General features: G+C 63.2%; 46 protein-coding genes. 23 read left to right on the top strand and 23 right to left on the bottom strand.

What is annotated here, in order from left to right:
- Positions 1–5: 5 nt before the first annotated feature.
- The 10 genes from ACF8RA_RS23855 to cbiE all read right to left on the bottom strand — a co-directional run bounded on the left by ACF8RA_RS23855 (position 6) and on the right by cbiE (position 9,616).
- Entirely contained in the window at positions 6–1,373 is a 1,368-nt protein-coding gene (locus tag ACF8RA_RS23855; protein ID WP_392519641.1) for a PepSY-associated TM helix domain-containing protein, read from the bottom strand.
- Between the two features lie 55 nt (positions 1,374–1,428).
- On the bottom strand, positions 1,429–3,495 hold the full coding sequence (locus ACF8RA_RS23850) for a TonB-dependent copper receptor (protein WP_176683181.1): 2,067 nt from the start codon (positions 3,493–3,495) through the stop codon (positions 1,429–1,431).
- 66 nt (positions 3,496–3,561) lie between these two features.
- Positions 3,562–3,993, bottom strand: a complete 432-nt coding sequence (locus tag ACF8RA_RS23845) for a DUF2946 domain-containing protein (protein WP_176683182.1) — start codon at positions 3,991–3,993, stop codon at positions 3,562–3,564.
- A gap of 22 nt (positions 3,994–4,015) precedes the next feature.
- Complete coding sequence (locus tag ACF8RA_RS23840; RefSeq protein ID WP_392519640.1) at positions 4,016–4,501, bottom strand: copper chaperone PCu(A)C; 486 nt, start codon at positions 4,499–4,501, stop codon at positions 4,016–4,018.
- Positions 4,502–4,548: 47 nt separating this feature from the next.
- Positions 4,549–4,938, bottom strand: coding sequence for a DUF2946 domain-containing protein (locus tag ACF8RA_RS23835; RefSeq protein WP_392519639.1), 390 nt, complete (start codon positions 4,936–4,938; stop codon positions 4,549–4,551).
- 217 nt (positions 4,939–5,155) lie between these two features.
- A complete protein-coding gene (locus ACF8RA_RS23830) occupies positions 5,156–6,010 on the bottom strand; it encodes an SPFH domain-containing protein (RefSeq protein WP_176683185.1) in 855 nt (284 codons plus the stop codon).
- A gap of 26 nt (positions 6,011–6,036) precedes the next feature.
- A complete protein-coding gene (locus tag ACF8RA_RS23825) occupies positions 6,037–6,474 on the bottom strand; it encodes an NfeD family protein (RefSeq protein WP_392488630.1) in 438 nt (145 codons plus the stop codon).
- Between the two features lie 127 nt (positions 6,475–6,601).
- On the bottom strand, positions 6,602–7,321 hold the full coding sequence (locus ACF8RA_RS23820; protein ID WP_392488629.1) for a cobalt-precorrin-6A reductase: 720 nt from the start codon (positions 7,319–7,321) through the stop codon (positions 6,602–6,604).
- Positions 7,318–8,412, bottom strand: a complete 1,095-nt coding sequence (locus ACF8RA_RS23815) for a cobalt-precorrin-5B (C(1))-methyltransferase (protein ID WP_176683188.1) — start codon at positions 8,410–8,412, stop codon at positions 7,318–7,320. Before ACF8RA_RS23815 ends, ACF8RA_RS23820 begins: the two co-directional genes overlap by 4 nt.
- Positions 8,405–9,616 (bottom strand): precorrin-6y C5,15-methyltransferase (decarboxylating) subunit CbiE, encoded by a 1,212-nt coding sequence (gene cbiE, locus ACF8RA_RS23810; RefSeq protein ID WP_392519638.1) that lies wholly within the window; start codon positions 9,614–9,616, stop codon positions 8,405–8,407. The genes ACF8RA_RS23815 and cbiE overlap by 8 nt, the downstream gene beginning before the upstream one ends.
- Positions 9,617–9,859: 243 nt before the next feature.
- Between cbiE and cobG the strand changes: the two genes are divergently transcribed.
- The 7 genes from cobG to ACF8RA_RS23775 all read left to right on the top strand — a co-directional run bounded on the left by cobG (position 9,860) and on the right by ACF8RA_RS23775 (position 16,418).
- Positions 9,860–11,191 carry a precorrin-3B synthase gene (gene cobG / locus ACF8RA_RS23805; protein ID WP_392519637.1) on the top strand — a complete coding sequence of 444 codons (1,332 nt, stop codon included), beginning with the start codon at positions 9,860–9,862 and terminating at the stop codon, positions 11,189–11,191.
- On the top strand, positions 11,184–11,810 hold the full coding sequence (locus ACF8RA_RS23800; RefSeq protein ID WP_046613252.1) for a precorrin-8X methylmutase: 627 nt from the start codon (positions 11,184–11,186) through the stop codon (positions 11,808–11,810). The genes cobG and ACF8RA_RS23800 overlap by 8 nt, the downstream gene beginning before the upstream one ends.
- On the top strand, positions 11,810–12,541 hold the full coding sequence (locus tag ACF8RA_RS23795; RefSeq protein WP_084850691.1) for a precorrin-2 C(20)-methyltransferase: 732 nt from the start codon (positions 11,810–11,812) through the stop codon (positions 12,539–12,541). Before ACF8RA_RS23800 ends, ACF8RA_RS23795 begins: the two co-directional genes overlap by 1 nt.
- Positions 12,529–14,226 carry a precorrin-3B C(17)-methyltransferase gene (gene cobJ / locus ACF8RA_RS23790; RefSeq protein WP_176683191.1) on the top strand — a complete coding sequence of 566 codons (1,698 nt, stop codon included), beginning with the start codon at positions 12,529–12,531 and terminating at the stop codon, positions 14,224–14,226. The genes ACF8RA_RS23795 and cobJ overlap by 13 nt, the downstream gene beginning before the upstream one ends.
- A 118-nt stretch (positions 14,227–14,344) precedes the next feature.
- A complete protein-coding gene (locus ACF8RA_RS23785) occupies positions 14,345–15,028 on the top strand; it encodes a hypothetical protein (RefSeq protein WP_176683192.1) in 684 nt (227 codons plus the stop codon).
- Between the two features lie 51 nt (positions 15,029–15,079).
- The gene (locus ACF8RA_RS23780) at positions 15,080–15,769 is read left to right on the top strand and encodes a hypothetical protein (RefSeq protein WP_176683193.1); all 690 of its coding nucleotides are present in this window, start codon (positions 15,080–15,082) and stop codon (positions 15,767–15,769) included.
- A complete protein-coding gene (locus ACF8RA_RS23775; RefSeq protein ID WP_176683194.1) occupies positions 15,762–16,418 on the top strand; it encodes a hypothetical protein in 657 nt (218 codons plus the stop codon). The genes ACF8RA_RS23780 and ACF8RA_RS23775 overlap by 8 nt, the downstream gene beginning before the upstream one ends.
- Before the next feature lie 40 nt (positions 16,419–16,458).
- Here the strand turns inward: ACF8RA_RS23775 and ACF8RA_RS23770 are convergent, their stop codons facing one another.
- The 9 genes from ACF8RA_RS23770 to ACF8RA_RS23730 all read right to left on the bottom strand — a co-directional run bounded on the left by ACF8RA_RS23770 (position 16,459) and on the right by ACF8RA_RS23730 (position 27,544).
- On the bottom strand, positions 16,459–17,055 hold the full coding sequence (locus ACF8RA_RS23770) for a MarC family protein (protein ID WP_014592545.1): 597 nt from the start codon (positions 17,053–17,055) through the stop codon (positions 16,459–16,461).
- A gap of 76 nt (positions 17,056–17,131) precedes the next feature.
- The gene (locus ACF8RA_RS23765; RefSeq protein ID WP_176683195.1) at positions 17,132–19,903 is read right to left on the bottom strand and encodes a hybrid sensor histidine kinase/response regulator; all 2,772 of its coding nucleotides are present in this window, start codon (positions 19,901–19,903) and stop codon (positions 17,132–17,134) included.
- Between the two features lie 135 nt (positions 19,904–20,038).
- Positions 20,039–21,334: a phosphoribosylamine--glycine ligase gene (gene purD, locus ACF8RA_RS23760; RefSeq protein WP_003249685.1), complete on the bottom strand. Its 1,296-nt coding sequence runs from the start codon at positions 21,332–21,334 to the stop codon at positions 20,039–20,041.
- A 146-nt stretch (positions 21,335–21,480) separates the two neighbouring features.
- Positions 21,481–23,088 (bottom strand): bifunctional phosphoribosylaminoimidazolecarboxamide formyltransferase/IMP cyclohydrolase, encoded by a 1,608-nt coding sequence (gene purH / locus ACF8RA_RS23755; RefSeq protein WP_003249687.1) that lies wholly within the window; start codon positions 23,086–23,088, stop codon positions 21,481–21,483.
- 81 nt (positions 23,089–23,169) lie between these two features.
- On the bottom strand, positions 23,170–23,490 hold the full coding sequence (fis, locus tag ACF8RA_RS23750; protein WP_012274390.1) for a DNA-binding transcriptional regulator Fis: 321 nt from the start codon (positions 23,488–23,490) through the stop codon (positions 23,170–23,172).
- Positions 23,487–24,500 carry a tRNA dihydrouridine synthase DusB gene (gene dusB, locus ACF8RA_RS23745; protein WP_392519636.1) on the bottom strand — a complete coding sequence of 338 codons (1,014 nt, stop codon included), beginning with the start codon at positions 24,498–24,500 and terminating at the stop codon, positions 23,487–23,489. Before dusB ends, fis begins: the two co-directional genes overlap by 4 nt.
- 206 nt (positions 24,501–24,706) lie before the next feature.
- Positions 24,707–26,050 carry a DUF3426 domain-containing protein gene (locus tag ACF8RA_RS23740; RefSeq protein ID WP_176683197.1) on the bottom strand — a complete coding sequence of 448 codons (1,344 nt, stop codon included), beginning with the start codon at positions 26,048–26,050 and terminating at the stop codon, positions 24,707–24,709.
- Between the two features lie 42 nt (positions 26,051–26,092).
- Positions 26,093–26,971 carry a 50S ribosomal protein L11 methyltransferase gene (gene prmA / locus ACF8RA_RS23735; protein ID WP_176683198.1) on the bottom strand — a complete coding sequence of 293 codons (879 nt, stop codon included), beginning with the start codon at positions 26,969–26,971 and terminating at the stop codon, positions 26,093–26,095.
- 117 nt (positions 26,972–27,088) lie between these two features.
- Positions 27,089–27,544, bottom strand: a complete 456-nt coding sequence (locus ACF8RA_RS23730) for a MaoC family dehydratase (RefSeq protein ID WP_176683199.1) — start codon at positions 27,542–27,544, stop codon at positions 27,089–27,091.
- A gap of 143 nt (positions 27,545–27,687) precedes the next feature.
- Between ACF8RA_RS23730 and ACF8RA_RS23725 the strand changes: the two genes are divergently transcribed.
- From ACF8RA_RS23725 to ACF8RA_RS23715, 3 genes are read left to right on the top strand one after another with little or no spacing between them, the layout of a single operon-like run.
- Positions 27,688–28,050, top strand: coding sequence for a CidA/LrgA family protein (locus tag ACF8RA_RS23725; protein WP_012053815.1), 363 nt, complete (start codon positions 27,688–27,690; stop codon positions 28,048–28,050).
- Complete coding sequence (locus ACF8RA_RS23720; RefSeq protein ID WP_176683200.1) at positions 28,047–28,763, top strand: LrgB family protein; 717 nt, start codon at positions 28,047–28,049, stop codon at positions 28,761–28,763. Before ACF8RA_RS23725 ends, ACF8RA_RS23720 begins: the two co-directional genes overlap by 4 nt.
- 9 nt (positions 28,764–28,772) lie before the next feature.
- Positions 28,773–29,363, top strand: a complete 591-nt coding sequence (locus ACF8RA_RS23715; protein WP_176683201.1) for an LON peptidase substrate-binding domain-containing protein — start codon at positions 28,773–28,775, stop codon at positions 29,361–29,363.
- Positions 29,364–29,453: 90 nt separating this feature from the next.
- Here ACF8RA_RS23715 and ACF8RA_RS23710 read toward each other — a convergent pair whose 3' ends face one another.
- Positions 29,454–30,770: a bifunctional DedA family/phosphatase PAP2 family protein gene (locus tag ACF8RA_RS23710; protein ID WP_176683202.1), complete on the bottom strand. Its 1,317-nt coding sequence runs from the start codon at positions 30,768–30,770 to the stop codon at positions 29,454–29,456.
- Positions 30,771–30,772: 2 nt separating this feature from the next.
- Positions 30,773–31,441 carry a DNA-3-methyladenine glycosylase gene (locus ACF8RA_RS23705; protein ID WP_176683203.1) on the bottom strand — a complete coding sequence of 223 codons (669 nt, stop codon included), beginning with the start codon at positions 31,439–31,441 and terminating at the stop codon, positions 30,773–30,775.
- A gap of 329 nt (positions 31,442–31,770) precedes the next feature.
- Between ACF8RA_RS23705 and ACF8RA_RS23700 the strand changes: the two genes are divergently transcribed.
- The 13 genes from ACF8RA_RS23700 (at position 31,771) to ACF8RA_RS23640 (ending at position 44,113) form a co-directional block, all read left to right on the top strand.
- The gene (locus ACF8RA_RS23700) at positions 31,771–33,042 is read left to right on the top strand and encodes a glutamate-5-semialdehyde dehydrogenase (protein ID WP_176683204.1); all 1,272 of its coding nucleotides are present in this window, start codon (positions 31,771–31,773) and stop codon (positions 33,040–33,042) included.
- Positions 33,011–33,703, top strand: coding sequence for a nicotinate-nucleotide adenylyltransferase (gene nadD / locus ACF8RA_RS23695; RefSeq protein WP_176683205.1), 693 nt, complete (start codon positions 33,011–33,013; stop codon positions 33,701–33,703). The genes ACF8RA_RS23700 and nadD overlap by 32 nt, the downstream gene beginning before the upstream one ends.
- A 43-nt stretch (positions 33,704–33,746) precedes the next feature.
- Positions 33,747–34,166 (top strand): ribosome silencing factor, encoded by a 420-nt coding sequence (gene rsfS / locus ACF8RA_RS23690; protein ID WP_009685825.1) that lies wholly within the window; start codon positions 33,747–33,749, stop codon positions 34,164–34,166.
- A 10-nt stretch (positions 34,167–34,176) separates the two neighbouring features.
- On the top strand, positions 34,177–34,644 hold the full coding sequence (gene rlmH / locus ACF8RA_RS23685) for a 23S rRNA (pseudouridine(1915)-N(3))-methyltransferase RlmH (protein WP_003249722.1): 468 nt from the start codon (positions 34,177–34,179) through the stop codon (positions 34,642–34,644).
- Between the two features lie 16 nt (positions 34,645–34,660).
- A complete protein-coding gene (mrdA, locus tag ACF8RA_RS23680; RefSeq protein WP_176683206.1) occupies positions 34,661–36,550 on the top strand; it encodes a penicillin-binding protein 2 in 1,890 nt (629 codons plus the stop codon).
- A 38-nt stretch (positions 36,551–36,588) separates the two neighbouring features.
- Positions 36,589–37,692, top strand: a complete 1,104-nt coding sequence (gene rodA, locus ACF8RA_RS23675) for a rod shape-determining protein RodA (protein ID WP_176683257.1) — start codon at positions 36,589–36,591, stop codon at positions 37,690–37,692.
- Positions 37,693–37,709: 17 nt separating this feature from the next.
- Positions 37,710–38,720 (top strand): lytic murein transglycosylase B, encoded by a 1,011-nt coding sequence (gene mltB, locus ACF8RA_RS23670; RefSeq protein ID WP_176683207.1) that lies wholly within the window; start codon positions 37,710–37,712, stop codon positions 38,718–38,720.
- The gene (locus ACF8RA_RS23665; RefSeq protein ID WP_392519635.1) at positions 38,720–39,721 is read left to right on the top strand and encodes a septal ring lytic transglycosylase RlpA family protein; all 1,002 of its coding nucleotides are present in this window, start codon (positions 38,720–38,722) and stop codon (positions 39,719–39,721) included. Before mltB ends, ACF8RA_RS23665 begins: the two co-directional genes overlap by 1 nt.
- A 179-nt stretch (positions 39,722–39,900) precedes the next feature.
- Positions 39,901–41,061: a D-alanyl-D-alanine carboxypeptidase family protein gene (locus tag ACF8RA_RS23660; RefSeq protein ID WP_176683209.1), complete on the top strand. Its 1,161-nt coding sequence runs from the start codon at positions 39,901–39,903 to the stop codon at positions 41,059–41,061.
- 73 nt (positions 41,062–41,134) lie between these two features.
- The gene (locus ACF8RA_RS23655; protein WP_003249736.1) at positions 41,135–41,410 is read left to right on the top strand and encodes a DUF493 domain-containing protein; all 276 of its coding nucleotides are present in this window, start codon (positions 41,135–41,137) and stop codon (positions 41,408–41,410) included.
- On the top strand, positions 41,410–42,057 hold the full coding sequence (gene lipB, locus ACF8RA_RS23650) for a lipoyl(octanoyl) transferase LipB (protein WP_176683210.1): 648 nt from the start codon (positions 41,410–41,412) through the stop codon (positions 42,055–42,057). Before ACF8RA_RS23655 ends, lipB begins: the two co-directional genes overlap by 1 nt.
- A gap of 2 nt (positions 42,058–42,059) precedes the next feature.
- Positions 42,060–43,076: a lipoyl synthase gene (lipA, locus tag ACF8RA_RS23645; protein ID WP_003249742.1), complete on the top strand. Its 1,017-nt coding sequence runs from the start codon at positions 42,060–42,062 to the stop codon at positions 43,074–43,076.
- A 98-nt stretch (positions 43,077–43,174) separates the two neighbouring features.
- On the top strand, positions 43,175–44,113 hold the full coding sequence (locus ACF8RA_RS23640) for an LD-carboxypeptidase (RefSeq protein ID WP_392519634.1): 939 nt from the start codon (positions 43,175–43,177) through the stop codon (positions 44,111–44,113).
- A 34-nt stretch (positions 44,114–44,147) separates the two neighbouring features.
- Here ACF8RA_RS23640 and ACF8RA_RS23635 read toward each other — a convergent pair whose 3' ends face one another.
- Both ACF8RA_RS23635 and arfA read right to left on the bottom strand, forming a co-directional pair.
- Positions 44,148–45,464, bottom strand: coding sequence for a lytic murein transglycosylase (locus ACF8RA_RS23635; RefSeq protein WP_209963243.1), 1,317 nt, complete (start codon positions 45,462–45,464; stop codon positions 44,148–44,150).
- 60 nt (positions 45,465–45,524) lie between these two features.
- Positions 45,525–45,689, bottom strand: coding sequence for an alternative ribosome rescue factor ArfA (gene arfA / locus ACF8RA_RS23630; RefSeq protein ID WP_339444023.1), 165 nt, complete (start codon positions 45,687–45,689; stop codon positions 45,525–45,527).
- Positions 45,690–45,899: the final 210 nt, after the last annotated feature.

The raw sequence follows: 45,899 nt of genomic DNA, 5'->3' as shown, positions 1-45,899 counted from the left end.
AAGGCTCAAGCGCTGGCCAAGACCCGGCGGCGCCTCACCACCAAACTATCCACCCCCCACATCACCACCATCGACACCCCCACCAGCGGGAACATCACCCCCAGCACCAGCATCACTGCCACCGCCGCCTTCCAGCGTGGCAGGTCATGACGCAAAGGCGGTACGCCCAGGCCGCCTTCAGGCCGGCGCTTCCACCACATCACCAGCCCGCTCACCGAACCCAGCAGGATCATCAGGCACACCAGCAGGATGATGATCTGGTTCAGCGCCCCGAACATCTTGCCTTCGTGCAGCATCACGCCCAGCTCGGTGGCGCGGGCAACCGGGCTGTAGTCTTGCCAGCGCACATCGGCCAGAACCTTGCCGGTGTATTGGTCGACATGCAGGGTGGCGTCGTTGCGCGGGTCGTCGGCGAACACGGCAATGGTGAACACTCCGTCGGCAGTGGTGGGCAGGGTAATGCTGTAGCCCGGCTCGACTTGACGCGAAGTGGCAATGTCTTCGACTTGCTGCAAGCTCACCAGGGGCGCCGCGGGCATGTCCGACATCATGTGGTGCCCGGCGTGCTCGGCGTGTGCACCGGACTGCGGCATCGGCGTGTTTTCCATGGCCCAGGGCACGGTCTGGCGGTGCGCGCTGTTCAGCTCACGCGCCTGCTGGTCCGACTTGGGCACGTCGTTCCACATGGCTGCCGGGAAGCGGTTCCACAAATCAGCGTACTGCTTGCCCCACAGGCCGGTCCAGGTCATGCCGCTGAGCAGCATCAACAACAGCAAGGCCGAACCCCAGAAGCCGGTTACCGCGTGCAGGTCACGCCACAGCAGCCGGCCGCGTGCCGACAGCCGCGGCCAAAGCACGCCGGCGCCATTGCGCCCGCGCGGCCACCACAGGTACAGGCCTGATACCACCAGCACGATGCCCCAGCCCGCCGCCAGTTCCACCAGCCGGTCGCCGACCGTGCCGACCATCAGTTCGCCATGCAGGGCGCGGGCGATGGCCTGCAGGTTCTGCTTGCCGTCCTGTTCACCGAGGACCTTGCCGCTGTATGGGTCGACGAACACGTTCAGTTCACGCCCGCTGTTTTGCACCACGAACTGCGCACTACGCTCTGCGTTCAGTGGCGGCAGGTACTGGCTGATGTGGCCCTTGGGGTAGGCCTGGCGCACTTCAGCCAGCATCATGTCTGCGCCCTGGCGGTGGTGACCGGCCTCGACCACCATCAGGTCGCGGTACAGCAGCGGGTCGAGCTGGGGCTTGAACAGGTAGATGATCCCGGTGATCGCCAGCAGGATCATGAACGGGGCCACGAACAGCCCCGCATAGAAATGCCAACGCCAGGCCAGGTTATAGAACGAGACGCGTGTTCCTCTCATGGGAACCTCCTTTTTGACCAGCTGAAGGGCGCAACCGAAGCTGCGCCCGTTGTTGTCAGAAGCTGAAGTCGACCTTGGTCCAGAAGGTCCTGCCTGGCTCGTTGACCGGCTGTGGATCTGTAGCCGGGTAGCCAAACCCGGCGTTCCCGGCCAGGTTCAGGTGCTCGGCGTAGGTTTTGTCGAACAGGTTGTCGACCCCTGCGCTGAGCTTGAGGTTGTTGTTCACCTTGTAGGCGCCGTTCAGGGAGAACACGCCGAAGCCGGCGCTCTTGTCGTAGTCCTTGCCAACGACGTTCCCTTGGTTTTCGGCAATGCGGTTTTGCGCCGCCACCAGCCGCCACAGTGCGCCGACGCTCCACACATCGCGGCTGTACGTCAGGCCCATGCGGCTTTCCAGGGGAGGCATTTGAGGTAGCGCTTTGCCATCGCTGCTGTTCTTGCCCCAAGCGTAGGCAAGCGTGGCGTCGGCCTTCCAGTTTTCAGTCAGCTGGTAGGCGGCGCCCAGTTCGCCACCCATGATGCGGGCGTCGATGTTCTGCGCCTGCGAGGTGCTCATGCCCATCATGCCTGTGCGGTAGTCGAACAGGATGTAGTCGCGAATCTGCCCGACATAGCCCGAAGCCCAGGCCTCCAGGCGTTCAGTGCGGTACTGGATGCCGAAGTCGAGCTGGGTGGTTTTCTCTGGCTTGATGCCGTCGAAGGCATTGGCCGAGCCGGGTGGTGCCAGCTTGGGTGAGAACAGCTCCCAGTAGTCGGGGAAGCGCTGGGCATGGCCGAGGCCGATGTAGGTGGTGGCCGGGATGGCTGCCAGGTCGTGCTCGTAACGGATGAAGCCGCTTGGCAGGGTATCGGCGCGGGTGTCGCCTTCGGTGGCGCTGGTTTTGCGGAAATCGCGCGCCGAGGCGCGGTCCAGACGGGCGCCGGTAATCAAGCGGTCCTCTCCGCTGACGTACCAGGTCAGTTCGCTGAAGGCGCCGTAGTTGTGGAAGTCGGCGTCCTTGGTCCAGGCCTGGCCCCTGTGTGCGTCCACACCCATACCGCCACGCTGGCGATGTTCGTTGGTTTGCGCGTCGATCCCGCTGATCAACTGCACGTCGGCCCAGCGCCAGGTGGCTTTGATGCGTGCGCCCATGGTGCGGCGGTCGACGTTGCTGACCATCGGCATGCCCATCATGCCGCTACCCGACGGCGTGCGCAGGCTGTAGTTGTCCATCACATGGTCGGCGTAGTTGTAGTAGACCTGCGCCTCGACCTTGTCGAGCACCTCGCCGAGGTTGGACTTTTCAAAGCGCAGGCCCAGGCTTTCGCGCTTGAACTGCGAGCCGTCCATACCGCGCCCGGCGTAGCGGGCTTCGCCGTCACCCTTGCCGGCAGTCAGCTCCAGCAAGGTGTCCTGGTCGGGTGTCCAGCCGAGGGCGACATCGCCGTTCCACTTGTCCCAGCGCGACGGCACGGTGTCGTTGTTGCCGTCGTGGTAGTCATCCGAACGTGACTGGTTGCCGACGAAGCGGGCATAGCCCTGACTGTTGCCGGCCGCGGCATCCAGCACCTTGTCGAAGCGGCCGTTGGAGCCGGCCAGCAGGCTTGCGTTGACGCGGCTGCCGAGGGTGCCGAATTTCTCCGGTTCGCGCTCGAAGAGGATGGTGCCTGCCGAGCCGCCGGGGCCCCAGATAACGCTCTGCGGGCCTTTGATCACGGTCAGGCGGTCGTAGGTTTCTGGCGAAATATAGGACGTGGGCGCGTCCATGCGATTGGGGCAGGCCCCAAGCATCATGCCTCCGTTGGTGAGGATGTTCAGACGCGAGCCGAACATGCCGCGCAGTACCGGGTCGCCGTTGGTACCGCCGGCACGGATTGCCGAGAAGCCGGGGATGGTCTTCAGGTAGTCGGCCCCGTCGCTGGCCGGCACTGGCTGGCGCGGGTCTTTCGGGTTGGTGACCACGGTCAGCGGCGAACTCGGGGCCACGGCGGTGATCACCGTCGGGCTCAGTTCGGGAGCATCGTGCACATGGCCTTCATGGCCAGGGTCGGCGGCCAGGGCCATGGGTGCGAGTAGCGAGCCGCACAGGGCGGCGATGGTCCCGCGCAGGGACAAGGCAAAAACAGGGGTGCAGCCGGACATAGTGATTCCAGTCGATCAGTCATGAGTTAGCGCGAAGCCTCCTGGCTTCGTGCGCAAAATGTGGTTTCAGACGTTGATCGAAGAAGGCGGGGCGCGGCTGCGCGCACCAGGGAATACAGCCTGCCGGGCATGGCCCTGGTGCGTTGGCGCAAGCAGGTGGCTGGTGGGGACGATGCTGCCGGCGCTGAGCGGGCTGAGGGCCTGGGGCAGGGCCGGGCAGTTGAACAACAGGCTGCAGTAACCGCACTTTTCCCACATCACATGCAGCTGGCCATCGCCACCGTGGCCGTGATGGGTGTCACCGCCATGCTGATGGGCAGCCGCCATCGGCATGTCCATCGGCATGTTCATGCCCGCGTGGTGGTCCATCGGCATCGACTGGGAAATCAGCGGTCCGATGAAGATCATCCACATGGCGAACAGGCTCAGCCATCCGCCACCGGCGCGCCTGAATTCAGGGCGGGTGGTACGGCTGATGCGGCTGCGCGGCAGACTCATGGCGAGTGCCTGTCAGCAGGTGTCAGTGTGCGTGTTCGTGGGCTTGCGACTGGTCCGCTGGCGCCTGCTTCTGCACGGCCACTTCGACGGTGATATCGCCGGCCTTTTCGAAGTGCAGGGTCAACGGGAAGCGCTTGCCGTCGCTGAGCAGGCTGCGGTCCTTGGGCTGCATCAGCATCACGTGGTACGCGCCGGGGGCAAAGGTCAGGTCCTTGCCGGCAGGCACTACCACGCTGGGCACCTGTTGCATCTTCATGGCGCCGCTGGCGCTCATGGCATGCTCATGCAGTTGCGCGTCATCGCTGATGGGGCTGTCGACGCTGAGCAGGCGGTCGTCGGCCTGGCCATTGTTGTGCACCACGAAATATGCGGCGACGTTGGGCGCGTTGGGTGGCAGTTGCAGCGACCACGGGTGGGCAATATGCAGGTTACCCACGCTGTATTCGTGGGCGTTGGCAAAGGCGCCAGGCAGCAGCAGGGCGGCCATGACGAGGGCGTGCTTGAGCATGGTGAATCTCCGTTTCCGTTCTGGTTCAGGCAGACAGCGTGATGAACTCAGGCTAGCGGAGAGGCACGAGGGTTTAGCCCAGGCCAGAGCTGGCGCGGCGTAGGCTGGTACTTGGCAGGTGGCGGCAGCAGCCCGCCGAGCAGTGTCGGCGGGTTGTGCAACTGTGGCGGGTAGCCGGGCAGGGCCAGCAGCGGCACGGCACCGGAGCAGCACCAGCAGTTCATCATGCCGACGCTGTCGTCGCTTTGTGGGCCGAGGTCGATCTTGGCCAGGGCCTGTACGTCGACGTTGCCCTTGTTGGCCATGCTGGAACAGAAAGCCCCCCACAGCAGCTGCTCGGCCAGGCCCTTGGGCGCAGCAGAGGACAGCGGCATGGCCAGCAGGTTGAACAGCACTGCAAGGCAGGCTATCCAGGCAATGTGCCGACGTGGGGGCATGGAGAGATCCGGTCAGGAATCGTGGTGGCTATTGTACGGCGGAGTATAGGTAAAAATGCCGGGGTGCGGTGAAGTGACGCAGGTGGTCTCGTAATGGGGCTGCTGTGCAGCCCATCGCGACACAAGGCCGCTCCCACAGAATTGCGGCAGCCTCGAATACTGCGCTGTCCTGTGGGGCCTTGTGTCGCGATAGGGGCGCAAAGCGCCCCCGACACTCTCAAACCTTGTTGCGGCCCATCAACCCGCGCACGGTCTCTTGCAGGTCAGCCGGCAACACCACCACCTTGGCATTGCTGCTGCCCGCCAGGTTCTCCATCGCGCCCACATAGCGTTCGCCCAACAGGTACATGGCCGGTACGGTCTCGTTGCCCACTGCTTCTTTCACCAGCGAAATCGCCCGCGCCGAGGCCTCGGCCAGGCTGATCTGTGCCTCGGCATCCAGCCTGGCCGCCTGCAGGCGCGCTTCTGCTTCGAGGATTGCCGCCTGCTTGGCCCCTTCGGCACGGGTGACGTCGGCCTTGCGCTCACGCTCGGCCGCAGCCTGGCGTTCCATGGCCAGTTGCATGTTTTCCGACGGTTTGATGTCTTGAATTTCCACCGAGCGCACGGTCACGCCCCAGTCTTCGGTCTGCTCGGACATTGCATCGCGCAGGCGGGCCTTGATCTGCTCGCGGCTGGACAGCGCCTCGTCGAGGTCCATTGCACCGACGATGGCGCGCAGCGAGGTCATGGTCAGGCTGGTGACGGCGAAGGAGAAGTCCTGCACGCCATACGAGGCTTTCTGCGGGTCGACTACCTTGGCGAAACACAGGGCGTTGGCGACGATTACCGCGTTGTCCTTGGTGATGATTTCCTGCTGCTGCACATCGAGGATGATGTCCTTGGTCGGCAGGCGGTAGGCGACCACGTCCATGTAGGGGATGACAATGTTGAGGCCCGGCTTGAGGGTGCTGTTGTAGCGGCCCAGGCGTTCGACGATCCACTCCTCGCCCTGGGGCACGATGCGCACCCCCTTGAACACGGTGATCAGGACGAACAGGGCGATGGCGCCGACGACGATGAGGCTGGTCATGCTGCAAAATTCCTTTTAATGCGGATTCAGGCCCGGATAACGCGGGCGGTGTTCCCCTCGATGGCGGTCAGGCGTACGCGCTCACCGACGGCGATCTGGCTATCGGCGATACAGGTCCACTCTTCGTTGCCGAGGATCGGCTTCTGGAAGCGTACGCGGCCCTTCTGAAACTCCGACACGGCAGCGGTCAGCAGGCCCACTTCGCCGATCACGCTGTCGGCGGTCCAGCGCACATCCGGCTGCTTGCGCCGGAACACTCTGAACCACAGCACGGTGGTGGCCGACGACAGCAGCACCCACAGCAGGATTTGCATGTCCAGTTGCAGGCTGGGTGCGGCGAGTGAGATGAGCGAGACCAGCACGGCGCCGATGCCGAACCAGAGTACGAAGAACGTTGGCAGGACCAGTTCAAGCAGGATCAGCGCGATGCCGAAGACCAGCCAGATCCACCATTGCATTTCCATATGGGTGAAACCTTCCGGGGGAGGGGCGTTGAGTTTAAGGCAGCAGGGCAGCAACGGGCCACTTGGTAAGTTGGAAGAAAAGTCTGAAATCTTTGTAGGAGCGCCTTGGGGCGCGAAAGGTCAGCGCCTAGACAGCGAGCGCTGTTGCCAGATCTGCCAGTGAGTCGAATATCCGGTCCACCTCCGGCAGCGCCGGACGTTTCAGGACAAGCACCGGCACGCCAAGCTCCCGCGCCACTTCCAGCTTCGGCTCGGTCGCCACACTGCCGCTGTTCTTGCTGATCAGCACATCGATGTGGCGGCGTTGGAACAACGCCCGCTCATCCTCGATATGGAACGGCCCACGTGCGCCAATCACTTCACAGCGCTCGTTGCCAGGGCACGCCTCAAGCGCTCGAAGGGTCCAGAACTGCTCCGGCGGAATCTCGTCCAGGTGCTGTAGCGGCTCACGGCCCAGCGTGAACAGCGGCCTGCGGAACGGCTTCAGTGCTTCGATCAACCCTGCCCAATCGTCGACTTCTCGCCAGTCGTCCCCTGCTTGCGCCTGCCAGGCCGGACGACGCAAGGCCCAGCACGGGATGCCGGCGTTGCGTGCGGCGCTGGCGGCATTGCGGCTGATTTGCGCGGCATAGGGATGGGTGGCGTCGATCAGCAGGGTGATACCCGCTTCGCGCAGGTAGCGGGTCAGGCCCTCGACACCGCCATAGCCCCCGACCCGCACCTGGCATTGCAGGCCCTGCGGCACGCGGCCTATGCCAGCCAGGCTGTAGACATGTCGAGGCCCGAGCCGGCGGGCCATAGCCAGGGCTTCAGTGACCCCCCCCAGCAACAGGATGCGCGCGGTCATTGCACACCCGCCTGGCCGACGATGCCGCCTTGGCGGTCGATGGCGAACACTTCCACTTGCACCTGCGCCGGCACGACGCTACGGGCAAAGGCCAGGGCGTGGGCACACACCGCGTCACCCAAGGCAATGCCGGCCGCATGAGCCAGGGCGAGCGCTTGCTGGCTGGTGTTGGCAGCAATGATGGCGGCCTGTAACGCTTCGTCAGCGCCAATGTCTGCGGCCCAACCGGCCAGTTGCGGCAAGTCGATGCTGGAGTGACGACTGTGCAGGTCCATGTGCCCGGCGGCCAGTTTGCTGATCTTGCCGAAGCCGCCGCACAGGGTCAGGCGCGGCACCGGTACCTTGCGCAGGTGCTTGAGCACCGCGCCGACGAAATCGCCCATTTCGATCAGGGCGATTTCCGGCAGACCGTAGACGCGGCGCATGGTGTCTTCGCTGGCATTGCCGGTGCACGCGGCGATGTGCGTGTAGCCGTTGGTGTGGGCCACGTCGATGCCTTGGTGGATCGACGCAATGTAGGCTGCGCAGGAGAACGGCCGGACGATTCCGCTGGTGCCGAGGATCGACAGCCCGCCGAGGATGCCCAGGCGCGGGTTCATGGTTTTCAGGGCCAGTTGCTCGCCACCTTGCACATTGACCGTGACTTCGAAGCCGCCAAGGTAGCCGCACGCGTCGGCCAGGCGTTGCAGGTGTTCACTGATCATGCGCCGAGGCACCGGGTTGATGGCCGGTTCACCCACCGCCAGCACCAGCCCTGGCCGGGTCACCGTGCCCACGCCGCTGCCGGCGACAAAACCAATGCCAGGTTCCGCCAGCAGGCGCACCTGGGTATAGAGCAGGGCGCCGTGGGTCACGTCCGGGTCGTCACCCGCATCCTTGAGCGTGCCGGCTTCGGCGCACTCGCCGATCAGGCGGCAGAACTCCAGGCGCATCTGCACGACCTTGCCTTTGGGCAGGGTGATGTCCACCGCATCGTCACGCTGCCCGGTGAGCAGCAGCTTGGCCGCTGCCAGGCTGGTAGCGGTGGCGCAGCTGCCGGTGGTAAGGCCGCTGCGCAGAGGCGCGGGTTGTTCGCGGGTTTCTTCACGCATCGGCGGGTTTCAATACTTCCAGGAGGGTGATCGGCAGTGCCTGGCGCCAGGTGTCGAACGCACCCAAGGGCTGGGCATGCGCGACATGGATGCGGGTCAGCTCACCGCCGTGCTGTTCGCGAAAGTGCGCCAGGGCCAGTTCGCTTTGCAGGGTGACGGCATTGGCCACCAGGCGGCCGCCGGGGCGCAGGCTTGCCCAGCACAGGTCCAGTACACCTTCGCGGGTAACGCCACCTCCGATGAAGATCGCATCCGGTTGCTCCAGGCCTTGCAGCGCCGCTGGCGCCTTGCCGCGAACCAGTTGCAGGCCAGGTACACCCAGTGCATCGCGGTTATGCTCGATCAAACCCTGGCGACCTTCGTCGGCCTCGATGGCCAGGGCCCGGCATGCCGGATGGGCGCGCATCCATTCGATGCCGATCGAGCCACAGCCCGCGCCCACATCCCACAACAGTTCGCCAGGCTGCGGTGCCAGGCGCGCCAGAGTGATGGCGCGGACATCACGCTTGGTCAACTGGCCATCGTGCCGGAATGCGGCGTCTGGCAACCCGGCCAGCCGGTGCAGGCGGGGTGCATCGGGCGTAGCCAGGCATTCGATGGCTACCAGGTTGAGCGCCGCGATACCGGTGTGCGGCCAGTCCTGGGCGGTGCCGGCCAGTGCACGTTCGTTCACGCCCCCCAGGTGCTCGAACACCTGCAGGCGGCTTGGGCCGAAGCCTTGCTCGCGCAACTGCGCGGCAATTGCCGCCGGGCTATCGCCATCGTTGCTCAGCACCAGCAGGCGCATGCCGCTGTGCAAGTGGGCATTGAGCGCTGCCAGGGGGCGGGCCACCAGCGACACCACCTGCAGGTCCTGCAGTGGCCAGCCCAGGCGGGCAGCAGCCAGGGCGCAGGAAGAGGGCATCGACAGCACGCGCATTTCTGCAGCGGGCACCTGGCGTGCCAGGCTGGCGCCGACCCCATAGAACATAGGGTCGCCGCTGGCCAGCACGCACACCGGCTCGCCGCGCAGGGCCAACACCGGGGCCAGCGAGAACGGGCTGGGCCAGGCCAGTTGTTCAGCGGTCACGCAACGTGGCAGCAAGGCCAGCTGGCGCGGACTGCCGAAGACCCGCCCAGCGCCAAGCAGTGCGCGCCGGGCCTGTTTGCCCAGGCCGCTGAAGCCGTCTTCGCCGATGCCTACTACCGTCAGCCAGGGTGTCATGTATTTCAATCCGCCATTTTTGGGGCCGCTTCGCGCCGCTTCGCGGGCAAGCCCGTTCCTACAGATACAGTGCAGCATGTGCGGCCTGCAGTGATCCTGTGGGAGCGGGCGAGCCCGCGAAGAAGGCGACGCGGTCCTGAATTTCTACTTGATCGCCGAGGGTGCTCGACCACCGGCTTTTCATGCCGCCGGACAAAGCAGGCATAATACCGCGCCTTCTACACTCAAGCGCACTTTCACAGATTGCCGGACACCCCATTGACCCAGGCCGAAGCCCCCGCTGTCATCCCTCGCCCCTCGGCCTGCCCGGGGTTGTGGCGCATCGTCAGTGCCCGTGATGGCGGCATCTGCCGTATCAAGCTACCAGGCGGCCTGTTGCTGGCCGATCAGGCCGAAGTCGTGGCGACGGCGGCCGAGCGCTTTGCTGGCGGTGTGATCGAGGCTACCAACCGTGGCAACCTGCAGATTCGCGGCATCGGTAACGAGCACCGTGCCCTGGTCGACACCTTGCTCGCTGCTGGCCTGGGCCCACGCGAGGCGGCCGGTGACGATGTGCGCAACCTGATGCTCAGCCCGCTGGTCGGGCATGACCCGGCGATGCTGCTGGACGCCAGGCCGCTGGCCGGGCAGATCCTCGACCTGTTGGAAGGCACCCCGCGCTTTCACCAGCTGTCGGCCAAGTTCGCCGTGCAGCTGGATGCAGGCGAGCGCCTGGCGATGCTCGAACACCCCCATGACCTGTGGCTGTCGCCCCTGCACCTGGAGCAGCAGACCTGGCTGGCGTTTGGCCTGGCAGGTTGCCCGGCAGAGGGCCAGGTGCTCGGTGCGGTGCCGCTGGCGCAGGGCCTGATGCTGGTGCGCGCCGTGCTGGAGCGCTTCCTCGATCTGGCATCCCCGACGCAGACGCGCATGCGCCAGCTGCTTGAGGTGTACCCGACAGCTGATTTTGTTGCTGGGCTCGGTCTGGACATCCGCCGCGATGCCGCCGTGCTCACATGGCGGCGTGAACAGCACCGCACCTCGTGGTTGGGCAGGCTGCCCCAGGCGCAGGGTATTGCCCTTGGCGTCGCCCCGCCGCAAGTCCGCCTGACCCCCGCGATGCTGCGCGGTGCCGCACGTATTGCCCGTGAACTGGGCGATGCCAGCATGCGCCTTAGCCCTTGGCAAAGCCTGGTGCTGACCAACCTGCAAGAACAACACCTCGATCAGGCCCTGGCCGAACTGTCTGCGCTGGGGTTGCTGTGCCACGACCATGAACCCCTGGCGCGTATCAGCGCCTGCACCGGTGCCAGCGGCTGCGCCAAGGCCCTTGCCGAGACCAAGGCCGACGCGGTTGTCCTGGCCGCGCTGCTGGGCCCTGGCGTGCCGGCCAGCGTGCACCTGTCCGGCTGCCCCCGTTCCTGTGCTGTGGCCCATGTTGCCCCGGCCACCTTGCTGGCCCGTTCCCCGGGCCGTTACGACCTGTACCTGCGTGATGCGCGCCAGCCGGGTTTCGGTGCCCTGCGCGCCACCGACCTTACCTTGAATGAAGCAGGCGCAATGCTCGACCTGCCGACGGAGCACCTTGATGATTGACTACATCCGCGATGGTCAGGAGATCTATCGCAACTCCTTCCGGATCATCCGCGAGGAAGCCCGACTCGAGCGGATCCCCGCAGACCTTGAAAAGCTTGCCGTGCGCGTGATCCATGCCTGCGGCATGGTTGATGCCATCGATGGCCTGCAATTCTCCGAAGGTGCCGGCCGGGCCGGTCGCGAGGCGCTGCTCAACGGCGCGCCGATCCTGTGCGATGCGCATATGGTGGCCGAAGGCATCACCCGGGCCCGCCTACCAGCCGACAACAAAGTCATCTGCACCCTGCGTGACCCGAGCGTGCCGGGCATGGCCAAAGACGCCGGCAACACCCGCTCCGCTGTAGCCCTGGAACTGTGGCGCCCGCACCTGGAAGGCAGTGTGGTGGTCATCGGCAATGCCCCTACCGCGCTGTTCTACCTGTTGGAAATGCTTGATGCCGGCGCGCCCAAACCGGCGCTCATCCTCGGTTTCCCGGTCGGTTTCGTCGGCGCTGCCGAGTCCAAGGCCATGCTCGCCGCCGACAGCCGTGGCGTGCCGTTCGTGATCATGCAAGGCCGCCTGGGCGGCAGCGCGATGGCCGCTGCGGCGGTCAACGCCCTGGCTACGGAGGTGGAATGATGGCCCCGCGTGGACGGCTGCTTGGCCTGGGTGTGGGCCCTGGCGATCCTGAACTGATTACCCTCAAGGCCCTGCGCCTGTTGCGTGAGGCGCCGGTGGTCGGCTACTTCGTGGCCAAGGGCAAGCGTGGCAATGCCTTCGGCATTATCGAGGCGCACCTGCAGCCCGAGCAGACCTTGCTGCCGCTGGTCTACCCGGTCACCACCGAAGTGCTGCCGGCGCCGCTGTCCTATGAGCAAGTGATCAGCGACTTCTACGACGAAGCCAGCGTACAGGTGGCCGAGCACCTGGATGCCGGCCGCGACGTGGCGGTGATTTGCGAAGGCGACCCGTTCTTCTATGGCTCCTACATGTACTTGCATGACCGCCTGGCGCAGCGCTATGAGGCCGAAGTGATTCCCGGTGTCTGCTCGATGCTCGGTGGCGCTTCGGTGCTGGGGGCGCCGCTGGTGTACCGCAACCAGAGCCTGTCGGTGTTGTCTGGCGTGTTGCCCGCCGAAGAGCTCAAGCGCCGTCTGGCCGACGCCGATGCAGCGGTGATCATGAAACTTGGACGCAACTTCCCCAAGGTGCGCGAAGTGCTGGCCGAACTGGGCCTGGATCGGCGTGCGCTGTATGTGGAGCGGGCGACCATGGCCAACCAGAAGATCGTGCCGCTGGACCAGGTCGACCCGCAGTCGTCGCCCTACTTCTCGCTGATCATCGTGCCGGGGGAAAAATGGCAGGGCTGAACATGCACAAGGCACCGGCCATCGTCATTCTTGGCCCGGGCAGCCTTGCGACAGCGCAGCGTATCCAGGCATGTTATCCACAGGCCACGATCCATGGCCTCGAAGGGCGTGTCGAGGGTGCGGACCAGTCGTACGCGTCGTTTGGCGATACCCTGCGTGGGTTGTACCAGCAAGACACGCCGATCATCGCGTTGTGTGCCGCGGGCATTGTCATCCGCAGCCTGGCCAGTCTGCTCAGCGAGAAGGGCAGCGAGCCGCCAGTACTGGCCGTGGCCGAGGATGGTAGCGCGGTAGTGCCGTTGCTCGGAGGCCTCGGTGGGGTGAACGTGATGGCGCGCGAAATCGCTGACGCACTGGGCGTTTCCGCGGCCATCACCACCAGTGGCGAGCTGCGCTTCGGTACTTGCCTGCTGAACCCGCCGCAGGGCTATGCATTGGCCGACATCGAGCAAGGCAAGCGCTTTGTATCCGACTTGCTGGCGGGTGAGTCTGTGCGCATCGAAGGTAACGCCCCGTGGCTGCAGCTGGCGCAGTTGCCCGCCAGCGAAGCGGCGCAGCGCACCATCCATGTGGGGCATCAGGCGCGCCCGGCCAACCGCGACGAGCTGCTGATCTACCCGCGCCTGGTGGTGGTGGGCGTTGCAGGTGGCAATCTGCACAGTATTCGCGCAGCACTGCAGCAGGCCGGCATCGCCGAGCCCTCGGTAGCCTGCGTGCTGGCAGACGAGCGAACCATGGCCGACAGCGCGTTGCACGAAGCTGCGCAGGCTCTGGGTGTCCCCTTGCGCTTCGCCACCAGCGCAGGCGATGTGGCCAGCATGGTCGCTGCGGCGGTGCCCGATGCCGAGTTGATAGCGATTGAAGAAGTCGTGGTCGCGGTGGCGCCTGCCCCGGTCAACGTAGCGCAGGTCGGCCGCCGTCGCGGTCGCCTGGCGGTCATCGGCCTTGGCCCAGGTGCGGCGGAACTGATGGTGCCGGCAGTCAAGGCCGAACTTGCGCAGGCCGAAGATGTGCTCGGTTACGAAACTTACGTGCGCATGGCTGGCCCGTTCCGCAGCGACCAGGTGCTGCACTGCACCGACAACCGCGAAGAGATGCAGCGCGCCCGACATGCTTTCGAACTGGCAGCCCAAGGCCGTTCGGTGGTGGTGGTGTCGTCGGGTGACCCGGGCGTTTTCGCCATGGCTGCTGCGGTGCTCGAAGCGCTGCACGAATCCAGTGACCCCGCCTGGCATCGCGTCGACCTGCAGATCCTGCCGGGGGTTTCTGCCTCGCTGGCAACCGCCGCCCAGGCGGGAGCACCGCTGGGGCATGACTTCTGCGTCATGTCGCTGTCGGACAACCTCAAGCCCTGGTCGATCATTGAAAAACGCCTGGACCTGGCTGCCCAGGCCGACCTGGTGCTGGCCTTCTACAACCCGATCTCCAAGGCCAGGCCGCACCAGCTCGGTGTGGCCCTGGAGGTTGTGCGCCGACACCGTGACGGGAACACGCCTGTAGTCCTTGGCCGTGACATCGGTAGGCCGGGGCAGACGCTGAAGGTCGTCACCTTGGCCGAGCTGCTGCCAGAAATGGTCGACATGCGCACCATGGTACTGGTTGGATCTTCCACTACCTGCACGTTCGACCGCGCAGCTGGCGGGCTCTGGGTGTATACCCCGCGCTGGTATGGCGTAAAGCCGTAAGCGGCGGAAGCCCGGGCAGATGAGGAACTGCTTCGTGGCAGATTGATGCAAAGGGCACAGGTAGGTTTGCGGCTGGAGCCATTTGGCTTCAACCGTACCCTTCCTGGAGACCTTTCCCATGACGACCGATAAAGAGAAGCTGCAGCTTCAGGTTCTGCCGGACAAGAATCTGTTCGTGTTCCCCGACCAAATGGGTGAGCAAAACCGCGATGCTGCAAAAGCTTGTCATGCCCTGGCAACGCAAGGTGCCAACAGGCAGCATGATCCTGTCCGTGAGACGCAGCTCTGGTTCAAGCACTACATCTACCTGATGTCCAAGATGGGCTGGGCGTCAACCAATGTCGACGTACAGCAGCTCACTGAACGCAATATGCACCTTGAGATCAGCAACCTGCTGGGCAAGGGCTTGCAGGCGGCATATGGCGTTTTCACTGGCGATGTGGCAACCGCCCTGGACAATCTCGGCAAAACAGTTGTTTCAGCCTTGGCCGCCAGCACCAAAAACGTCGAGTTGCTCGACCGCAAGTCGGTGGAAGATGACCGAACCGAGCTGAGCCTGGTCAAGTGCGAGCAAACCGGCGAAGGGCAGGTGGCGATGCTTGTCAGTGCAATCCAGACCGACGCCAAGCCTGACAAGGCTGCCAACTATCTTCTGGCCAAGTGGGAAAGCAGCGGCACCTCCAATTTTGCCTGTGGTGCAGTGTTGAATTTCGATAGCCGCCGATACGACAAAATTCGCGCCATTGTAGAAACCAAACTTGACGACAATGCCCTGCAGGTTCTGCTGGCACTGGAACTCTGACTATGAAGTTGGCCTGTCGACACGGCGTCGACGGGCCTGGAGGGCATACTGATGCACGCCAATTACACTTTGTGGTTGAACGGCAATAGCCTGGTATTGATCGACAACTCCGTCAGTGCTTCACGAGCAGAAGCGTTGTTGGATGTTCAGCTGGCAGCCTACCTGACTGCTAACAAGGTTCACGCCATTCAGGACGCTGTGTGGCACAAGGAATATCTGCGAATTCAGGGTAACTTCGGCTGCACTGTCGCGACCTTGCATTCCGGCGCCGCGCCTGCTGTATCCGCAGTGGCCTGTGAACCGTGGAGGATGCTGCGGACCAATCTCTTGGCAGCTCTGCCAAGCGCCCTTCAGGGGCCGGTAGGCAAATGCCTCGACGCTTACGCCGCCCAGCCAGACGGCGCTATTGAACAGTTGTTATGGGTGGAGTGTGTTCGGCCCCCGGATGATAAAGGCGTGAGCCATGTACGTATGGAGTTGCGCCTGATACTGGCTGATTCAGGCGTTATCAGTACCGAGTTGGGCTTTAGCACAGCAGAGCATGTGGCGATGGATTGGCTGTGGCAGCCGCTGGAACTTGCAAGTGCCCATCCCGCTCAGCAGTTCGACGCCAATTATTTCACCCATGGAAAAGTGATCAGTTCGATAAGTGCAGGCTTGCATGACTCCATCAAGGTCAAGCAATTGCAGTATCGCAGCCAGGTCAAACTTGCGACAACATCAGGAGTCGACAATGAGTGAGTTCAATCAAGATGCCGCCAGTGGCAAACTCGTCCACAGCAGCCTGCTGTCATTCTTGCCAGGTGTTAGCCGCGAAGCCCGTGACGACATCCTGTTGGCCAATGCGTTTGCCCAGCAAGTAGCCTGGGGGGACTTTAATGAAGGCCTGGAGCCGGACTGGTTCAGGAACTACTGGCGTAACCTTGCGTTTCTGGGCTTTGATGGCAAGCTCGCGCCCACGGCGACTCGACCGGGGCCGGACAGGGCCAGCCTTGCCGAGCAGGCGCTAGCCCAGGTTCGTCAGAAAGGCTCCGCCGGTCATCATCAATCTGCCCAGTCGTCGCTTCAGGCACTGCGCAATGACAGCCAGGCATTGACCGCGTTTGAATCCAGGGCAGTCTCCAAAGCGGTCGGACGCTTTCAGTTGCTGCCTTGCTCCCAGCAGTCGAGCGGCTTCATCGACATGGTGTTGGTTCACATGGAAATGTCGATGAAAAAGACTTCCAAGGGCTTCTTGTTCATGCAGTTGAACAGTGAAGTCAAAATCCTGGACATGCGTGTCGAAGTGATCCACTTCAACTTGCAGGGGTTTCGCGAAGACTACCGCAAGCGGGCCCAGGCCAGCGTCGACAAGCAAAATGGCAAGGCTATCCTTGAGCTGCAGTTGTAGGCCTCCGGCCTACCGGTCTGGACAGCTTTGGCTCTGTACCCTAGGGCAGCAGGTAGCCGCGAATCCCGGTAAAGATGATCTGTGCTGCCAGGGCGCAGACGAAGAGCCCCATCAGGCGGCTGACAATTTGCAAACCCTGGTCACCGAGCAGGCGCTCGATACCGTGCGATAGATACAGCACCAGGCCTACGGTAAAGCTGGCCAGGGCAATGCTGACGATGGCCAGCAGTTTTTCATCCCAGTGCGGCTGGCTCACCCCCATTACCAACAGGGCACCGATGGTGCCTGGGCCAACCGTCAGCGGAATGGTCAGCGGTACGATGGTCACATCCTGCTGTACGTTGTCGGCCTGTACCGCCGGCTTGCCCTGGGCCATGCCCAGGGCCGAAATGAACAGCACGCTGCCGGCACCGATGCGGAAGGCATCGGCGGTGATGCCGAAAATACCGAAGATCGCCCGCCCGAACAGGTACAGCATCACGCTGGCGACCAAGGCTGCGAACGCGACCTTCCAGGCCAGTTGCTTGCGCTCCTTGCTGGAGTGGCCACGGGTCAGGCTGATGAAACACGACAGCACGAAGAACGGGCTGTAGAGCACGAGCATTTTCAGGTAGACGCTGAACAACTCATGGAGCATGAGCACTGTTCCTTGGGGGTTATGCCGGGGCGGCCTTGTTTCGCGAGGCCGCTCCTGCAAGAGCATTGGCTATCGGTCAGGACGTATGTGCCGGGTCCACCTTGACTTCCCGGTGATTGGCCCAGTATTGAATCAGCTCGCGTAACTGCGACAACTCCACCGGCTTGGCCATGTGTCCGTCCATGCCCGCCAGCCGCGCGCGTTCCTTGTGTTCGGCCAGTATGTGCGCAGTCAGTGCCACCACCGGCGTGCGCTGGCGCTGGTTTTCAGCCTCCCAGGCCCGTAACTGCTGGGTGGCCGAAAAACCGTCCAATATCGGCATCTCGCAGTCCATCAACACCAAGTCATAATGCTGCGTTTTCATTGCCTGCAAGGCCTCTTCGCCATTGCAGGCGGTATCGGGCTTGAGGTTGAGCTTGCCGAGCATACTGCGGATCACCTTGGTCGAGATGCTGTTGTCTTCGGCGACCAGCACGCGGAAGTCGCCTGGCAGGTCCAGCGCCTGCGGGACGCCAGGCAGGCTGGCAGGCATCGCTTGTTCGCGGCCGCGCTGGGCCAGTTCCTCGGCCAGGGTGGTCTTCAACGTATACCCGGCCACCGGCTTGGCCAGTATTCGCTTGACCCCGGCGTTGCGCGCGATGACTTTGCTCGGCGCATTGCTGATGCCGGTGAGCATCACCACCAGGATGTCGTGGTTCAGGCTCGGGTCTTCCTTGATCTTGGCGGCCAGTTGCATGCCGGTCATGCCGGGCATGTTCTGGTCCAGCAGCACCGCGTCAAAGTAGTCGCGCAGGTGCGCCTTGGTGCGCAAAAGGGCCAGGGCCTCCTTGCCCGACGGTACCGCGCTGACATTCATGCCCCAGGCGCTGCACTGCTGTACAAGCACCTTGCGGCACGTGTCGTTGTCGTCCACCACCAGCACGCGGGCATCGCGCAGCGGGCTGTCGAGGTCCGCCGGTGGCTGTTCCAGGCGCGAAGGGTCCAGCGGTAAGGTCAGCCACAGGGTATTGCCCATGCCGGTGCTGCTCTTGATGCCGAACTCGCCCTGCATCAGACCGATCAACTGTTTGGCGATGACCAACCCCAGATGGCCGCCCAGCTTGTTGCTGGAAAGGAAGTGGTGGCTGTGCAACTCGGCCTGCAGCAAGGCTTCACGGTCGGCAGCGGGCAACGGCTCGCCGCTGTCCTGCACGGCGATACGCAGGCGTGGCACCTCGCCGCGTTGATCCAGCGCTACCACCAGCAGGATCTCGCCTTGGTCGGTGTTTTTCAGGGCGTTTTCCAGCAGGCTCGACAAGGCCTGGCGCAGGCGCGTCGGGTCTCCGCTGATGACCCGCGGTACTTGTGGCTGGGTGAAGCTGATCAACTCGATGTTCTGTTGCTCGGCCTTGGCGCGGAAGATGTTCAGGCAATCCTCGATCAGCGCGTTAAGGTCGAACTGCACATCATCCAGCTCGATCTGCCGGGATTCCAGCTTGGAAATGTCCAGAATTTCGTTGATCAGTGTCAGCAGCTCGTTGCCGGCGCTGTGGATGGTCTGCACATAATCACGTTGCTTCACCGACAGCGGTGTGCCCAGCAGCAGTTCAGTCATGCCTAGCACGCCGTTCATTGGGGTGCGGATTTCGTGGCTGATCTTGGCCAGGAACTCGGCTTTGGCGTTGATTTCCGCATCGCTGGCGGCAAGTGCACGGCTGGCGCTGAAACGCTCCTCGCTTATGCGCCGCAGCCGTTCACTGACTGCCAGGTTGAGCAGCAGGCCACTGACCACGGTCAGGCCCAGTAGGATGCACAGCAGCCAGGGTGTCGAGGTGCGTGTCAGGCCCAGCAGGGCTGGCAGCAGTACCAGGCCTCCGAGGTTGAACACCACCATGGCCAGGCTGAACAAGCGCCCGGGAGCATAGCCCTTGTACCAGTGGTAGCTGCTGACCAGCAGCATGCTCACGCTGCCCAGCGCCATCAGGGCGTAGGTCATCAGGTTCAGTGGCAGGGTATCGACGAACAGCAGCACCAGGCCACTGAGCCCGACAATCAGCATCTCACCCTGCAGCAGGCGATTCAGCCGTGGCGAATTGCACGGCGAAAAGAAATGTTGGGTGAAATACAGCCCGGACAGGCCGGCCAGGACCAGTGTCAGGTAGGCAGCAGGCGTTTGCGCACTGTGCCACACATGCCACCAGGGGCCGCTGAGGTTCAGCAGGATCAGACCGCTGAGCAGCATCAGGCCGTGGTATAGCGCCAGGATCAGGGTAGTGCTGGAGCGGGTGTAGAGGAAGCGGATCAGGTTGTGCATGATCAGCATGATCAGGCCGCCGAACAGCATGCCGAACAGCAGCGGCTGGCGTTGGTCCGAGGCCGCTTGGGCCGCAGACTCCAGGCTGATGGCCGGCCGCAGCTGGTGCTCTGAAACCAAGCGCAGATAGATGTCCAGCGGTTGCCTGCTGTTGGGCAGGGGCAATACATGGTCGCTGCCGCGCAGGGTCGGGCTGGCATTGCCGGCCTGGCGCCCGTGGTGCAGCTGACGCAGAAGTTGCTCGCCTTCAAGGGCGTAGAGGTCCAGGCCAGAAAGGTCCGGGGCAAATACCCGCAGCAGTTGCTCCTGGTCACCTGGAGCCAGACGATAGTGCAACCACAAGGCCTGTCCAGCCGGGGCAGCATCAAGGTCGGCGAGAGGCAGTGGGCTGAACTGGTTGCGATAGCGCTCGGAGCGCACATCGCTCAGTTGCAGGTTGGCCTGTTCGTCGAGCAGAACGGTCCAGCCACCGTCATGTTCGGCCGCAGCCGGAAACATGCAGAGCAGGGTCAGCAAGCTGACGATCAGAGCTGAGGCAATCCGAAGCCGACGCACTACGAAATCCCTTCTTGGCCGATGTGCCGGGTACTCACTATGCGCGGCGCGCCAAGTCGAAGGCAAGGCCCATGCAGGGCCCTGTCGACGAGCCGGATGCCGCAAGCTGAATCAGCTACGGCAAACCGGTAGTACTTACTGCTGGTGCTCACCGCGCTCGCGGGCGATGGCCCGATAGCCAATGTCGGAACGGTAGAAGCTGCCGTTCCAGCTGACTTCCTTGGCCAGGCGATAAGCCTGCTGCTGCGCGTCGGCAACGGTGCTGCCCATGGCGGTGGCACACAGCACACGCCCGCCGTTGGTGGTTACCTTGCCATCCTTGAGCGCAGTACCGGCATGGAATACCTTGCCTTCGATCTTGGCGGCAGCATCCAGGCCGTTGATCACGTCGCCCTTGGCGTAGTCGCCCGGGTAACCGCCCGCTGCCAGGACCACGCCCAGGCTCGGGCGCGGGTCCCACTGTGCTTCGACCTTGTCCAGGGCCTTGGCGAATGCAGCTTCCACCAGCAGTACCAGGCTCGACTCCAGGCGCAGCATGACCGGCTGGGTTTCCGGGTCGCCGAAGCGGCAGTTGAACTCGATGACCTTGGGGTTGCCCGCCTTGTCGATCATCAGGCCTGCGTAGAGGAAGCCGGTGTAGACGTTACCTTCTTCGGCCATGCCGCGCACGGTTGGCCAGATCACCTGGTCCATCACGCGCTGGTGCACGTCGGCGGTGACGACCGGGGCAGGGGAGTAGGCGCCCATGCCGCCCGTGTTCGGGCCGGTGTCCTGGTCGCCGACGCGCTTGTGGTCCTGGCTGGTGGCCATGGGCAGCACATTATGGCCGTCGACCATGACGATGAAGCTGGCTTCCTCGCCGTCGAGAAACTCTTCGATCACGACGCGCGAACCGGCTTCACCGAAGGCGTTGCCAGCCAGCATGTCACGCACGGCTGCTTCGGCTTCTTCCAGCGTCATCGCGACGATCACGCCTTTGCCTGCCGCCAGGCCGTCCGCCTTGATCACGATTGGCGCGCCTTTTTCCTGCAGGTAGGCCAGCGCTGGCTCGATCTCGGTGAAATTCTGGTAGTCGGCGGTCGGGATCTTGTGACGCGCCAGGAAGTCCTTGGTGAAGGCCTTGGAGCCTTCCAGCTGGGCCGCGCCCTTGGTTGGGCCGAAGCAGTCGAGGCCGCGGCTGCGGAACAGGTCGACCACGCCGATAACCAGCGGTGCTTCCGGGCCGACGATGGTCAGGTCGACGTTTTTCTCGGCGAAGTCGGCCAATTGTTCCAGGGCGCACACGTCGATGGCGACGTTCTCGCACTTGGCTTCAATGGCGGTACCGGCGTTGCCCGGTGCAACGAAGACTTTCTCGACGCGTGGGTCCTGGGCGACTTTCCAGGCCAGGGCGTGCTCACGGCCGCCGCTGCCGATGATCAAAACTTTCATGTCAAAACCTCGATTCAAGTGATCCCGTGGCTTGCGCCGAACACTGTGGGAGCGGGCTTGCCCGCGAATGCGGCGGTGAATCCACCATCGTATTCGCGGGCAAGCCCGCTCCCACAGGATCTCGACTCGCCTCGGGATCCGCGTAATTAGTGGCGGAAGTGGCGCATGCCAGTGAACACCATCGCGATGCCGGCCTCGTCGGCAGCAGCGATGACTTCAGCATCACGCATCGAACCACCCGGCTGGATCACGGCGCTGATACCCACTTTAGCTGCATTGTCGATGCCGTCACGGAACGGGAAGAATGCATCCGACGCCATGACCGCGCCCTGCACCTGCAGGCCAGCGTGCTCGGCCTTGATTGCAGCGATGCGGGCGGAGTTGACGCGGCTCATCTGGCCGGCGCCGACGCCGATGGTCTGGCGCTGCTTGGCGTAGACAATGGCGTTGGACTTGACGAACTTGGCCACTTTCCAGGCGAATACCAGGTCGTGGATCTCTTGCTCGGTCGGGGCACGCTTGGTGACGATCTTCAGGTCATCGGCGGTGATCATGCCGATATCGCGGCTTTGCACCAGCAGGCCACCGTTGACGCGCTTGAAGTCCCAACCGGCAGCGCGCTCGGCTGGCCACTCGCCGCACTCCAGCAGGCGCACGTTCTGTTTGGCAGCCACCACGTCGCGGGCGGCCTGGGAGATTTTCGGGGCGATGATCACTTCGACGAACTGGCGGTCGACAATGGCCTTGGCGGTTTCGCCGTCCAGTTCACGGTTGAATGCGATGATGCCGCCGAACGCCGATTCGGTGTCGGTAGCGTAGGCCAGGTCGTAGGCCTTGCGAATGCCGCCCTCGTCTTCCGGAACGACCGCCACGCCGCACGGGTTGGCGTGCTTGACGATGACGCAGGCCGGCTTGACGAAGCTCTTCACGCATTCCAGCGCGGCGTCAGTGTCGGCCACGTTGTTGAATGACAGTTCCTTGCCTTGCAGCTGGACAGCGGTGGAAATGCTGGCTTCGCCTTTCTTGGCTTCTACATAGAACGCCGCGCTCTGGTGCGGGTTCTCGCCATAGCGCATTTCCTGTGCCTTGACGAACTGGCTGTTGAAGGTGCGCGGGAATTCGCTGCGCGCCTCGGTGCTCAGGGTGTCCTTGGCCTGGTCGATGGTGCCCATGTAGTTGGCGATCATGCCGTCGTAGGCGGCAGTGTGCTCGAACGCCTTGAGCATCAGGTCGAAGCGCTGGGCATAGGTCAGGCCACCGGCCTTGAGGCCTTCGACGATGCCGGCGTAGTCGCTGGCGTTGACCACGATGGCCACGTCCTTGTGGTTCTTGGCTGCCGAACGGACCATGGTCGGGCCGCCGATGTCGATGTTCTCGATAGCGGTCGGCAGGTCGCAGCCAGGCTTGGAAATGGTGGCTTCGAACGGGTACAGGTTGACCGCAACCAGGTCGATCGGCTTGATACCGTGCTCGTTCATGATGGCGTCGTCGGTACCGCGACGGCCGAGGATACCGCCGTGGATCTTCGGGTGCAGGGTCTTGACCCGGCCATCCATCATTTCGGCGAAGCCGGTGTAGTCAGCCACTTCCACCGCGTTTACGCCGTTGTCCTTGAGCAGCTTGTAGGTGCCGCCGGTGGACAGGATCTCGACACCGAGCTGCTGCAGCTCACGGGCGAATTCGAGGATACCGGTCTTGTCGGAGACGCTGATCAGGGCGCGGCGGACTGGCAGGCGGGTAGTCTGGTCGGTCATTTCGGATTCCAATAACGCGGTGGAGTCAGCAAAAAAGGCGCCTCTGTTCAGGGAGTCGCCTTTTCTGGATGGGATTCTGGCTTACAACAAGTCGTACTGCTTGAGCTTCTTGCGCAGGGTGCCTCGGTTCAGCCCGAGCATCTCGCTGGCCTTGGTCTGGTTGCCCTTCACGTAGTTCATCACGCTTTCGAGCAGGGGCGCCTCGACTTCGGAGAGCACCAGGTTGTACACGTCCGTCACGGTCGCGCCTTCCAGGTGGGCGAAGTAGTTGTGCAGCGCCTTCTCGACGCTGTCGCGAAGGGTCTGGCCCTCTTCGCTCGGCGTGTTGAGGTGCTGTTTCAGGTTGGCGTTGTCGCTCACGGGCGTTGTTCCACTCACAAATGTCTCGGTCATCATCGTCATGCGGCCACCCCTTGTCCGTCCTCTGTCTCAAGGCTCTGTCGACGTTCGCTGAAAAACGCGCGAACGTTGGCGCACTGCGCTTGTGTGTCTTCCAAAGCGTTGAACCGGGCGCGAAACTCCTTGCCGCCGGGTCGTGTTGCCAGGTACCAGCCAACGTGCTTGCGGGCGATACGTACGCCCATCACATCGCCATAGAAGGCATGCAGCGCGGCCAGATGCTCCAGCAGGATGCGTTCCACTTCTTCCAGTTGCGGCGCTGGCAGGTGTTCGCCAGTGCGCAGGTAATGCTCGATCTCGCGAAAGATCCATGGCCGCCCCTGGGCAGCCCGGCCGATCAACAGGCCATCGACCCCGGTGGTTTCCAGCACCGCCCGGGCCTTTTCTGGCGAGGTGATATCGCCGTTGGCAAAAACCGGGATTGACACCGCCTGCTTGATGGCAGCGATGGTGTCGTATTCGGCTTCGCCGGTATACAGGTCGGCACGTGTGCGGCCATGCACCGCCAGCGCCTGGATGCCGGCCTGTTCGGCGATCTTCGCCACGTTCAGGCCGTTCTTGTTCGCCCGGTCCCAGCCGGTGCGGATTTTCAGGGTCACCGGTACATCCACGGCGCTGACAACGGCGTGGAGGATCTCGCTGACCAAGGCTTCATCTCTCAATAAAGCAGAGCCTGCGGCTTTGTTGCAGACTTTTTTTGCCGGGCAGCCCATGTTGATATCGATGATCTGGGCACCCGCGTCGACGTTGGCCTTTGCCGCCGCTGCCATCATCTGCGCATCACCGCCGGCGATCTGCACCGAGCGTGGCTCGGGATCACCTTCATGGATGCGGCGCAGGCTCGACTTGCGGCTGTTCCACAGGCTCATGTTGCTGCTTACCATTTCCGACACCACCATACCGGCGCCCAGGCGCTGGCAAAGTGTACGGAAAGGCTGATCCGTCACCCCGGCCATGGGCGCGAGGATCAGGTTGTTACGTAGTGTGTATTGGCCGATGCGTACCGCCGACATAGGTGATCCCTGTTGTGGGGCCGAATCTTGGAGTTCGAAAAAGGGTTGGCATGATACCCGCTCTCGATGACTGGATAAAGATGGATTTGGATAAAATCTGAACAGTTGCCGGCTTATGCCTTTGCGCTTCAAGCAGCAAGCGACACGCCAAAAGCGGCCACGTTTTGGGCCTCTTGTCTTGTGGCTTGCTGCTGGCCGCTTGTCGCTTATTCCGGCGAACGGAAGCTCAGGCTGTAATTCACGGCCTTCGGCCCCGGGTCGAGGATGTCCAAGGCAATGTGGATCGGCGTCTGGCTGGGCATTTCGCCACGCCCTGCCAGTTCGCCCGACAGGTACTCGCTGGGCTTGAAGCGACGGCTGGCGATCAGTTGGCCATTGAGGTCGGCGAAGCGCAGCTCCAGCAACGGGAACGGCTGGGCGAACGGCGCGCGGTTGTAGATGATCGCGTCGACAATCAGGGCGCCCGTGAAGTCAGGGTGGCTACGCACCACCAGATTGCTGCTCTTTATCCGTGCAATATCGACGCGGGTAGGTACCTGGCAACCGACCATCGGGCAGATCTGCTGGAAAATCGGCCGATACTGATCCTGGCGGGCCATCTCGTCGAAGTGGAACCACACGTACTGGAACGCCAGCAGGCCGGCAGCCAGCAGGGTCAGAAAGCCCCACAGCAGGCGCTTGCCCCAGTGGGGTGCGGGTTTTTCCCAGCCCAGCTGCAGCGGGTCGTCGACCACATCGACCAGCGGCTCCTTGCGCGAGGGGCGCTCAGGTTTGCCGGCAAGGCCTGGTTCCAGGCGCTCTCCGGGCAACGGCTCGACTGGCTCGTCATCATGCGCCGAGAGGCGCAGCGCCAAGGGCTCGTCGTCACGGGCACTCAGGCCCTTTTCCGGGGTTTCGTCATCGCTGATGCGCAGCGGTTCGCTGAGCGCGGGCTGGTCATCGCGTTCGGCTGCACGGTGCGCGGGCGGCTCGCCATCGATGTCCAGGTCAAGGTTGCTGCCCAGGGTCGGCTCGGTGCGCTCGCCGGGTGCAGGCTCCAGGTCCAGTTCCAAAGGCTCTGGCTCCAGCCGTACTGGACCAGGCTCTGCCGGTTCCTGCGGCGCGTAGGGCTCATCGGTAGCCGTGCCGAAAAGGTCTTCTGCGTGCTCGTCCGGGTGAAGTTCGTCGCGCCGTGCCTGCAACTGGTCACCTTGGCTGGCCGGGCGGGTCGGGGCCGGTTGGCCGCGACGCTCCAGGCGCTCCAGTTCCTTGTCGAGGTCAAGCTCGTCCAGCGCTTGGGCGGTAAGCGCCCAGTCCTGGTCAGGGGAGCTGCCGCGTACACTGATGGCAGGCTCTGGCGCCGGTTCGGCAGGCGCTGCAGGTGCCGACGCCGGTACCCCGGGGGCGCTGGTGGGCGCGGCGCGGTTCTGCTCCAGCAACTGCTTGGCGGCATTGAATACCTGCAGGCAATGCCCGCAGCGCACCACACCGCGGGCCACGCTCAACTGGTGGTGGGTGACGCGAAAGCTGGTCTGGCAATGCGGGCACTGGGTGACGAAACTGTCGGTCATGCGGCGATCCGGGAGCTGTGCAGAAATGTATTCTAGGCCCGCTTAGCGACGCCGACCACTGATGCGCACCCAGCCGTCGCGCACGACGATCGGGTCCAGTTCAAAATCGGCGGCGTAAGCGGCGGCCACTTCTTCACCTTGCTCGGCGAGGATGCCCGACAGCGCCAGCAGGCCACCTGGGCGAACCAGGCCGGACAATTGTGGCGCCAGCGACACCAGTGGGCCGGCGAGAATGTTGGCAACCAGCACGTCGGCCTGCATCGCCGGCATGTGCTCGGGCAAGTACAGCGCCAGTTTCTCGTCGGCAATACCGTTGCGTTGGGCGTTGTCGCGCGAAGCCTCGATGGCCTGCACGTCGATGTCGGTACCTACCGCTTCGCGGGCGCCCAGCAGCAATGCAGCGATAGCCAGGATGCCCGAACCGCAGCCAAAGTCCAGCACCTGGGTGCCTTCAAGCTGCTGGCCGTCGAGCCATTCCAGGCACAGGGCCGTGGTGGGGTGGGTGCCGGTGCCAAAGGCCAGGCCCGGGTCGAGCAGCAGGTTCACGGCGTCCTTTTCCGGAGCATCGTGCCAGCTGGGCACGATCCACAGGCGGCGACCGAAGCGCATCGGCTGGAAGTTGTCCATCCAGCTGCGTTCCCAGTCCTGGTCCTCGATCAGCTCGGCCTGGTGTTCGGGCAGCTCGGCGCCGGTCAGCAGGCGTAAATGGGCGAACACCTGTTCAGGGTCGGCATCGGCTTCGAACAGCGCCAGCAGGTGGGTGTGCGACCACAGCGGGGTGGTGTTGAGGTCTGGCTCGAAGATCGGTTGATCTTCGGCATCCATGAACGTGACCGAGACGGCGCCTACTTCAAGTAGCGCGTCTTCATAGGTTTCGGCTTGTTCCGGGCTGATGGCCAGGCGTACTTGCAGCCAGGGCATGGCGGGCACCTTTGATAAATCGACAGGGGCAGCCCTAGGCTGCGCGAAGGCTGGCAGTTTACGCGAGTGCGGGGGATTTGTGGATCGGGGGCTGCATAGCAGCCCCCGGGGCATGTATCAGACAAAACAGAGCGACAGCGACTCGGCTATATAAGCAGGCTTCTCTTCACCTTCGATCTCCAGCGTGGCAATCGCCTTGAGTAGCCACTGCCCCGGTTTTTTCTCCACCACCTCGGCCAGCGTTACCTTCAGCCGAACGCGGCTGTCGACCTTGACCGGCTGAATGAAGCGCACGCTGTCCAGCCCGTAGTTCACCACCATCTTCAGCCCTTGCGGCAGGACGAGGATGTCCTCGATCAGCTTGGGGATCAGCGACAAGGTCAGGAAACCATGGGCGATCGTGCTGCCAAACGGGGTTTTTGCTGCCTTCTCAGGGTCGACATGGATGAACTGGAAGTCGCCGGTCGCCTCGGCGAACAGGTTGATGCGCTGCTGGTCGATCTTCACCCACTCAGAGTGGCCCAGCTCCTTGCCAGCGTACTGCGAAAGCTCTGTAACCGGTACATGGGGCATCGCGGACTCTCCGGGTTGTCAGTTGGTACGAAAGTACAAGATCAGCACGGCGAACCGTTTCAGTCAAGTTGCCCGCTTTTCGGCGAATATCGGTCTGAAGCTGTGCGTGCTTATAATGGCGGCCATGCCGGAGGGAGATGCTTATGCTGTTGCGTGGTTTGACCTGGCTGGTACTGTTCCAGCTGCTGGGGACGGCGATCAATCACCTGTTCGTGCCGTTTTTGCCCGGGCCGATCATAGGCCTGTTGTTGTTGCTGCTCTTCCTCATGGCCCGCGGTGAGGTCGGCAAGCCGCTGAACGAGGCCGCCAGCAGCTTGCTGCGCTATCTCCCGCTGCTGCTGGTGCCGCCGGCAGTTGGGGTGATGGTGTATGCCAAGGACATTGCCGCCGACTTCTGGGCGATTGTCGGGGCCTTGCTGATCTCCTGCCTGGTGACCCTCGTGTTCGTCGGTGTGCTGATGCAGAAGCTCATCCAGCGCCAGGGCAAGCGTGAGGAACAGCCATGATGTTCGACTGGCAGGGCGCGCTCGATGCGGTCATACATCACCCATTGTTCGGTATCGGCATTACGCTGGGAGCCTATCAGGTAGTGCTGGCAGCCTACGAGAGAACCCGCTGGATCTTCCTGCAACCGGTACTGGTGTCGATGCTGCTGGTGATCGGCGTGTTGCTGCTGAGCGGTATCGATTACAGCGAGTACCGCAAAAGCACCGAAATCATGAACATTCTGCTGGGGCCCGCCACTGTGGCCCTGGCCGTGCCGCTCTATCTCAACCTGCGGCGTATCCGCCAGCTGTTCTGGCCTACATTTACTACGCTAGTAGTCGGAGGCCTGTTCGCCACGCTCTTCTGCCTGGTGCTGGGCTGGTGGTTCGGTGCCGAGCACATGATCCTGATGACCATGGCGCCGAAGTCCGTCACCTCGCCGATCGCCATGCTGGTGGCCGAGCAGATTGGCGGCGTGGCGGCCCTGGCGGCAGTGTTCGTATTGATTACCGGGGTGATCGGGGCGATCTTCGGCCCGGCGTTGCTGAGCCGCTTCGGCGTGCACAGCCCTGAGGCGCGCGGCATGTCGCTGGGCGTGACCGCACACGCAGTGGGCACTTCGGTGGCCCTGCAGGAAAGTGACGAATGCGGCGCGTTTGCCGCGCTGGCGATGAGCCTGATGGGAGTGGCTACAGCGGTGTTCCTGCCGCTGGCGGTCAGCCTGGTGGCTTGAGGAATTGTGATGACGCTACCGCTGTTTCCGCTCAATACCGTGCTGTTTCCTGGCTGCTTTCTCGATTTGCAGATTTTCGAGGCGCGCTACCTGGACATGATCGGGCGCTGCATGAAGCAGGGCGAAGGGTTTGGTGTGGTATGCATCCTTGATGGCGAACAAGTCGGCAAGGCGCCGCCGGTGGTCGCCTCGATCGGCTGTGAAGCGGTGATCCGCGACTTCGTGCAGCAGGATAACGGCTTGCTGGGTATTCGCGTCGAGGGCGTGCGGCGCTTCAATCTGGAAAGCTCCGAGGTGCAGAAGGACCAGTTGCTGGTGGGGCAGGTGCAATGGCTGCCGGAGCAGGCAGACAGCCCGTTGCTCGAGGCCGATGACGACCTGCTGGCGCTGCTGGTGGCCCTGGGTGAGCATCCCATGGTCGAAGCGCTGGGCATGCCGCGCCCGGTGGACGGGCGTCAGGCGCTGGCCAATCAGCTGGCGTACCTGTTGCCGTTCATGGAAGAGGACAAGCTGGACCTGCTGACTCTCGATTCGCCGCAGCAGCGGCTGGGGGAAATCCAGAAACTGCTGGAACGGATTCAGGGTGAGCTGTTCGCCTGATGGTTCTGTATTGCCTGTGCCGGCCCCTTCGCGGGTAAACCCGCGCCTACGACAAGCGCGATCTCCGCGAATAGGCCGGCACAGGCGACATCAATATTGATACCTGGCCAACGCCTGAGGCAGCGCATGCATGGCAAAGAACGCCAGCAGCGCCACGCATGCCGGCAACACCAGCCACCACACCCGAAGCGGCAGGGCCGGCAGGGCCTGCTGGCGTTGCACCAATGTCAGGCTGAGTGCACACACGCAACAGGCCAGAAGGGCCCCGGCCAGGATGTCGGTTGGCCAGTGCGCCCCCAGGTACACCCGCGACAGGGCAATCGCCAGCGCCGGAATGCACCCCAGCATCACCCAGGTCAGACGCATCCGTGGTGGCTGCCCACGCCCTGCCAGCACGGCCATTACCAGAAAGAACGCGAACGATGCCGAGCTGTGCCCGCTGGGCATGCTGTAGCTGGTCAGTGGGTCGGTCAATACTTCCGGCCGTGCCCGGGCAAATAGCCATTTCAGGGTGCCGTTGGCGATCGCCGTACCCATCAGCGCACCAGCGGCGAAAAATGCATGTCGCCACTGGCGGGCAAGCAGCAGCAGGCCGGTCAGCAGGCCGCCGAGGAAGAACTGGGTGCGGAAATCGCCTAGTCGTGTCACCAGTACCACGGTGCTGTCGATGGCCTGGCTGCGATGCTCCTGGACCAGTGTCATCACGCCTTGGTCGAACTCATGGAAGTAGGGCCAGCCAAGGAATACACCGGCCAGGGCGATAAAGCTGAGAGCGGCAACCAGCCGCGTGCCGTGGCGCTGGTCACGCAGGCTGGTATTCAGGCTCAGGCCGATCAGCACTGCGAGGGCGCCGGCAATGATCCCGGCGTCCAGCCAGAAGCCTTCCGGCAGGGGCAGGCGCATGGCGGCGCCGGTGGCCCAGCCGGGTAGCAGGTAGGCTACCGACCAGCCGGCACCCGCCAACAGGCTGACAGCGATGAAACGCGGCAGGGGCATGTCGAACATGCCGGCGACCATTGGCAGCATCGGCCGCAGCGGGCCGATGAAACGGCCTACCAGCAGGCTGGCGATGCCATAACGCTGGAAGTAGCTTTCGGCGCTGCCGATCCATTCTGGATGGTGGCGGAGCAGCGGCAGGCGGCGGATGTTCTGGTGAAAGTACTTGCCCACTGCGTAAGACAGGGCGTCGCCCAGCAGGCCGCCGAGAAAGCCGAGGAGCAGCGTTTCGCCCAGGCTGAACGCGCCGTTGCCGGCCAGTACCGCAACGGCGAACAGCAGTATGGTGCCCGGCACGATAATGCCGGCGATGGCCAGGCATTCGATGCAGGCCACCAGGAAAATCGCCAGGCCAAGCCACTGCGGGTTGGCGCTGAGCCAGCCGGTCAGGCTGTCGAGCCATTGGCCCATGTTCAGCTTCCTTGTTCGAGAATGAAGAAATCACGGCCTTCGACTTGGCCGCGGCGTAACGGGTTCCGCGTGCAGAAACGGGCGTACTCGGCGTCGACGAAGCGGTACGGCAGGTGCTCGTCGCGCCCGTGCGGGATGCCCAGGCGAGCGGCCTGGACCACTCGGGGCACGGCGTTGCCGCAGTCCTCGACGTACAGGCGTTCGGCGTCAAAACGCTGGGCGTCCCAGTGCGGCACTTTCAGGCCCAGGGCCCGGCATAGCAGGGTCTGGCCGGCGCACAGGCGTTCTTCCGGGCGTAGGTTGCCGCTCGCATCGGGGTTGTTCAGTTGCATCTGCGCCAGGCTGTCGGGCCCCGAGAGGGTGTCCTGCCAAGGATAGGCAGACTTGATCAGCACGGCGTTGCCCGGCCCTTGGGCGCTGAAGTTCAGCGAGTCGCCGCCGCGGGCGTAGTACATGTAGATGTGCCCACCATCCAGGAACAGCGCCTTGCGTTTTTCGGTGTAGCCGAGCGAGGCGTGGCTACCTTTGTCGGCAAGGTAGTAGGCCTCGGTCTCGATGATGCGCGCGGCCAGCCACAGGTCGCCGTGGCGGTGGCGGATGACCTTGCCCAGCAGGGCCTTGGCCAGGGTCTGGGCGTCGCGGTCGAAAAAGCTGTCGGGCAGGGCTGGCATGCGGGCAGTTCGTGGCTGGAGGGGCAGGGATGATAGCAATGAATGGCTTAATCGAGGCTGAATTGGATGGTGATGTTGGCAGTGCCGGCTCTTTCGCAGGCATGCCCGCTCCCACTGGTGGTGCATAGGTCCAGGCCTTGTGAAAGCCCTGTGGGAGCTGGCGCGCCCGCGAAAGGGTCGCAACAGGAGGTGCCAATCTCGATAACCCCGGTTACATCTTTCCTGCGCATTGCCCCATCCATTTTCTACCATCCGCCACCCGCCGCTGGGCGTACACCTGCGCGGCAGTTATAATCAGCCGATTTCCCCTTCGCCAAGACACCGAACCCATGACTGAGTCCGTTCTTGACTATATGACCCGCTTGGGTCGCGCTGCCCGTGAGGCTTCCCGGGTGATTGGCCGTGCCAGCACCGCGCAGAAGAACCGCGCCCTGCAAGCCGCCGCCGACGCGCTGGACGCTGCCCGTGCCGAACTCACTGCTGCCAACGAGCTGGACCTGGCCGCCGGCCGCGCCAGTGGTCTGGAGCCCGCACTGCTCGACCGCCTGGCGCTGACCCCTGCGCGCATCGACGGCATGATCACCGGCTTGCGCCAGGTGGCCAGCCTGCCGGACCCGGTCGGTGCCATTCGCGACATGAGCTACCGTCCATCGGGCATTCAGGTAGGCAAGATGCGTACCCCGCTGGGGGTGATCGGGATCATCTATGAATCGCGCCCGAACGTGACCATTGATGCTGCCAGCCTGTGCCTCAAGTCGGGGAACGCAACCATCCTGCGTGGCGGTTCCGAAGCCATCCATTCCAACCGCGCCATTGCCACCTGCATCCAGCGCGGCCTGGCCGAAGCCGGCTTGCCGGCAGCGGTGGTGCAGGTGGTCGAAACCACCGACCGCGAAGCCGTGGGCGCGCTGATCAGCATGCCGGAATTCGTCGATGTCATCGTGCCGCGCGGAGGCCGTGGCCTGATCGAGCGCATCAGCCGCGATGCCCGCGTACCGGTGATCAAGCACCTGGACGGTATCTGCCACATCTATGTCAGCCAGCATGCCGACCTGGACAAGGCCTGGAATGTGGCCTTCAACGCCAAGACCTACCGCTACGGCATTTGCGGGGCCATGGAAACGCTGCTGGTCGACCAACAAGTGGCTGAGCGCTTCCTGCCAGAAATGGCCCGCCGCTTCGTGGAGAAGGGCGTGGAGCTGCGCGGTTGCGAGCGTACCCAGGCTATCATCAGCGCCAAACCGGCCACCGAAGCCGACTGGCACGCGGAATACCTCGATGCGATCCTGTCGATTCGCGTGGTCGACGGCCTGAACCAGGCCATCGAGCACATCAACCACTACGGCTCGCACCACACCGACTCGATCATCAGCGAACACCAGGGTGAAGCCCGTCAGTTCATGGCTGAGGTCGATTCGGCGTCGGTCATGCTCAACACCCCGACCTGCTTTGCCGACGGCTTCGAGTACGGCCTGGGGGCGGAAATCGGTATTTCCACCGACAAGCTCCATGCCCGCGGCCCTGTCGGCCTGGAAGGCCTGACCTGCGAGAAGTATGTGGTGATCGGCGATGGCCAGTTGCGCGGCCAGGGGTCCTGCTGAGTTGAGCAAGGCCCAGGCAGTCCGACGCATCGGCATTCTAGGTGGTACCTTCGACCCCGTGCATATAGGCCACCTGCGCAGCGCGCTGGAAGTGGCCGAGTTCATGGGGCTGGATGAGCTACGCCTGTTGCCCAATGCCCGGCCGCCGCACCGCGACACGCCACAGGTGGCCGCGCAGGATCGCCTGGCCATGGTCCGTGAAGCGGTGCAGGGCGTCGTTTGCCTGAGCGTCGATGCCCGCGAGCTGGAACGTGACAAGCCGTCGTACACCATCGATACGCTGGAATCGATCCGCGCCGAACTGTCCGGCGACGACCAGCTGTTCCTGGTGCTGGGTTGGGATGCCTTCTGTGGCCTGCCCGCCTGGCATCGCTGGGAAGAATTGCTGCAACACTGTCACATCCTGGTACTGCAACGTCCGGATGCCGACGTAGAACCCCCTGACGAGTTGCGCAACCTGTTGGCTGCGCGCTCGGAGAGCGATCCCACCGCCATGTCCGGCCCGGCGGGAAATATTTCGTTCGTCTGGCAGACGCCGCTTGCGGTGTCGGCTACACAGATCCGACAGCTGCTGGCCAGCGGCAAATCGGTGAGGTTCCTGGTGCCGGACGCCGTACTGGCCTATATCGAGGCGCACGAACTGTATCGTGCGCCCAACTGACGGTGCCTCTGGCGCCTCATCCAACGAGTTGAACGAGTTTTATATGACCAAGCAGAAAATTTACGGCGAAGAACTGGTCGCAGTGACCAAGGCCGCGCTGGAAGACGTCAAGGCCCAGGACATCCAGGTCATCGACGTGCGCGAGAAGCACAGCCTGACCGACTACATGATCATTGCCACCGGTACCTCCAACCGCCAGATCAACGCGATGGCCGAAAAGGTCCGTGAAGCGGTCAAGGCCAAGGGCGCCCAGCCACTGGGTGAAGAAGGCAAGGGCGATAGCGACTGGGTGCTGCTGGACCTGAACGACGTCATCGTGCATATGATGACCGCCGCTGCCCGCCAGTTCTATGACCTTGAGCGTCTGTGGCAGGGTGCCGAGCAAAGCCGTGCCGCCGATGGCAAGCACCACAGCCCGGACCATGCCCACGAGTACTCCGACAAGCTCAAAGACCGCGAATAAGGAAAGCGCTGTGCGTCTGCGCCTGATTGCAGTCGGCTCGCGTATGCCAAAGTGGGTCGAGGAAGGCTGGCATGAATATGCCAAGCGCCTGCCCGCTGAGCTGTCGCTGGAGCTGGTGGAAATCCCGCTGAACACCCGTGGCAAGAATGCGGACGTCGCTCGCCTGATCCGTCAGGAGGGCGAAGCCATGCTGAGCAAGGTGCAACCTGGGGAACGCATTGTCACCCTCGAGGTCCATGGCAAGCCCTGGAGTACCGAGCAGTTGGCCACCGAGCTGGACCGCTGGCGCCTGGATGCGCGCACGGTGAATTTGATGGTGGGGGGGCCGGAGGGCCTGGCGCCTGAGGTTTGCGCACGCGCCGAGCAACGTTGGTCGCTGTCGCCGCTGACTTTGCCGCACCCGTTGGTAAGGATACTCATCGGCGAGCAGATCTATCGCGCCTGGACCGTGTTGTCCGGGCACCCTTACCACAAATGAGCCTGTAAGCAGTCCGATGTCGCAGCCGATCCGTCTCAAGGACCACGAGAAAGACGCCCGCCTGGTGCGCAAGCGCGTCGTGGTCGGCGCAGTGGCGATCATGCTGCTTGTTTGCGTGTTGATCGCGCGGCTGTACTACCTGCAGATCATCCAGTACGACTACCACTCCACGCTGTCGGAGAACAACCGGGTGCATGTGCAGCCGATCCCGCCGACGCGCGGGCTGATCTTCGACCGCAACGGGGTGATCGTTGCCGACAACCGGCCCAGCTTCAGCCTGTCGATGACCCGCGAACGTGCAGGTAACTGGCAGGAAGTGCTGGATACGATCGTCGAAGTGCTGGATCTCACCGCTGACGACCGCGCCCTGTTCGAAAAGCGCATGCGCCAAGGCCGCCGGCCATTCGAGCCGGTGCCGATCCTGTTCGAGCTCAATGAAGAGCAGATCGCCCGTGTGGCGGTAAACCAGTTCCGCCTGCCAGGTGTGGAAGTGGTGGCCCAGTTGGTGCGGCATTACCCGCAGGGTGCGCATTTCGCCCACTCGGTGGGTTATGTAGGGCGGATCAACGAGAAAGAGCTGAAAACGCTCGACCCGGTGAACTACAGCGGTACCCACCATATTGGCAAGACCGGCATCGAGCGCTTCTACGAGGATGCCCTGCACGGCCAGGTGGGTTACGAGGAAGTCGAGACCAACGCCCGTGGCCGCGTGCTGCGGGTGCTCAAACGCACCGACCCGAAGCCGGGCAAAGACATTGTGCTGAGCCTGGACATCAAGCTGCAGGAGGCCGCCGAAGCCGCCCTGGGAGGCCGGCGTGGTGCAGTGGTTGCGCTCGATCCGCGAACCGGCGAAGTCCTGGCGATGGTGAGTCAGCCTAGCTTCGACCCCAACCTGTTCGTCACCGGCATCAGCTTCAAGGCCTATGGTGAATTGCGCGACTCGATCGATCGGCCGCTATTCAACCGCGTGCTGCGTGGCCTGTACCCGCCGGGTTCGACCATCAAGCCGGCGGTGGCTATTGCCGGACTGGACAGTGGCGTTGTCAATGCCAGCAGCAGGGTGTTTGACCCAGGCTACTACCAGCTGCCCAACTACGACCATAAATACCGTAACTGGAACCGCTCCGGTGATGGCTGGGTGGATCTGGATACCGCCATCATGCGCTCGAACGACACCTACTTCTATGACCTTGCGCACAAGATGGGTATCGATCGGTTGTCCATCTACATGAACAAGTTCGGTATCGGCCAGCGGGTTTCCCTCGACATGTTCGAGGAGTCTGCCGGGTTGATGCCGTCGCGCGAATGGAAGCGAGCCACCCGTCGCCAGGCCTGGTTCCCCGGCGAAACCCTGATTCTCGGCATCGGCCAGGGCTACATGCAGGCAACGCCGCTGCAACTGGCCCAGGCCACTGCACTGATCGCCAACAAAGGCGTGTGGAACCGCCCGCACCTGGCCAAGACCATCGAAGGCCAGCCGCCGGTGGACAACAACCCGATGGAAAACATCGTGCTGCGTGACAAGTCCGATTGGGCCAAGGTCACCCATGGCATGGAGCAGGTGATGCACAACGCCCGCGGTACCGCGCGCAAAGCAGCTGCCGGTGCCCAGTACCGTATTGCAGGCAAGAGCGGTACCGCTCAGGTGGTGGCGATCAAGCAGGGCGAGAGGTACGACCGCAACAAACTTCAGGAGCGCCACCGCGACCATGCCCTGTTCGTCGCTTTTGCCCCAGCCGAAGCCCCGAAAATCGTGGTCTCGGTGATGGTCGAGAACGGTGAGTCCGGCTCGGGTGTCGCCGCACCGGTGGTACGCCAGATCATGGACGCCTGGTTGCTCGACGAAAATGGCCAGCTCAAACCCGAGTTCGCGCCAGCCACCGTTACCCAGGAATCGGCCCTGTGATGAACAATTTCGATCGCATGCTCTCCAGCGAGGATGTGATGCGTCGGCGTGCCAGCTTTCTGCAGCGCATCCATATCGACGGCCCCTTGCTGATCATTCTGCTGACCCTTGCAGCCGGCAGCCTGTTCGTACTGTATTCGGCCAGTGGCAAGAACTGGGACCTGCTGCTCAAGCAAGCCACCTCGTTTGGCATCGGTCTGGTGTCGATGTTCGTCATCGCCCAGCTGGAGCCGCGCTTCATGGCGCGCTGGGTGCCGCTGGCCTACCTGACCGGAGTGCTGCTGCTGGTGGTGGTGGACGTGATGGGCCACAACGCCATGGGTGCCACGCGCTGGATCAACATCCCAGGGGTGATCCGCTTCCAGCCCTCGGAATTCATGAAGATCATCATGCCGGCGACCATCGCCTGGTACCTGTCCAAGCGCACCTTGCCGCCCCATTTGAAGCACGTGGCGATCAGCCTGGTGCTGATCGGTGTGCCGTTCATGCTGATCGTGCGTCAGCCCGACCTGGGGACCGCGCTGCTGATCCTGGCCTCCGGTGCGTTCGTGCTGTTCATGGGCGGCTTGCGCTGGCGCTGGATTCTCAGCGTGCTGGCGGCAGCAGTGCCAGTCGCAGTGGCAATGTGGTTCTTCGTCATGCACGACTACCAGAAGCAGCGGGTATTGACCTTCCTCGACCCTGAAAGCGACCCGTTGGGCACCGGTTGGAACATCATCCAGTCCAAGGCGGCGATCGGCTCGGGCGGGGTGTTTGGCAAAGGCTGGCTGCTTGGCACACAGTCGCACCTGGACTTTCTGCCGGAAAGCCACACCGACTTCATCATCGCCGTGCTCGGCGAGGAGTTCGGCCTGGTCGGCATCTGCCTGCTGCTGATTGTCTACCTGCTGCTGATCGGCCGTGGCCTGGTGATCACGGCCCAGGCGCAGACCCTGTTTGGCAAGCTGCTTGCGGGCAGCCTGACCATGACCTTTTTTGTATACGTATTCGTCAATATCGGAATGGTAAGTGGCCTTCTGCCCGTGGTGGGCGTGCCGCTACCGTTCATCAGCTATGGCGGAACATCGTTGGTGACGCTGCTGTCAGCGTTTGGCGTTTTGATGTCGATCCATACGCACCGCAAATGGATCGCGCAGGTTTGAATAAGGTGAACAATTTCATGCAAGCAGTGCGTAACTGGGCTGCCCGTTGTGCGCCTTGGATCGGAGCGATGGGCCTGTTCGGCGCTGTACAGCTGGCCCATGCCGGCGAATACGACGGCTCGCCCCAGGTAGCCGCGTTCGTTGGCGAACTGAGCCGCGACTATGGTTTTGCGCCTGAGCAACTGATGGGTGTGTTTCGTGAGGTGCAGCGCAAGCAGTCGATCCTCGACGCCATATCGCGCCCGGCCGAACGGGTCAAACCGTGGAAGGACTACCGGCCGATGTTCATCACCGATGCGCGTATCGCTCGCGGTGTGGACTTCTGGCGCCAGCACGAGGCCGTATTGACGCGGGCCGAGCAGGAGTACGGCGTACCTGCGCAGTACATTGTCGCGATCATTGGCGTGGAAACCTTTTTTGGCCGCAATACCGGCAACTACCGGGTGATCGACGCCCTGTCGACGCTGGGCTTCGACTATCCGCCACGGGCCGAATTCTTCCGCAAGGAGCTGCGTGAGTTCCTGCTGCTGGCCCGCGAGGAACAGCTCGACCCCTTGACGCTCAAGGGGTCATACGCCGGTGCCATGGGGCTGCCGCAGTTCATGCCAAGCAGCTTCCGCCACTACGCGGTGGACTTCGACGGGGACGGCCATATCAATATCTGGAACAACCCTGACGATGCCATCGGCAGCGTGGCCAGCTACTTCAAGCGCCACGGCTGGGTGGCCGGGCAGGGTGTGGTCAGTCGCGCCAGGGTGGCCGGCGAGCGCGTCGACGAAGGCCTGACGACCGGCATCGAGCCGGTGAAAACGGTTGGAGAGTTGCGTACGCTTGGCTGGTCGGTTCATGATTCCCTGCGCGATGATCTGCCGGTTACCGCCTTCCGTCTCGAAGGCCAGAACGGTCCCGAGTACTGGATGGGCCTGAAGAACTTCTACGCGATCACTCGCTACAACCGCAGCGTGATGTATGCCATGGCGGTACATCAGCTTGCGGAACAGCTGGTTCAAGTACGGGGCATCAAGTAATGCGCGCAATCATCTCTGCCAACTCTTTCAAGCTGCTCACCTGCCTCGCCGTCGGTGTGGCGCTGGTCAGCTGCTCTTCCAACCGCCCGGCCCCGCAAAGCAGTGGTAATGTCGTGCGCAGCCAGCCGGGCCTTGACATCAACCGGGCGCACAAGGACGGCGCACCGTGGTGGGACGTGGATGTGAACAAGATCCCCGATGCCACGCCGACCGTGCACACCGGTAACTACAAGGCCAACCCGTACACCGTGCTTGGCAAGACCTACTACCCGATACAGGACTCGCGCAACTACCGCGCCGAGGGTACGGCGTCATGGTACGGCACCAAATTCCACGGGCAGAACACTGCCAACGGTGAGCTGTACGACCTGTATGGCATGAGCGCAGCGCACAAGACCCTGCCACTGCCTGCCTATGTGCGGGTGACCAACCTGGCGAACGGCCGCAGCGTGATCCTTCGCGTGAACGACCGCGGCCCGTTCTACTCCGACCGTATCATCGACTTGTCCTATGCTGCGGCGAAAAAGCTCGGCTATGCCGAAATCGGCACTGCGCACGTGCGCGTCGAGGGTATCGATCCGAAACAGTGGTGGGCTCAGCGTGGCCAGACGCCGCCGATGGTGTTGAAGGAGCCGCAAGTGGCGCAAACCCAGGCAATACCGGCCAGCACCGGGCGTGTCGAGCAATGGAACCCGCCACCACAGCAACACGCAGCACCAGTGGTCCCGGTGCAGGTGGGTGGCAACAACGTGCCTGGCGGCAACGCTGGCAGTTTCTTGCAGGTAGGCGCTTTCGCCAACCCTGACGCTGCCGAGTTGCTGCGCGCCAAGCTCAGCACCATGGTCAGTGCACCCGTGTTCATCAGCTCGATCGTGCGTAACCAGCAGACCCTGCACCGCGTGCGCCTGGGGCCGATCGGCAGCCAGGGTGAGATCCGGCAAGCACAAGACAGCATTCGCTTGGCGAACTTGGGGCAGGCCAAGGTGGTCACAGCAGACTGACTGCGGTTTTGTCATGAATTGCCGGGCTCGGCCATGTACAATGACAGCTTTTGCCCGCAGCGACATAAAGCCGCACGTTCGCGGGCCAGGCCAACGGCCATAAAACTAGACTGACTGGCGCTGGGCACATGATCTTGCCCAGGGAACATCTCAGACCATTAGCGATTTTCGAGAGACGGATGAACATCACCAACCTTGCCAAACGACTTTGCCTGCCTGTACTGCTGCTGATCACGCCTGTCGCCTTCGCGGCCGAGCAGATGACGCCGGCGCCACCACAACTGGCAGCCAAGTCCTACGTACTCATGGACGCGTCCAGCGGCAACGTGCTGGTCGAGAACAACGGTGACGAGCGCCTGCCGCCAGCCAGCCTGACCAAGCTGATGACCGCCTACATCGCCACGCTGGACATCCGACGTGGCCAGATCGGTGAAAACGACCCGGTTACCGTCAGCGAAAACGCATGGCGTACCGGCGGTTCGCGCATGTTCATCAAGGTTGGCAGCCAGGTAACGGTCAGCGACCTGCTGCACGGCATCATCATCCAGTCCGGTAACGACGCCTCGGTCGCCTTGGCCGAGCATATCGCCGGCAGCGAAGACGCCTTCGCCGACATGATGAACAAGACGGCTGCCGACCTGGGCATGACCAACAGCCACTTCATGAACCCGACCGGCCTGCCTAACCCTGAGCACTACTCGTCGGCGCACGACATGGCGACCCTGGCCCGTGCGATCATCAGTGTCGATCCGGCCCACTACGCCATCTACTCGCAGAAAGAGTTCTTGTGGAACAACATCAAGCAGCCTAACCGCAACCTGCTGCTGTGGCGTGACAAGACCGTCGATGGCCTGAAAACCGGTCACACCGACGAAGCCGGCTACTGCATGGTGGCCTCTGCCGTACGTGACGGCCAGCGCCTGATCGCCGTGGTGTTCGGTACCAACAGCGAACAATCGCGTGCTGCCGAAACCCAGAAGCTGCTGACCTACGGTTTCCGCTTCTTCGAAACCCAGACCTTCTACCAGAAGGGCACCGAGCTGACCCAGGCACCGGTCTGGAAGGGTGCGACCAGCCAAGTCAAGGCTGGCCTGGCGGACGACCTGACCATGACCATGCCTAAAGGCCAATTGAAGCGCCTGCAGGCTTCGATGACCATGAACCCGCAGCTCACCGCACCGATCGCCAAAGGTGACGTGATCGGCAAAGTGGAAGTCAAACTGGACGAGAAAGTGGTTCACAGCGCCGACCTGATCGCCCTTGATGGCGTCGAGGAAGGTGGTTTCTTCCGCCGTATGTGGGATAGCATCCGTCTATTCTTCTACGGGTTGTTCAACTGATACGTGACCTGCATGCCCCCGCGCATACCGCGGGGGTGTTGTTGTTGCCACGGCTTACGAGGCCGTTTCCGCCATGAGCGAACCAGACGTCAAGTCGCACAAGATCGAATTCCCCTGCGACGATTACCCGATCAAGGTCATCGGTGACACCGTTGTCGGTTTCAAGGACACGGTCATCGAGATTCTCAGCAAGCACGCCAAAGTCGACCTTTCCACCCTGGCCGAACGCCAGAGCAAGGAAGGCAAGTACACCACCGTGCAATTGCACATCGTTGCCGAAAGCGAGAACCAGTTGCACGATATCAACAGCGCTCTGCGCGCTACTGGCATCGTGAAAATGGTGCTCTGATGTCCGCCTGCCTCGGTTTTCGCGAGCTTGGCCTGCAGCCCTATGAACCGGTGCTCGAGGCCATGCGTCGTTTTACCGAGCAGCGCAGCCCGGACAGCCAGGATGAAATCTGGCTGGTCGAGCACCCTGCGGTCTTCACTCAGGGGCAGGCCGGCAAGGCCGAACACCTGCTGGTGCCGGGCGACATCCCGGTGGTGCAGACCGACCGCGGCGGCCAGGTCACCTACCATGGCCCCGGCCAGCTGGTGGCCTACCTGCTGCTGGATGTGCGCCGGCTGGGCTTTGGCGTGCGTGAGTTGGTCAGCCGTATCGAGCAGGCCCTCATCGACCTGCTCGCCAGCTATGCTGTTCAGGCGTCTGCCAAGCCTGATGCCCCGGGTGTCTATGTCGACGGAGCGAAAATCGCCTCCCTCGGCCTGCGAATTCGCAACGGCCGTTCGTTTCACGGCCTTGCCCTGAACGTGGACATGGACCTTGCGCCATTCCGCCGAATCAACCCCTGCGGCTATGCGGGGCTGGCGATGACCCAGCTGCGCGACCTGGCAGGTCCGATCGAACTCGACGAGGTCAGGACAAGGCTGCGCGGACAGCTGGTCAAGCACCTCGACTACGCTGAGCAGACGACCCTCACGGGCGGAATCGACTGAATATGACAACTGTGCAAGAAGCCGTGCCGAACCTGATACCTACCCAGGATGCCACCCCGCGCCCAGCGCCGAAGAAGGTGGAAGCTGGGGTCAAGCTGCGTGGTGCCGACAAAGTCGCGCGCATCCCGGTGAAGATCATCCCTACCGATGAGCTGCCAAAGAAGCCCGACTGGATTCGCGTGCGTATCCCGGTGTCGCCCGAGGTAGACCGCATCAAGCAACTGCTGCGCAAGCACAAACTGCACAGCGTGTGCGAAGAAGCATCCTGCCCGAACCTGGGCGAGTGCTTCTCGGGTGGTACCGCCACCTTCATGATCATGGGTGACATCTGCACCCGTCGTTGCCCGTTCTGCGACGTTGGCCACGGCCGACCGAAGCCGCTGGATCTGGACGAGCCGAAAAACCTGGCGGTTGCCATTGCCGACCTGCGCCTGAAGTATGTGGTGATCACCTCGGTGGACCGCGACGACCTGCGTGACGGTGGTGCCCAGCACTTTGCTGACTGCATCCGCGAAATCCGCGCGCTGTCGCCGGGCGTGCAGTTGGAGACCTTGGTGCCGGACTACCGCGGCCGTATGGACGTTGCCCTGGAAATCACCGCGCAAGAGCCGCCGGATGTGTTCAACCACAACCTCGAGACCGTACCGCGCCTGTACAAGGCCGCGCGCCCGGGGTCGGACTATGACTGGTCGCTGGACCTGCTGCAGAAGTTCAAGCAGTTGGTGCCGCACGTACCGACCAAGTCGGGCCTGATGCTCGGCCTGGGTGAGACCGACGAGGAAGTGATCGAAGTGATGCACCGCATGCGCGAGCATGACATCGACATGCTTACCCTCGGCCAGTACCTGCAGCCGTCGCGCAGCCATTTGCCGGTGCAGCGGTTCGTTCACCCGGACACCTTTGCCTGGTTCGCCGAGGAGGGTTACAAGATGGGCTTCAAGAACGTTGCTTCTGGCCCGCTGGTGCGTTCTTCGTACCACGCCGACCAGCAGGCTCACGAAGCCAAGATCAAGCTCTGAGCTATGCTCTAGCCAAGAGCAGAGCCACAGATGCCGATGCGCGCCCAAGGGCGGCATCGGCATTTTTGTTTGTGTCCCATGCGCTGCAAGGAGCCGCGATGTATTGCGCCAAAACCTTCCAACCCACCCTGCCAGCCGCGTTGCCGGCCAACGCGTGCTTTGCCATTGTCGCCCCGGCGGGCGCGGCGCGGCTTGATGCGCACAACGTTAGCCAGTGGTTCGTCGACCGCGGCTACCGTTGCTGTATCTACCCGGGTGCCCTGCAGGCGCAGGGCTACCTGGCTGGGCCGGACCAGCAGCGCCTGCAGGACTTGCACGCAGCCTTTGCCGATCCGGCCATTGACGCCATTCTGTGCATGCGTGGGGGGTACGGCAGCATGCGCTTGCTTGATCAGCTCGACTTCGAACTGATCCGACGCAACCCCAAGCCGCTGATCGGCTACAGCGACATCACCGCGCTGCATACGGCGATCTACCGGCATGTCGGACTGGTGACCTTCCATGGGGGGATGCTCAATGCCGACCTGCTGGGCGCCAAGTTGCCACCTACCGAGTCGTCGTTGCTGGCGCAGCTGGGTGGGCTTGTGAAGGCAGGCGAGCAGGTCGCGCACCCGGAGGGCTTCGCTTTGGATAGCGTGCTGCCGGGGGTGGCCAGCGGGCCGCTGTTGGGTGGCAACCTGTCGATGCTGGGTGCGACCATGGGGACGCTTGCCGAGCTGGATACCCAAGGCTGCATCCTGTTCATCGAGGACGTCAACGAGCCGTTGTACCGGGTGGATCGGCTGCTGACCCAGTTACGCCTGGCAGGCAAGCTGGAGGGGATCAAAGGCGTGCTGGTGGGTGACTTTGCCGGGATTACCACAGCGGCGCTGACGCCGTTGCTGGAGGATACGTTTGCACCGCTGGGGGTGCCGGTGCTGGCGGGTTGGCGCAGCGGGCATTGTGACCCGAATGTATGCTTGCCGCTGGGGGCTCGGGTAAGGCTGGACAGTGTTCAGCAAACACTGGTGCTGGAGCAGGATCTGTTCAGGGCGTGAGATTGTCGGGGGCCGCGCAGCGGCCCCGAAATGCTTACTGCTGCCGCAGGCTCTCAAGCAGCTTATGGGTCGGGTAGCCATCCGCTGGCCATCCCAGCCCTTGCTGGGCATTGCGGATCGCCTTGCGGGTATTGGCCCCGATAATGCCATCGGCTTTACCCGCATCATGCCCGCGGCTGTTCAACAAGTGCTGCAGCTCCATGCGCTCGCTGCGACTGAGCGGCAGGTCCTCTTTCGGCCAGCTGCCGGCAATGAAGCCCCAGCCGCTGAAGCGATCCCCGAGCAGGCTCACTGCCAAGGCATAGGACGACGAGTTGTTGTACTTGAGGATGGCGCGGAAGTTGTCCAGCACCAGGAACGCCGGGCCGCGTGCACCGGCCGGCAGCAGAAGGGCGGCAGACAGTTGGTTGCTACCTGCTGGCAGGCGGGTACCTGCTGGCAGTTTTAAGCCCATCGCCAGCCATTCACTCACCGGTTTGCGCTGTGCGCCATCGGCCTGCCAGAAGTCGAAACCAGCCGGCACCTGTACCTCGAAGCCCCACGGTTGGCCGCGTTTCCAGCCCGAACTCTGCAGGTAGTGCGCTGTTGAGGCCAGGGCGTCTGGTGTGCTGTTCCAGATGTCGCGGCGGCCATCGCCGTCGAAGTCCACGGCATGGGTGTTGTAGGTGGTCGGGATGAACTGGGTCTGGCCCATGGCGCCGGCCCACGAGCCCCGCATGGCTTCAGGCTGGATGTCACCATGCTGGATGATCTGCAGCGCGGCAATCAGCTGGTCCTGGGCGAACTGTGGGCGGCGGCCCTCATAGGCCAAAGTGGCCAGCGAGCGGATCACCGACTTGCTGCCCTGGAACTGACCGAAGTTGCTTTCCATGCCCCACACCGCGACCAGCACCTGGCGGTCCACGCCATATTGTTGCTCGAGGCGAGTCAGCAGCTCAGCGTTCTGCACCAGCAGCTTCTTGCCGTTGCGCACACGCAGGGGCGACAGGGCGCCTTCGAGATATTCCCATACCGGGCGGGTGAACTCCGGCTGGCTGCGATCTGCCTTGATCACGTCCAGGTCAGGGGTGACACCGAGGAAGGCGCGGTCGAAGGTGCTCGGCGAAATGCCGGCTTGCAGGGCCTGCTCGCGGAAGCCCGCTTGCCATTGGGCGAAGGTTTGCAGAGGCTGGATTTCAGTGCTGACGTCGGGCGTTGCGCCGGGCACGGTCACCACTGGGTTGGGTTGGGCAGGGGCCAGCGGCAGCGCGTCGGCGGCGGTGGGCTTTTCCGCACAGGCCACGAGCAGGATGAAGCTGGAGGCCGCGATCAGCTGGCGGGTTTCCCAGCGGGGGATAATACGGAAGAGCATGCACAGATCCAGAGTTGCAGGTCAGGTGACGACCATATCATGCCTGCGCTTGCGATGCTTTCATGCAGCCAAAAAGTAGGAAGCCTCCCAATCTCTCGATTGGAAGGCTTCGCGGCGGTAGCTGCCTTTGCCCTTGTTCGGTTGTTCCTGGCGGCAGCGGAACAGTGGCTGGGCGATGATGGACTTGGCCTTGTTGGGGCCGTGCTTTTTCGGCTTTTTTCTCATGGTGGTCTCCCAGGGTTGGGTGGGTTTCGGGCGCACTGTAGGCCCCCCGAGGGGTGGGGGCCAATTGATTGTGTATATGATCGAGGCTCTGGTGCCTATGCAGGCGCGGGCCTGCGCCCAATCGCCAATGTGTGTCCGCCCCCGATCGGCGTAGGAGCGGGTTCACCCGCGAATACGGTAGCGGCGTCAACGGTGAACGGCGGGTGGAGA

The sequence above is a fragment of the Pseudomonas sp. FYR_5 genome, from assembly GCF_043106315.1.
Classification (GTDB): Bacteria; Pseudomonadota; Gammaproteobacteria; order Pseudomonadales; family Pseudomonadaceae; genus Aquipseudomonas; species Aquipseudomonas putida_Y.
This window is presented reverse-complemented; position numbering and strand designations above follow the sequence as displayed.

What these genes read in the sequence shown, in the direction of transcription:
- lipB (WP_176683210.1), top strand. Translation starts at nt 41,410, where the DNA reads ATGTCCGCCTGCCTCGGTTTTCGCGAGCTTGGCCTGCAGCCCTATGAA.
- ACF8RA_RS23830 (WP_176683185.1), bottom strand. Translation starts at nt 6,010, where the DNA reads ATGACCAGCCTCATCGTCGTCGGCGCCATCGCCCTGTTCGTCCTGATC.
- rsfS (WP_009685825.1), top strand. Translation starts at nt 33,747, where the DNA reads ATGACCAAGCAGAAAATTTACGGCGAAGAACTGGTCGCAGTGACCAAG.
- purH (WP_003249687.1), bottom strand. Translation starts at nt 23,088, where the DNA reads ATGACCGACCAGACTACCCGCCTGCCAGTCCGCCGCGCCCTGATCAGC.
- ACF8RA_RS23795 (WP_084850691.1), top strand. Translation starts at nt 11,810, where the DNA reads ATGGCCCCGCGTGGACGGCTGCTTGGCCTGGGTGTGGGCCCTGGCGAT.
- ACF8RA_RS23775 (WP_176683194.1), top strand. Translation starts at nt 15,762, where the DNA reads ATGAGTGAGTTCAATCAAGATGCCGCCAGTGGCAAACTCGTCCACAGC.
- ACF8RA_RS23780 (WP_176683193.1), top strand. Translation starts at nt 15,080, where the DNA reads ATGCACGCCAATTACACTTTGTGGTTGAACGGCAATAGCCTGGTATTG.
- ACF8RA_RS23660 (WP_176683209.1), top strand. Translation starts at nt 39,901, where the DNA reads ATGAACATCACCAACCTTGCCAAACGACTTTGCCTGCCTGTACTGCTG.
- ACF8RA_RS23720 (WP_176683200.1), top strand. Translation starts at nt 28,047, where the DNA reads ATGATGTTCGACTGGCAGGGCGCGCTCGATGCGGTCATACATCACCCA.
- ACF8RA_RS23820 (WP_392488629.1), bottom strand. Translation starts at nt 7,321, where the DNA reads ATGACCGCGCGCATCCTGTTGCTGGGGGGGGTCACTGAAGCCCTGGCT.
- purD (WP_003249685.1), bottom strand. Translation starts at nt 21,334, where the DNA reads ATGAAAGTTTTGATCATCGGCAGCGGCGGCCGTGAGCACGCCCTGGCC.
- ACF8RA_RS23730 (WP_176683199.1), bottom strand. Translation starts at nt 27,544, where the DNA reads ATGCCCCATGTACCGGTTACAGAGCTTTCGCAGTACGCTGGCAAGGAG.
- ACF8RA_RS23635 (WP_209963243.1), bottom strand. Translation starts at nt 45,464, where the DNA reads ATGCTCTTCCGTATTATCCCCCGCTGGGAAACCCGCCAGCTGATCGCG.
- arfA (WP_339444023.1), bottom strand. Translation starts at nt 45,689, where the DNA reads ATGAGAAAAAAGCCGAAAAAGCACGGCCCCAACAAGGCCAAGTCCATC.
- ACF8RA_RS23725 (WP_012053815.1), top strand. Translation starts at nt 27,688, where the DNA reads ATGCTGTTGCGTGGTTTGACCTGGCTGGTACTGTTCCAGCTGCTGGGG.
- ACF8RA_RS23640 (WP_392519634.1), top strand. Translation starts at nt 43,175, where the DNA reads ATGTATTGCGCCAAAACCTTCCAACCCACCCTGCCAGCCGCGTTGCCG.
- ACF8RA_RS23715 (WP_176683201.1), top strand. Translation starts at nt 28,773, where the DNA reads ATGACGCTACCGCTGTTTCCGCTCAATACCGTGCTGTTTCCTGGCTGC.
- fis (WP_012274390.1), bottom strand. Translation starts at nt 23,490, where the DNA reads ATGACGATGATGACCGAGACATTTGTGAGTGGAACAACGCCCGTGAGC.
- ACF8RA_RS23785 (WP_176683192.1), top strand. Translation starts at nt 14,345, where the DNA reads ATGACGACCGATAAAGAGAAGCTGCAGCTTCAGGTTCTGCCGGACAAG.
- cobJ (WP_176683191.1), top strand. Translation starts at nt 12,529, where the DNA reads ATGGCAGGGCTGAACATGCACAAGGCACCGGCCATCGTCATTCTTGGC.
- prmA (WP_176683198.1), bottom strand. Translation starts at nt 26,971, where the DNA reads ATGCCCTGGCTGCAAGTACGCCTGGCCATCAGCCCGGAACAAGCCGAA.
- ACF8RA_RS23740 (WP_176683197.1), bottom strand. Translation starts at nt 26,050, where the DNA reads ATGACCGACAGTTTCGTCACCCAGTGCCCGCATTGCCAGACCAGCTTT.
- ACF8RA_RS23710 (WP_176683202.1), bottom strand. Translation starts at nt 30,770, where the DNA reads ATGGGCCAATGGCTCGACAGCCTGACCGGCTGGCTCAGCGCCAACCCG.
- ACF8RA_RS23700 (WP_176683204.1), top strand. Translation starts at nt 31,771, where the DNA reads ATGACTGAGTCCGTTCTTGACTATATGACCCGCTTGGGTCGCGCTGCC.
- ACF8RA_RS23705 (WP_176683203.1), bottom strand. Translation starts at nt 31,441, where the DNA reads ATGCCAGCCCTGCCCGACAGCTTTTTCGACCGCGACGCCCAGACCCTG.
- mltB (WP_176683207.1), top strand. Translation starts at nt 37,710, where the DNA reads ATGCAAGCAGTGCGTAACTGGGCTGCCCGTTGTGCGCCTTGGATCGGA.
- mrdA (WP_176683206.1), top strand. Translation starts at nt 34,661, where the DNA reads ATGTCGCAGCCGATCCGTCTCAAGGACCACGAGAAAGACGCCCGCCTG.
- ACF8RA_RS23655 (WP_003249736.1), top strand. Translation starts at nt 41,135, where the DNA reads ATGAGCGAACCAGACGTCAAGTCGCACAAGATCGAATTCCCCTGCGAC.
- ACF8RA_RS23840 (WP_392519640.1), bottom strand. Translation starts at nt 4,501, where the DNA reads ATGCTCAAGCACGCCCTCGTCATGGCCGCCCTGCTGCTGCCTGGCGCC.
- lipA (WP_003249742.1), top strand. Translation starts at nt 42,060, where the DNA reads ATGACAACTGTGCAAGAAGCCGTGCCGAACCTGATACCTACCCAGGAT.
- rodA (WP_176683257.1), top strand. Translation starts at nt 36,589, where the DNA reads ATGCGTCGGCGTGCCAGCTTTCTGCAGCGCATCCATATCGACGGCCCC.
- ACF8RA_RS23825 (WP_392488630.1), bottom strand. Translation starts at nt 6,474, where the DNA reads ATGGAAATGCAATGGTGGATCTGGCTGGTCTTCGGCATCGCGCTGATC.
- ACF8RA_RS23855 (WP_392519641.1), bottom strand. Translation starts at nt 1,373, where the DNA reads ATGAGAGGAACACGCGTCTCGTTCTATAACCTGGCCTGGCGTTGGCAT.
- ACF8RA_RS23845 (WP_176683182.1), bottom strand. Translation starts at nt 3,993, where the DNA reads ATGAGTCTGCCGCGCAGCCGCATCAGCCGTACCACCCGCCCTGAATTC.
- ACF8RA_RS23770 (WP_014592545.1), bottom strand. Translation starts at nt 17,055, where the DNA reads ATGCTCCATGAGTTGTTCAGCGTCTACCTGAAAATGCTCGTGCTCTAC.
- ACF8RA_RS23800 (WP_046613252.1), top strand. Translation starts at nt 11,184, where the DNA reads ATGATTGACTACATCCGCGATGGTCAGGAGATCTATCGCAACTCCTTC.
- cbiE (WP_392519638.1), bottom strand. Translation starts at nt 9,616, where the DNA reads ATGACACCCTGGCTGACGGTAGTAGGCATCGGCGAAGACGGCTTCAGC.
- ACF8RA_RS23665 (WP_392519635.1), top strand. Translation starts at nt 38,720, where the DNA reads ATGCGCGCAATCATCTCTGCCAACTCTTTCAAGCTGCTCACCTGCCTC.
- ACF8RA_RS23850 (WP_176683181.1), bottom strand. Translation starts at nt 3,495, where the DNA reads ATGTCCGGCTGCACCCCTGTTTTTGCCTTGTCCCTGCGCGGGACCATC.
- nadD (WP_176683205.1), top strand. Translation starts at nt 33,011, where the DNA reads ATGGCCAGTTGCGCGGCCAGGGGTCCTGCTGAGTTGAGCAAGGCCCAG.
- dusB (WP_392519636.1), bottom strand. Translation starts at nt 24,500, where the DNA reads ATGTCGGCGGTACGCATCGGCCAATACACACTACGTAACAACCTGATC.
- ACF8RA_RS23815 (WP_176683188.1), bottom strand. Translation starts at nt 8,412, where the DNA reads ATGCGTGAAGAAACCCGCGAACAACCCGCGCCTCTGCGCAGCGGCCTT.
- ACF8RA_RS23835 (WP_392519639.1), bottom strand. Translation starts at nt 4,938, where the DNA reads ATGCCCCCACGTCGGCACATTGCCTGGATAGCCTGCCTTGCAGTGCTG.